At 41.4% G+C, this 55,684-nt stretch carries 37 protein-coding genes and 1 pseudogene; 18 read left to right on the forward strand and 20 right to left on the reverse strand.

The window, feature by feature from the left end; genetic code table 11:
- Positions 1-213: 213 nt before the first annotated feature.
- The 3 genes from ABF638_RS12100 to ABF638_RS12110 all read right to left on the reverse strand — a co-directional run bounded on the left by ABF638_RS12100 (position 214) and on the right by ABF638_RS12110 (position 4,015).
- Complete coding sequence (locus tag ABF638_RS12100; protein ID WP_435022956.1) at positions 214-1,656, reverse strand: HlyD family secretion protein; 1,443 nt, start codon at positions 1,654-1,656, stop codon at positions 214-216.
- A 158-nt stretch (positions 1,657-1,814) separates the two neighbouring features.
- Complete coding sequence (locus ABF638_RS12105) at positions 1,815-2,282, reverse strand: MarR family winged helix-turn-helix transcriptional regulator (protein ID WP_435022957.1); 468 nt, start codon at positions 2,280-2,282, stop codon at positions 1,815-1,817.
- Between the two features lie 74 nt (positions 2,283-2,356).
- Positions 2,357-4,015, reverse strand: a complete 1,659-nt coding sequence (locus tag ABF638_RS12110) for an ArnT family glycosyltransferase (protein ID WP_435022958.1) — start codon at positions 4,013-4,015, stop codon at positions 2,357-2,359.
- A 138-nt stretch (positions 4,016-4,153) separates the two neighbouring features.
- Between ABF638_RS12110 and ABF638_RS12115 the strand changes: the two genes are divergently transcribed.
- Together ABF638_RS12115 and ABF638_RS12120 are read left to right on the forward strand one after the other, a co-directional pair.
- Positions 4,154-4,798 carry a class I SAM-dependent methyltransferase gene (locus ABF638_RS12115; protein ID WP_435022959.1) on the forward strand — a complete coding sequence of 215 codons (645 nt, stop codon included), beginning with the start codon at positions 4,154-4,156 and terminating at the stop codon, positions 4,796-4,798.
- 300 nt (positions 4,799-5,098) lie between these two features.
- A complete protein-coding gene (locus tag ABF638_RS12120) occupies positions 5,099-5,554 on the forward strand; it encodes an EVE domain-containing protein (RefSeq protein ID WP_435022960.1) in 456 nt (151 codons plus the stop codon).
- An 83-nt stretch (positions 5,555-5,637) separates the two neighbouring features.
- On the opposite strand, the gene ABF638_RS12125 is transcribed toward ABF638_RS12120, so the two are convergent.
- From ABF638_RS12125 to ABF638_RS12135, 3 genes are all read right to left on the reverse strand, one after another.
- Positions 5,638-6,462, reverse strand: coding sequence for a M90 family metallopeptidase (locus ABF638_RS12125; RefSeq protein ID WP_435022961.1), 825 nt, complete (start codon positions 6,460-6,462; stop codon positions 5,638-5,640).
- Between the two features lie 93 nt (positions 6,463-6,555).
- Entirely contained in the window at positions 6,556-8,478 is a 1,923-nt protein-coding gene (locus ABF638_RS12130) for an Hsp70 family protein (RefSeq protein WP_435022962.1), read from the reverse strand.
- Positions 8,479-8,492: 14 nt separating this feature from the next.
- Entirely contained in the window at positions 8,493-9,392 is a 900-nt protein-coding gene (locus ABF638_RS12135) for a hypothetical protein (RefSeq protein ID WP_435022963.1), read from the reverse strand.
- Positions 9,393-9,554: 162 nt separating this feature from the next.
- Here ABF638_RS12135 and ABF638_RS12140 point away from each other — a divergent pair, with 162 nt between their 5' ends.
- The 5 genes from ABF638_RS12140 to ABF638_RS12160 all read left to right on the forward strand — a co-directional run bounded on the left by ABF638_RS12140 (position 9,555) and on the right by ABF638_RS12160 (position 13,402).
- Positions 9,555-10,346, forward strand: a complete 792-nt coding sequence (locus ABF638_RS12140; protein ID WP_435022964.1) for an SAM hydrolase/SAM-dependent halogenase family protein — start codon at positions 9,555-9,557, stop codon at positions 10,344-10,346.
- Between the two features lie 126 nt (positions 10,347-10,472).
- Entirely contained in the window at positions 10,473-11,972 is a 1,500-nt protein-coding gene (locus ABF638_RS12145) for a cryptochrome/photolyase family protein (protein WP_435022965.1), read from the forward strand.
- A 54-nt stretch (positions 11,973-12,026) separates the two neighbouring features.
- Positions 12,027-12,233, forward strand: a complete 207-nt coding sequence (locus ABF638_RS12150) for a hypothetical protein (protein WP_069074228.1) — start codon at positions 12,027-12,029, stop codon at positions 12,231-12,233.
- A 4-nt stretch (positions 12,234-12,237) separates the two neighbouring features.
- Positions 12,238-12,444, forward strand: coding sequence for a hypothetical protein (locus tag ABF638_RS12155; RefSeq protein ID WP_435022966.1), 207 nt, complete (start codon positions 12,238-12,240; stop codon positions 12,442-12,444).
- A gap of 211 nt (positions 12,445-12,655) precedes the next feature.
- Entirely contained in the window at positions 12,656-13,402 is a 747-nt protein-coding gene (locus ABF638_RS12160; protein ID WP_292715484.1) for a Uma2 family endonuclease, read from the forward strand.
- Positions 13,403-13,609: 207 nt separating this feature from the next.
- Here the strand turns inward: ABF638_RS12160 and ABF638_RS12165 are convergent, their stop codons facing one another.
- Positions 13,610-14,353 carry a response regulator transcription factor gene (locus ABF638_RS12165; RefSeq protein ID WP_435022967.1) on the reverse strand — a complete coding sequence of 248 codons (744 nt, stop codon included), beginning with the start codon at positions 14,351-14,353 and terminating at the stop codon, positions 13,610-13,612.
- A gap of 157 nt (positions 14,354-14,510) precedes the next feature.
- Here ABF638_RS12165 and ABF638_RS12170 point away from each other — a divergent pair, with 157 nt between their 5' ends.
- Positions 14,511-15,575 carry a YheT family hydrolase gene (locus ABF638_RS12170; RefSeq protein ID WP_435022968.1) on the forward strand — a complete coding sequence of 355 codons (1,065 nt, stop codon included), beginning with the start codon at positions 14,511-14,513 and terminating at the stop codon, positions 15,573-15,575.
- A 94-nt stretch (positions 15,576-15,669) separates the two neighbouring features.
- On the opposite strand, the gene ABF638_RS12175 is transcribed toward ABF638_RS12170, so the two are convergent.
- Positions 15,670-15,837 carry a hypothetical protein gene (locus tag ABF638_RS12175; RefSeq protein ID WP_181929464.1) on the reverse strand — a complete coding sequence of 56 codons (168 nt, stop codon included), beginning with the start codon at positions 15,835-15,837 and terminating at the stop codon, positions 15,670-15,672.
- A 469-nt stretch (positions 15,838-16,306) separates the two neighbouring features.
- Here ABF638_RS12175 and hetI point away from each other — a divergent pair, with 469 nt between their 5' ends.
- Complete coding sequence (hetI, locus tag ABF638_RS12180; RefSeq protein ID WP_435022969.1) at positions 16,307-17,026, forward strand: 4'-phosphopantetheinyl transferase HetI; 720 nt, start codon at positions 16,307-16,309, stop codon at positions 17,024-17,026.
- Positions 17,027-17,095: 69 nt separating this feature from the next.
- On the opposite strand, the gene ABF638_RS12185 is transcribed toward hetI, so the two are convergent.
- The 7 genes and pseudogenes from ABF638_RS12185 to ABF638_RS12215 form a co-directional block, all read right to left on the reverse strand.
- On the reverse strand, positions 17,096-17,899 hold the full coding sequence (locus tag ABF638_RS12185) for an SDR family NAD(P)-dependent oxidoreductase (protein WP_435022970.1): 804 nt from the start codon (positions 17,897-17,899) through the stop codon (positions 17,096-17,098).
- A gap of 523 nt (positions 17,900-18,422) precedes the next feature.
- Positions 18,423-19,937, reverse strand: coding sequence for a thioester reductase domain-containing protein (locus tag ABF638_RS12190; RefSeq protein ID WP_435022971.1), 1,515 nt, complete (start codon positions 19,935-19,937; stop codon positions 18,423-18,425).
- Positions 19,938-19,939: 2 nt separating this feature from the next.
- Complete coding sequence (locus tag ABF638_RS12195) at positions 19,940-21,616, reverse strand: PfaD family polyunsaturated fatty acid/polyketide biosynthesis protein (protein WP_435022972.1); 1,677 nt, start codon at positions 21,614-21,616, stop codon at positions 19,940-19,942.
- 142 nt (positions 21,617-21,758) lie between these two features.
- Positions 21,759-26,510 carry a PfaB family protein gene (locus tag ABF638_RS12200; RefSeq protein WP_435022973.1) on the reverse strand — a complete coding sequence of 1,584 codons (4,752 nt, stop codon included), beginning with the start codon at positions 26,508-26,510 and terminating at the stop codon, positions 21,759-21,761.
- Between the two features lie 228 nt (positions 26,511-26,738).
- Positions 26,739-28,466 (reverse strand): SDR family NAD(P)-dependent oxidoreductase, encoded by a 1,728-nt coding sequence (locus ABF638_RS12205; RefSeq protein ID WP_435022974.1) that lies wholly within the window; start codon positions 28,464-28,466, stop codon positions 26,739-26,741.
- 320 nt (positions 28,467-28,786) lie between these two features.
- Positions 28,787-34,201: a beta-ketoacyl synthase N-terminal-like domain-containing protein gene (locus ABF638_RS12210; protein ID WP_435022975.1), complete on the reverse strand. Its 5,415-nt coding sequence runs from the start codon at positions 34,199-34,201 to the stop codon at positions 28,787-28,789.
- Positions 34,202-34,425: 224 nt separating this feature from the next.
- A pseudogene (locus tag ABF638_RS12215) lies at positions 34,426-34,703 on the reverse strand (hypothetical protein).
- Positions 34,704-36,143: 1,440 nt separating this feature from the next.
- Here ABF638_RS12215 and ABF638_RS12220 point away from each other — a divergent pair.
- The 7 genes from ABF638_RS12220 (at position 36,144) to ABF638_RS12250 (ending at position 44,605) form a co-directional block, all read left to right on the forward strand.
- A complete protein-coding gene (locus ABF638_RS12220; RefSeq protein WP_435022976.1) occupies positions 36,144-37,352 on the forward strand; it encodes an ABC exporter membrane fusion protein in 1,209 nt (402 codons plus the stop codon).
- A gap of 95 nt (positions 37,353-37,447) precedes the next feature.
- On the forward strand, positions 37,448-38,626 hold the full coding sequence (gene devC, locus ABF638_RS12225) for an ABC transporter permease DevC (protein ID WP_435022988.1): 1,179 nt from the start codon (positions 37,448-37,450) through the stop codon (positions 38,624-38,626).
- 158 nt (positions 38,627-38,784) lie between these two features.
- Entirely contained in the window at positions 38,785-39,789 is a 1,005-nt protein-coding gene (locus ABF638_RS12230) for an NAD-dependent epimerase/dehydratase family protein (RefSeq protein ID WP_435022977.1), read from the forward strand.
- A 207-nt stretch (positions 39,790-39,996) separates the two neighbouring features.
- Positions 39,997-40,980, forward strand: coding sequence for a glycosyltransferase family 2 protein (locus ABF638_RS12235; RefSeq protein ID WP_435022978.1), 984 nt, complete (start codon positions 39,997-39,999; stop codon positions 40,978-40,980).
- A 78-nt stretch (positions 40,981-41,058) separates the two neighbouring features.
- Entirely contained in the window at positions 41,059-41,517 is a 459-nt protein-coding gene (locus ABF638_RS12240; RefSeq protein WP_435022979.1) for a DUF2141 domain-containing protein, read from the forward strand.
- A 141-nt stretch (positions 41,518-41,658) separates the two neighbouring features.
- On the forward strand, positions 41,659-42,918 hold the full coding sequence (locus tag ABF638_RS12245; protein WP_435022980.1) for a glycosyltransferase: 1,260 nt from the start codon (positions 41,659-41,661) through the stop codon (positions 42,916-42,918).
- Between the two features lie 409 nt (positions 42,919-43,327).
- Positions 43,328-44,605: a glycosyltransferase gene (locus ABF638_RS12250; RefSeq protein ID WP_435022981.1), complete on the forward strand. Its 1,278-nt coding sequence runs from the start codon at positions 43,328-43,330 to the stop codon at positions 44,603-44,605.
- A 155-nt stretch (positions 44,606-44,760) separates the two neighbouring features.
- Here ABF638_RS12250 and prmA read toward each other — a convergent pair whose 3' ends face one another.
- Both prmA and serA read right to left on the reverse strand, forming a co-directional pair.
- Positions 44,761-45,681: a 50S ribosomal protein L11 methyltransferase gene (gene prmA, locus ABF638_RS12255; RefSeq protein WP_435022982.1), complete on the reverse strand. Its 921-nt coding sequence runs from the start codon at positions 45,679-45,681 to the stop codon at positions 44,761-44,763.
- A gap of 160 nt (positions 45,682-45,841) precedes the next feature.
- A complete protein-coding gene (gene serA / locus ABF638_RS12260) occupies positions 45,842-47,422 on the reverse strand; it encodes a phosphoglycerate dehydrogenase (protein ID WP_069073671.1) in 1,581 nt (526 codons plus the stop codon).
- A gap of 805 nt (positions 47,423-48,227) precedes the next feature.
- Here serA and ABF638_RS12265 point away from each other — a divergent pair.
- Complete coding sequence (locus ABF638_RS12265; protein ID WP_435022983.1) at positions 48,228-48,968, forward strand: Uma2 family endonuclease; 741 nt, start codon at positions 48,228-48,230, stop codon at positions 48,966-48,968.
- A 109-nt stretch (positions 48,969-49,077) separates the two neighbouring features.
- Here the strand turns inward: ABF638_RS12265 and ABF638_RS12270 are convergent, their stop codons facing one another.
- Entirely contained in the window at positions 49,078-49,932 is an 855-nt protein-coding gene (locus ABF638_RS12270) for a bifunctional class I SAM-dependent methyltransferase/HIT family protein (RefSeq protein WP_435022984.1), read from the reverse strand.
- 78 nt (positions 49,933-50,010) lie between these two features.
- Positions 50,011-50,814 carry a Uma2 family endonuclease gene (locus tag ABF638_RS12275; RefSeq protein ID WP_435022985.1) on the reverse strand — a complete coding sequence of 268 codons (804 nt, stop codon included), beginning with the start codon at positions 50,812-50,814 and terminating at the stop codon, positions 50,011-50,013.
- Between the two features lie 495 nt (positions 50,815-51,309).
- Between ABF638_RS12275 and ABF638_RS12280 the strand changes: the two genes are divergently transcribed.
- Positions 51,310-52,980: a mechanosensitive ion channel family protein gene (locus tag ABF638_RS12280; protein ID WP_435022986.1), complete on the forward strand. Its 1,671-nt coding sequence runs from the start codon at positions 51,310-51,312 to the stop codon at positions 52,978-52,980.
- A gap of 233 nt (positions 52,981-53,213) precedes the next feature.
- On the opposite strand, the gene glgB is transcribed toward ABF638_RS12280, so the two are convergent.
- Positions 53,214-55,505: a 1,4-alpha-glucan branching enzyme gene (gene glgB, locus ABF638_RS12285; protein ID WP_435022987.1), complete on the reverse strand. Its 2,292-nt coding sequence runs from the start codon at positions 55,503-55,505 to the stop codon at positions 53,214-53,216.
- Positions 55,506-55,684 lie beyond the last annotated feature (179 nt).

Consider the following 55,684-nt stretch of genomic DNA (forward strand, 5'->3'; position numbering starts at 1 on the left):
CGGAGTCAAAGTCCCCCTTTTTAAGGGGGATTTAGGGGGATCTAAAACTTTTGATGCCGACAAGAGGAATTTTTAAATCACCTCTAAGCCGATTTACGTTTCATAACATAATTTGGTTTACTCCCACCAATTTACTTAGCACAAATTTTGATGATTAAATATTATTGAATTTTTCGTAATGATCCGTTTGTCTTGTGACAAATGACAAATGACTTACTTAACTTCCACAGCAACTTCCGCAGACATCCCCGGTGTAATCCGCGATTCGTAACCTTGAATACTCTTTTGGTCGAAAACTATTTTTACTGGGATGCGCTGCACAACTTTGGTAAAGTTACCTGTAGCGTTATCCGGTGGCAATAAGGCAAACTGAGCGCCGGAAGCTGGCGAAATACTGTCAACACGACCAATAAAGGTATGATGAGGGAAAGCATCTAGCTTGATTTCTACTTGCTCTTGTGGCCGCATCTTTTCTAATTGAGTTTCTTTGAAGTTCGCAATTACCCAATAGCTGTTATCCACGATCGCCATTAATGGTGTTCCCGATTGGACTCGGTTGCCAACTTCCACGTTTTTTCTACCTATACGTCCGGCACTGGGCGCGGTAATGTTGGCATAAGATAGTTGCAATTGTGCGTCTTTAAGCGATGCTTCTGATTGCGCGATCGCAGCTTTTGCCGCTTCGTATTGACTACGTTTTACTGTTGTATCTTGTCCGCCGGCGGTAGCTTGTTGCAATCCACCCTTGGATGCTGCCAATTTAGCTTGGGCGCTAACTACATTTTCTTGCGCTTGTGCTAATTGAGATTGGGCTTGGGCTACACCAACTTTGGCGGAGGCTAACTTGGCTTGGGCTTGTTCTACTCCCTGAATGGCGGCGTTTTTTTGTGCGGAAGCGACATCATAATCTGCTTTAGCGGTGTCTAACTGCTGACGAGCGATCGCACCTGTTTTATACAACTCGTTGTAACGATTGTAATCTGTTTGAGCTTTTTCCAAATTCGCATTGGCTTGCGCTACCTGGGCTTGGGCGGCGGGAATCCCTGCTTGGGCTAGTCTGACTTGGGCTTGGGCTGCTGGTATCCCAGCTTGGGCTTCTTGTACTGCTGCTTGGGCTGTGGAAATTGCTGCTACTGCACCGCTGACATCCCCCTGCGCTTGAGTTGTCTTCCCACTAGTGGTTTGTGAAGTTAAAGCAATATTTGCTTGGGCGGCTTGCGCTTGACTTTGAGCATTTTCTAGGGCGGCGGCTGCTTGTTGTACCTTACTTTGATAGTCCCGTGGATCTAACTCCACTAACAATTGTCCTGGTTGCACCAGTTGGTTATCATTCACAAGCACCTGACTTACAGTTCCGGGAATGCGGCTACTAATTTGGTGAATATTTCCCGCAACGGTGGCGTTGTCTGTTTCCTGATGGGTAGAGGCATATTGCCAGTAGTGATAACCAAAAGTACCTGCGGCGATCGCAGCGACACCTAATCCTGTCAAAATTAAAGCAGTCGGTTTTTTCCGCTTCGGTGGAATTTCTTTCTTGATCTCAGGTGCTTCTGTTGTTACAGTCACAGCTTCTAAAGTCTCTGAATCAGGAATGATTTCTTTTTCTATAACTGGGATCTTGTTTTGGTTGTGTCCGTTAAAAGTATTAGCGCTCATGATTCTTAACTCGCTTGTTCGATAATTTGATTGATAGTCGTTTATTTAGAATGCGTAATATTTCCTGAAAAAAATCTTTTTTCCTTAGTATGCGTAGTATTATCTCAAAACCAATCCTGACATCACTTCCTCCGGTCGGGTGATTATAGGATGAGCTTTTAGGAGAGGTTAGCGATCGCCCGATTCAAGATTTGGGAAAACAGTTCTCGGTCAGCAAAAGAAATACCTTCCATCGCTTCATCACGCACGGCTGCGGCGATTGGCGGTAAGACAGCTTCTAGTTCCTTACCTGCATCGGTTAGCCAAATCCGCCAGATCCGGCGATCGTGGGTATCGCGTTCTCGACGCACCAAGCCGCGTTCTTCCATGCGATCTAGTACACCTGTCAAAGTCCCTCCCACTTGTTTGAGTTTGTCCCCAATACTAGAAGTCGGTAAACCGTCTTCTTGCCACAAACAGCACAAAACCAGCCAGTGAAACGGCGTCAATCCAAATGGTTCTAGCCTCTCAGTAAATTTGCGACTGAGCAATTGCGAGACTAATTTGATTCTGTAACCTAAATTGTATGGTGCCAGATTTTGCTGCCACGAGTCTAAAGCTGGGGAATGATTGGATGTAGTAACCATTTAGTCAAATACTTAGTGTGCGTACTATTCTAACTAAATTAATCTTTTTTAGCAACAGTTGCATTGCATCTATCTTAGGGAAGAACTTGAATAAACTGGTACTCTTTGACAGTATCGATAATACGGTGAGGCCGAGATAATTTAGCGGACTGGTTAGTATAAATCCAAGCATAGCTCAAAGCGGGTACTTGGGAAATAGAGACAACTGGTCGAGCTTGAATAGGAAGATAGAAATCAAGCATTACTTGGATTTTATCGTCTATTTGCACAAAATAGATCGGATGAGATTGGAGAATTGAAGCGATCGCAGGTTGTTGTAAAAAAGTTCTAAAAACAGGATTATAGTCGCTTAACAGGCCTATGCTACCTATCGCCGCCAAAGCTAGCCAACAGGGAATTAGCCAACCTGCAATCCAGTAACGGGCTGTAAGAAACTTCTTGCCAAAGTGGTAACGACTAATCCACACCCCAGGTAAAATTAGCCAACCCAATCCCATAGCAAAGCCAATAGTTGCATACTTACGGATGTCATAACCACCCCAACTAATAATCACAATACTTGCCATAATCAGTAAAACACCTAACCCACCAAAGCCATAACTAAGATTCCGGGGAAGATTCTGCTTGGCGAAAAGATTTGATACATTTTTTTTACCTTTTGCAAGAGGTAATTCTGAGGTATTTCTTGTTTGATAAATATTACCTAGCCAGTTTAAACCTACAGATGCAAGCAAAGCTATGAATGGATAAAGGAGAAGACTATAATGAGGGAAACGAGTAGTAAAAAAGCTCAGTTCCAAAAATAACACAAGTGGAAAGCCAACTAATATTAAATTGTAGCGACTAATTGGACGACGGACAGTCAAAAACAAACCTAAAAGTCCGAAGAAAGCCCAAGGAAATGATTTTAAAGGAATATTCCATATATAGAATAGCGGCCCATTATCATAAGGGTCATTAGAACTTAGAAACAAAAGAAAGTTGAGCAACTCTTCAAAACTCTGATTTCCATAGTGCAGCCAACTTAACCACAGCCAAACACAAGTAGGTATTAAACCTACGAAAAATCCTAAATATAAAATTGGGTTAGTAAGATGACGATGACGGCGATGTTCCCAAATTAAATAAGGTAATAAACCTGTGATTGGCAAAAAAATCATAAAGCTTCTGACTAAGAAGCCTAAACCTAAACTTAAACCAGCTAAAAAGCTCCAAAAATAGCGATATTTAGGATGTAATTCCGTTTTAATAAAAGACCAAATAGCTAAAAGTACCAAAAGAACCATAGCTACATCAGGTGTACTTAAGCGAGAGTATTGCAGCCAGAGAAATTCTACACTTAAAATTGCAGCAGCTAGCCAAGCTAATTTTTTGCCTAGCATAATTTTGCCGATTTCATACACAAGCCATAAGCTCAAAATGCCAGCAATCATACTAGGAAGACGCGCAGTAGTATCACTAACACCAAAGAGCTGGTAGAAACTAGCAATTAACCAATAAGGGCCAGGGGTTTTGTGATGTGCCTTTTCCCAAGGAGCTATCCAATTACCAGAATCAAACATCAGACGGGCCCGCGAAGCATAAAGAGCTTCATCGTGTGCCATCAGACTATTGTGCCCAGAAGTAAATAATAATAAGGGGAGTATCCAAACCAACAAACTAAAATAGGGTAATGATCCGACTAGGCGGATTTGACGCCAAATATACTGTAACAAGGGTAGTTTATATAACATTTAATTGATAAAAATTGAATCCTGCTACTTAGATTCGTTTAAGTGTCCTGCTGTTATTAAAATATCTTACATAGGGATTGTTGAAAAATACCTGAAATTGCCGTTTTTTTCGGAAACAGTCTTCCAAAATAGGGATTTATGCAGTTAAGACCGAATCAACGCCTGAAATTAGACGATAAAGACGATAAGCTATTCTATGCCTATCCCCGCTTCGTAACCCATGTGGATGAAGGATTTATTCAACAGTTAACGGATTTATATCGCGATCGCCTAAAACCCAACACCCGTATTTTTGATATGATGAGCAGCTGGGTGTCTCATCTACCAGAAGAGATGGAGTTTGACCATGTGAAGGGACACGGACTCAATGCCGAGGAACTAGCACGTAATCCTCGCTTAAATCATTACTTTGTCCAAAATCTTAACGAAAATCCGCAGTTACCCTTACCAGATGAAAATTTTGATGCTGTTCTAAATTGCGTATCAGTGCAGTATGTGCAATATCCAGAAGCAGTATTTTCCGAAATTTACCGCATTCTGAAACCTGGTGGTGTCGCAATTATCAGCTTTTCTAACCGGATGTTTTTTGAAAAGGCAATTCAAGCTTGGCGAGAGGCTTCAGAAGCACAGCGAGTGGAATTAGTCAAAGCTTACTTCGCCTCAATTCCAGGATTTACAACCGCAGAAGTTATAGCTCAAAAATCAACATTACCGAATTTCTTGCAGTGGTTGGGCGCATCTGGAGGAGATCCGTTTTATGCTGTCATAGCTTATCGTAGTTAAGCTAAATATAGCGATTCTCACGTGGATGCAATACACTCTGACCTCTCTCCAAACCTCTCTCCTAAAAGGAGAGAGGCTTTGAATCTTGCTCCCCTTCCCTCTCTTCGAGACGCTACGCGAACGTAGGGAAGGGGCTGGAGGTTAGGTCTGTATTGGACTCAACCGAGAAGTGCTATATTCACTAGTGCAAGAAGGCTTGTAGTAAGCACTTTAGTGCTTAAAAATATAAGGACTAAAGTCCTTACTACGAACTTACCTGCTCAAAATTAAAATGCTTTTGTATATACATAATTTCTGTAGATGAATTATTGGTTAATGAAATCAGAACCAGAAGCCTATAGCATTGTTGACCTTCAACAGCAGAAAGAGACTATCTGGGACGGCGTTCGCAATTATCAAGCTCGCAACTTTTTGCGCCTTATGGATCAAGGAGACTTAGCTTTTTTCTATCACTCCAGCACTAATCCTCCCGGTATTGCTGGGTTAATGCGTGTGGTGAAAAAAGATATTGCTGACCCAACCCAGTTTGATCCAGAAAGTAAATACTACGACCCGAAATCAAGTTCCGAATTACCTCGGTGGCAAACAGTTGTAGTGGAGTTTGTTGAGACTTTTTCTAATCCTATCTTGTTATCAATACTCAAAGAGAAATTTAGCGCCGAAGAGTTAATGTTGGTGAGACAAGGAAATCGGTTATCAGTAATGCCTGTCCCTGAAGCAGTAGCTTTTAAGATTCTGGCGATGAAAACCTCCTAGTTAAAATAATTCGTAATTCGTAAAATATTTTGAAGGAAGGTTGATTAACTGAACATAATGTGATTTATTCTTGCCAACTTACTTCACGCCCATTGCACAGGATCTAATTGATAGTAACGTTGCAGTTGCTCATAAAGTGCCGGATGCTTGGATAACAATTGGTGCGGTTTCTCAAAGAATGTCTCAGTCGCTACGGCGAAAAATTCTGCGGGATTTGTTGCACCATAGCTATCCATTACCGTCTTTACACCTTGTAAAACATCATTACAAAGTTGCTGATATGCTTCTGTCATCACCTTCGCCCAAATAGTATAGTCTGAGTTACTTTGCAGTATCGGAACTCCTTCAGCTTTACCATTTTCTTGATCTAATTGATGGGCGAATTCATGAAGCACAACATTACGTCCATCTCTCCAGTTATTCGTGTCTTGTTTCACCTGTTCCCAAGACACTACTAATTGGTCATTCGTCCACGATTCACCCAGTCTTGCTACACGCCTTTCTTCAACAACATAATTTCCGACAGAATTTTTTTCCTGAACAAAATAAGCATTGGGATATACCAGAATTGAACGAAGTTTGGTAAAGTACTGTCCACGTTCATTTAATAGGAGTAAACAGGCGACAGCAGCAAGGATCAGTTTCATTTCCTCCGTTACCTGTAATCCTCTACAGCCAATAAATTGCTTTTCTGCTAAGAAAACTTGAATATGCCCCTGAAGTCGCCTGATTTCATCGGGAGAAAGGCAGAGAAAGATAGGAAGATTATTCTCAATAATGGCATTCCAAAGTGGAGGAAAAGGACGATTTTTTAGACGTTTTCTTCGCTTCTTGACTAGGATAGGGTTGACTAAAATCCCAGTTATGATCAGCCCAATAATGAGAAAGACAACTATTGTTTTAATCATTTGTTTTTGAGCAGTTTACATATTTAATTTATCGGTCAACTGAGGCGATGCGGTAAAAATTTATAAAAACTACATTTACTGGTAATATAACTGCTATTGGATCAGAATTATACAAGATTGAACTTTAGTGGCAAGGGTTTTTTGTAGCCCTTGTTCAACTTTGACAATCAGTTTGTCAAAAGCCTCTTGATTTGCTGTCAATTGTTCTTGAAAAACTTTCTCTAACTCCGGCTTGATTTGCTCACACATATCATCAATTTTTTTGTCATTCAAAAAACTCGAACGAATCCAACTAGGAACATCCACATTTGTCTTGATTACTTCTTGAACACTCTTACGATTTAGCTCCATTCCTGCCGCCATAACCGAAGCTCCATATACTAGTGCAATAGGCCAGGTTAAATGCCCAGTCAGTATGAGAGTAATGATACTAGCCACAGCGCCTCCACCAATTACTACATTGACGATAAACGCTACTGTCTCAGCCAGGATAGCATCTCCAATTCGTAGCTCTGGGTTAACAAAATTTGGATCAATGCTATCCTCGAATCTTAAGCTGCTTCTAGGTATCTGAAACTTTCGACATATTGGATCGGTTTGTGCGGCTAAATCGGGTTGGATTTTATTGCTAAACCAAGAAGCACATTGATGATTAATTATCTGCACAGCAATATCGCTTTTGAGCCACTGTTCTGCTTGACTGAATAAAGATGTTTCCAAATCGGCTAAAGTCCGTATTTTGTTTTTTTGCCAATCTTTTAAACCTGGTTTAATTGCGTTGACAATCAAGCCATCTGTCAAAGGCTTAGTTAGTGATTCGATTAACTCCGGGATATGCTTTTCAATCAAGCCTTTAAGCTTATTTGAGGTAAATAGTTTGTTGACTTCTTGTTTAAAAGCAGCAGCACGTAGATCCCATCGTCCTACTCGTGCTAAACCCAGTGCAATGCAGCGTTCCGGTTCTGGATCAGGGCGAAGCAGCGTTTCTGGTTCGGGAAACATTTCCTGACAAAGAATGTGCGTAAACTTCATGCGAGATGCACCGCCAGTCATCAGTAAAAGTTTCGGCACGATTCCAAGTTTTTCTAGCTTTTCTTTCGCCTCGGTTAAAGAGTTGCTAAACGATCGCACCCAACTATGATTTTCCAGTTCCGGTAGGGGCTGGTTTAAAATTTCCTCCATGATCATTTTATTCACTTGGGGAATAAAATAAATCTGTTCGTTGATCGACTCGAAGCCACGCGCAAAGGATTCAGGATCGCTGTATAGCTGTTCATTAGAAAAGTAATCTTCTTTAGCTTTGCGACAAGCAAGTTCACAACGAGCTTGGTGATGGGGATATTCCTTAAATACTTTTTCGAGTAATGCTTTTTGTTCGTGGTTGGCGAGAGTCCGGGCAAAAATAGCTTTGTCAATTAGGGATGCACCTAAAGTATTACTCCCGAAATCTATCGGGATCTCTTCTAAGCTTTTAACCAGAGTAAAATCTGTGGTTGAAGAACCAATATCGACAATTAACACCGATCCAACAAGTTTGTCATACTCCAGTTTCCCGGCTTCCTTGGCTTGCATGAAAGCAGCCCGCGATTCTGGTACAACATTTAGTTGGGGAATGCCAGCTTCTTGAAGTAGCTTTTGGTATTCGGTGCGATCGCTAACTGTCCATCCTGAAGGGCAACCAATGTAAAAATAACTACCTTCACCACCTTCAAGTTGTTTACTTTCTTTCAAAAGGCGGTAGTAGGTTGCCACAAAAGTGCTAATTGTTTCTCGATATTTGGGATCGTTGTTGGGTTTTTGCTTGAAAGAGATTGTCAGTTGGGTAACGCCAGCTTGAATTAATGCCTGTTCACCGACAAGATAACCAAGTTTGGGATGCCAGCCAAGCGCTGTAATTTGGTTCTTCTTGTTATTAATCTCCAGCATTTGCGGAGGTTCGATGCTTTCCACGATGGCTTTAGCTACAGCCGTCTCACCGTGTCCCAAATCAAAACCGATTGTTTCTAAAATTTCCATACCCTTATTGTCTATTATTCTCTAGCTGAGGAATATGCTGGCTCAATTACCCTACCGCGTCTAATTAAGCGATCGCCTTTCAACAAAGCCGGAGTTAGAGTCACGTGATCTTTGGTATCGGGGTCGATACTTGGCTCAAAGTCAAAATACTCGCGATCGCTATTTGCTCGGTAAATTTGAGCGTTAATTCCCTGAGACATTAAAATCTGTGGCAGAAGTTTCGCCAGTTCATAAGCCATTTGGGGTTTATCAAGTTTGGATGCGCCCATTAGTCTTTGGAGAAAATTCAATAGCTCTGGCAATTCTTCTATTGCTAAGTCGCCTTCATGTTTATTTGATTCTTCTACTCTAGCCACTGCTAGGTCAATAGTGTTGAGAGCATCGCCAAGATGATCTAGAAATACTTTGCTATCAACCCTAAGAATCGGTTGAGGTAATTCCAATAGTCCTTCAGATATAGAATTATTTTGCTGATTCTTTAATTCGAGTTGAAGTACAATTTCTAATCCTATAAGTAGAGAGGTTAATAAGATAGCCATCCACGCACCTGGGGTAGTTTTAGTTAAGGAAAACAACGAACCTAAGATGCCTATATAAATTAGTCCCTTTAGCAGTTTCAGAATTAATCTGCTGCTAAACAACTTTGTACTTGGGTTAGTAATTTGTCTTTGTTCGGTTGGAGCAACTTGAAGATAGTTAGCCGCTGCAAGAGTGGCGATAGACTGCCGCAGTGTATCCAGGAAAAAGGAAGCCAGACGAACTTGAGCCAAATTAAGCTTTTCAATGTAAATTCTTTCGAGATTATCGAGTCGGTTTTGAACCAGTTTAACTATTTGCTCAATGCCGATTGTATTATCAATATCTGTCTGGAGTTGGTTGCGTTCTTCGCTAAAAAGTGAAGTAATTGTTTTCATTGCGTTGACTAAGACTTTAACGTTATTAATTAGGAGTGAAATGAACAATCGTTTTTTCATTCCACCCTGTAATCACATAATTACGAAATAATTCATAATTCATAATTCCTAATTATGAATTAAGTTGATTGCAAATTACTACCCATCAGAAGGAGTAACAGAATGTTTATCTGCGTCATTGCAGACTACGGTACAGGAGATCCGGCATTTACAGAAGTCACACAACGTCTGCTGATGACTTTTCCCCATGCCCAAATTCATTTGCTTTCGGTTCCAGCATTCAGTACCTTAGCAACGGGATTCTGGATTGCCCAACTAGGACTTAACCCTGGCCCTAGCGATCGCCTAATTTATCACAACTGTGCGCCTCGTCAGGATGATCCTGAAGCTCGTCGAGACAATGAAGGTGAAGGGCTAACTTATGCCCTTCTATCCAATGGTGTAAAAGTAGTGGGTGTGAATGCAGGCTACACCCTCTCCTTTATCAAAGACCATACAAAGGAGTTGCGAGTGGTCAACGTTTCTCGTGGTGGATCGCAGTTTCGCTCACGGGATGTGTTTCCTCCAGCTGCGGCTGCCATTATGAATGAAGATTTTAGCCTTTTGGGAGATAGCCTGAAGAGTGAGCAAATCCCAGACGTTCCACCAGATCGAATTGCCTGGATTGATGGCTACGGCAACATCAAAACAACTATTGCGGCCCATACACTTAACTTGGAGCCTCAAAGCAAGATCGTGATCCGGATTGGAGATGTGGTCAGCGATGCAGTGTATTCTGATGGCAGTTTCAAGGTGTCTGAAGGAACTTTAGCTTTTGCTCCTGGTAGTTCCGGTTGGTCAAGAGGCGATTCAGGAGAACCATTACGCTTTTTAGAGCTATTTCTGCGAGGAGGGAGTGCTTGGGAACGCTTTGGCCGTCCCCGTGTGAATCAGCAAGTAACTCGAATTGCCTAAAATCGATCGCCCCCAGAAATTCTAAAAGAAAACTCATAAACTACCAAATCAAATCCACGCCCCCACGCCTTACAGATAAACACTATCTATGTTTATCTGTAGGTATGGGAATTAGTGGTACTAACAATGACAATTGGGGTTTGGATATTAGGCGACCAACTTTCGGTAAAACAAGCAGCTTTAGAAAGTTGTTTTCATCAGGAAAACGTGCCTGTAATTTTGATCGAGTCACTGCATCATATTCAAGTAAGACCTTACCATCGGCAAAAATTAGTCTTACTTTGGTCGGCAATGAGGCATTTTGCTCAAGAGTTGCGACAACTAAAATATTCAGTCACATACAAAATAGCTGAAGATTTTGAAACACCACTCCAAGAATGGATTAGGGAAAATCAAATTACTCAGTTGCGGGTGATGACACCGAATGATCTACCATTCACCCAAATGATTAAAAGTTTAGAACTCTTTTGCACAATCACTTTGATTCCTAACAATCATTTTTTGTGGAGTACAGAAGAATTCAATAATTGGGCGTCAGGTCGTAAGCGCTTGTTAATGGAAGACTTTTATCGGGAAGGAAGGCGACGTTTCCAAATTTTAATGGAGAAAGATAAACCAGTTGGCGGACAGTGGAATTTAGATAAAGAAAATCGTCAACCACCCAAAGGTAAATTAAATACACCACCTGCACAATGGTTTGAACCAGACGAAATTACTCTCGATGTTATTGCTCAAGTTAATTCTCTCACTTGCCCAACTTATGGGGAAATAAAACCTTTTCGCTGGGGGATAAATCGCCAACAGGCACTTCTAGTATTAGACTGGTTTATTCAAAATCGTCTACCACATTTTGGCCCCTACCAAGATGCAATGGTAACGGGAGAAGAAACAATGTGGCACGCGCTACTTTCTCCTTATTTGAATATCGGGTTACTCCAACCAATGGAGGTAATTCAAGCTGTACAACAAGCATACTTCCAACAGCAATTGCCTTTAAATAGTGTAGAAGGTTTCATTCGTCAACTGTTGGGTTGGCGAGAATATATGCACGGCATCTATCACTATGTAGATGCAGATTACTCAGATAAAAATTGGTTTAACCACACACAACCGCTCCCGGAATTTTTCTGGACAAGTAGAACCGAAATGAATTGTCTACACCAGATTCTTACGCAAGTGGAACGTACTGGCTACGCTCATCATATTCAACGGCTAATGGTGTTGAGTAATTTTGCTTTGATTGCCGGACTTTCACCACAATCTGTTGAAAGCTGGTTCCACGCAGTATTTATTGATGCTTATGACTGGGTAATGCAGACAAATGTCATTGGTATGGGTTTATTTGCTGATGGAGGTGTGTTGGCATCAAAACCCTATGCTGCTTCTGCTAACTATATAAATAAAATGAGTGACTATTGCAAAAGTTGTGTTTATAACCATAAGGAACGTGTAGGTAAAAATGCTTGTCCGTTCAACTTCTTCTATTGGGATTTTCTTGACAGACACCGCCAACAACTACAGTCTCAAGGAAGGATGAGTTTTATTTTAAAGAATTTGGATAAAATGTCTTCTGAAGAATTACAGTCTATCCGCCAACAAGCCCAAGATTGGCACGCCCAGTCGTAGTGTATCGCAAGGTATTCAGAGCTAGTCACTTATCAGTACGGTAGAGGTACTTAAATGACAAAAACAACCGAGAACACATTTGGTTCAGGGATGACTAATGAAGATTGGTTTAACTTAGGAAAATCTGATGCTTGGGCTGGAAAAGCTAAATTGGCACCAGAAGAAGATTCTCAAGCTGCTAGTATGTACGACCTGGGTTACTGCGAGGGAAAAATTAAACGGCCGCCAACTGAAATTAGTCAGTCTGCTACAGCCCTTTGATATCTTGTTAACCCAGATCCTTGAAAATGAAGAAGATTTGGCAGACTATCCTGAGAAAATTTTGCGTGGTATAGCTTATAAATTTGGTAATAATAGCTACGAGTATCAGATGGCTGGAGGTACTCGTAAAAGCGCTCGCAAGCGTATTGTGCGTCAAAGTGTGGTTTCTGCTTTCGGTCAACCTGCTTCTACTGGTTTGCAAATTAAATAGGATATCGCAGTCTTCAATCATTAGTAGAGACGTTGCAATGCAATGTCTCTACTAATGATCATATTTATACTGCGATATTAGGGTTTTTATAAAGGCGATCGCACACTTATTTCCGGGATGAAGCGATCGCCTTTATCGATCTTGGGGTTTAGATTGAGGCGATCGCTTAATATAAAAATATCCGCAACGCCCAGCCAATAGGTGAAAAGCTATGTCAGAAACTATCCTAGCTGCACCAGATATTCAACTCCCACCCACCCAAGCAGAATTACCCTATGATGACGGTATCCCAATGGAAAGCGCACGCCATAAAGCCCAGATGGACTTGCTGATAGATGCTCTGATACCTTGGTTGTCAGAACGAGAGGATGGGTTTATTGGCGGTAATATGTTTGTTTACTACAGTCTGGCGCAGGTGCGGAACAAAGACTTTAAAGGGCCAGACTTTTTTGCTGTGTTGGGAGTCCCTAAAGGAGAACGACGCAGTTGGGTAGTTTGGGAAGAGGGAAAAGCACCAGATGTAGTTATTGAGTTACTTTCTGACAGCACAGCCCAAGCAGACAAAAACTTCAAAAAGCTAATTTATCAAAATCAAATGCGTGTACCAGAATATTTTTGGTATGACCCTTTTAATCCTGATGATTTGGCTGGTTTCTCTAATGACAAAGGAGTTTATCAACCCATTGCCGCAAATGCTCAAAATCAGTTGGTGAGTCAATCTTTAGGGTTAGCATTGCAGCTTTGGCAGGGAAATTATAAAGGTATTAATGCTACTTGGTTACGCTGGGCAATGTCGTTAGGAGAATTACTGCCAACTCCTGAAGAAAAGGAACGCCAAAGGGCAGACAAGGCAGAATCACAGTTATTACAAACTGCACGCAACTTACTTGAGTCTGGGATGACAATCGAACAGGTAGCTAGGTTAACAGGTTTAAATAAATCTGAAATAGAAATGTAGAATTCAGGAGTCAGAATGGGCTAGCACAGCTGCGCTAACAGAATTCAGAAGATATAGAATACAGTTGAGGCAAAAATGCGATCGCCTCAGTAGTTAAAGGTTCCATAGCTTAAAAGCTGGTACAAAAGTATATAAAATTCGTAGGCTAGCACATCTGTGCTAGCCTACAAATCTGGACACTCACCACTCAGTACTGTTTGGGTGATTTCATTCCACCACTGTTACAGAAGCACCTTCTACTGATGGAGGTATACCGGGTAATTCAAGACAGTATCCCGCACCATACACTGTCTTGATATAGCGGGGGTGACGGGGATCTGGTTCAAGTTTGGTTCTTAAGTGGCGAATATGCACTCGAATCGTTTCTATGTCATCATCAGGATCGTAGCCCCAAACTTCTCTGAGGATTTCGCTAGGAGAAACGGTTTGACCGTGGCGTTGCAGCAAGCAGTGAAGTAACTCAAATTCCAAGTGAGTCAATTTCACTGTGTCATTGAACCATATCGCCTCAAATCTTTCGGGAACAAGGGTGAGTGAGCCATAATTCAGAATCTCACTATGCTTTGCGGCTTGGGGAATCCGGTCAGTCCGCCGCAAAAGTGCCCGTACCCGCGCCAGCAGTTCTTCAACTTCAAAAGGTTTGGTGAGGTAGTCATCTGCGCCAGCATTAAAGCCTTCCACCTTATCCTGAGTTTGGCTCAAAGCCGTCAACATTAACACGGGAATCTCAGAGGTGCGATCGTCTCGGCGCAGGCGTTGACAAACGGTGAACCCATCTACTCTGGGCAACATTAAATCGAGCATGATCAAGTCTGGTTGTAGCTGGAGAGCCAGCGCTTGACCTTTGATGCCATCTTCAGCTTGACTAACATCGTAGCCAGCCATTTCCAAGTTGACGGCAACTAGTTCTGAAATCGCTGGGTCATCGTCTATGACAAGAATCCTCGGCATTCTTAAAAAATTATTACTACTTATTAAGGATAATTAACAACCTTTGATAGATACAAAGATTTTTGAATCAATGATGAAAAAGTTTTTAAATCTTACATAAATATTAAGATTAAATGACTGTGAAATCAAGACTCAATTACACGAAATCTTATAGTCTATGATGTGTTATTCTCCCCCCTACAATCCGTCTTGGTTTTTACAAAACGGTGTGATGATGACTGTATACACCGCTTTGTGGGGAAAACGTCACTGGAAAAGTACTACTAAAGACCCAGAACCGTCTTATCACGAAAAAATCTTTATTGGCGGCCAAGGTGTGCCAATTTTTGGCTTGGTTGCCATCCCGGAAAATGCTCATAGCACAATTATCGGCACTTATGGCATTACCGGAGAATTAAAAACAGAATGGTTTTTAAGAGTGCTAGGGCGTAAAGCTTATGCTCAAGGATACGCTGTAGTGTTGTTTGATTGGCGTGCCCACGGCAAAACTGCCGAATTATCCCCGACTCTAACCTCTGATGGTTTGTATGAGGGGGAAGATTTTGTTCGTATCGCCGCCGCTGCTAAGGCAATGGGATGTCCTGGGAAATTTTGGTTTACAGGGTTTTCTTTAGGGGGGCAATTGGCACTATGGGCAGTGAAGGTGGCTGGTGAGGTGATTAGGGAGTATGGAGATTTAGGGCTAGAAGATAGCGATATTGGCGGTGGTATGGTGATTTGTCCGAGTTTGGATTCGGAGCGATCGCTATCTTATCTAGTTACAAAGCCCTTCGGCAGATATTTAGAAGCAGGGATTGCCCAAAATTTAAAAAAATTGGCATGGCGAATTCATGATGCCCATCCTGGAAGCCTTGACCCGGAAGCGATTGAACGGGCGAACAGTATTTGGGGTTTTGATAATGAACTGGTAATTAACCGACTAGGTTTTTCTTCTGTGGAAGCGTATTACCAAGCTAGTAGTGCTTTACAAATATTGCCGCAAATCTCGAAACCGACCTTGATTTTATATGCTGCTGATGACCCACTTTTTGACCCAGCCATCATACCAGAATTAGAAGAAGCTTGCGATCGCAATTCCGCAATAGATTTGTTACTCACTCAATACGGCGGTCATGTTGGCTATTTGAGCAGCAAAGAGTGCCAGCGTCAAGTAAACGATTCTGATCTTTGGTGGGCATGGAATCGGGTTTTACAATGGTTAGAGCAACAACGAACAGAGTAGTAGGCGAGACGATATTCTAGTTGCTAGGATACTCGACAGATGGAGTCGTGTTGCTTGGAAGCCCAAAATAGAGAGGATGGCATTGACCCAGAAGCTACCACAATATCATTGGTAAACCAGCAATAACAGAAGCAATACCTGTCCAGAGAGTAAAACGCGCAATATCTAACTCATCCAAAGCAACGCTCATTTGCCTAATTGCTAATAGCAGCGCTGCTAGTAGCAGTATAAAGAAGGCAAAATACTCCAAATTTATAATCATTCATCCTCACTATGTTCTAAAAAAAGTAGTTGTAATAGGTTTTTAACAAGCTTTGGCAAGGGTTTTTTGTTCCAGATTTAACATTTTCTGATAAAAACTATTTATTACTGAAGAGATATCTACTTCAGAACACTTGCAGACATTGTTCGTAGTTCCTTTGAGTAATGCTCTAATAGCTAATGTTGTAGCCAAAATAAAATTTGCGATTCTCTCTCAGGGGATTTAATGTGGAGTTGAGGAGCATACATCTAGAGTAATAAATTATAATATTTAGCTGGCAAAAGCAATAAAAGCTACCTGTATTTATGTTTACAGCTAGACTTAATATCTAACAACACCTATGGCAGATTCTAGGAAAAACACGCGCAGTTGTATATAGTAATGCTAAAGCGTTAAACCAGATCCACCCATAATAATCGTCGTAATTAAACAAACTATTAAAGTACAATTCCCTTGACTTTTTGACTCAATGAGCGCTTCTAATGATATTTGGCAACCTGCACCCACAGATTTCACTTTGCTACCGGATGAGATTCATGTCTGGCGCATAGACCTTGAGCAACCGGAACCACAACTACAAAATTTAGCAGCAACTCTTTCCAGTGACGAAACGGCTCGTGCTGAACGGTTCTATTTTCAGGAACATCGACAGCGTTTCATTGCTGGTCGTGGTATTCTGCGAACTATATTAGGTAGCTATTTGGGTATCCAGCCTTTACAAGTGCAGTTTAATTATCAGCAGCGTGGCAAACCAGTATTAGCAGATAAATTTGCCGATAGTGGACTGGCATTTAACTTGTCTCATTCCCAAGGGTTGGGTTTGTGTGCAGTGAATTGCACTCGCCCAATTGGTGTAGACCTAGAATATATTCGCCCGATGTCTGATCTGGAAGCTCTTGCCAAACGGTTCTTTTTGCCGAGAGAATATGATATGTTGCGATCGCAATCTCCCAACCAACAGCAAGAGATATTTTTCCGTTACTGGACTTGCAAGGAAGCTTATTTAAAAGCAACTGGAGACGGACTATCCCAGTTAGAGCAAATTGAAGTATCGTTGACTCCCACAGAACCAGCCAAGTTACAGATATTAGAAGACTGGAGTCTTTTTGAACTACTACCTGCTAACAATTATGTTGCTGCTGTTGCGGTAGAGAATTTTGGCTGGGATTTGAAGTGTTGGCAATACTGATGTTGACTAAGCTCATCTCCTGGATGAAACAAGAGAGATATTGTGGACCAATGACAAATGACAACCAGCTTACTTATCCTCCTGCATATTTCTCACAATTTTTGTCACCAGGTTTCTAGGTACAAATCTGACGCTTTTTGCAAGTATTGCATTGAGTAAACCAGGAATGACAATGGTTTGACCCTTCATTAAAGCACGAAAACCAACTTCTGCTACTGTTCGTGCATCCATCATCCTCTTACCCTTGAGCAACTTAGAGTCAGCCATTCCGGTTCTTTCATGAAAGGCAGATGCGGTTGAGCCTGGGCAAAGAACTGTCACAGTGACACCAGTACCTTCTAATTCATTAGCGATCGCTTCAGAAAAAGATAAGATATAAGCTTTAGTAGCAAAATAAACCGCCATCAAAGGCCCTGGTTGAAAAGCAGCAGCCGAGGAGACGTTTAATATTTTACCTTCACCTTGCTTGACCATGTGCTTTACAAATAGCTTGGTTAAATGGGTGAGGCACACCAAATTTACTTGTAGCATTTCCAATTCAGTCGCTAGGTCTGTTTCGTGAAATAATCCATAGATACCAAATCCGGCATTATTTACCAGCACATCAACATTAATATCGGCTTTTTGCAACTCCGTGAAAATTTCTTCAGGAGCCGTTGATATAGATAAATCCTTAACAATAGTTTTGACAAAAATCCCAAATTTTTCTTGGAATTTAGCTGCAATTTCTACTAGCGTTGGCCCATTTCTGTCTACTAATACCAAATTGTAATCATGAGCAGCAAAAATACATGCTAATTCGTAGCCAATTCCACCGGCTGCCCCAGTAATAAGAGCAGTTTTTTTGCTCTGTCTTTGATGTGTTGTGTTCATGTAAGAATATTGGTGAATTCAATTTGATGAAGCTGCGTTGCATTTACAGTGGTTCTTGTTCTACAATTAAGTACGCGTAATATCTGAACCTACAAGAAATATCTTGAGTTATTACCCTTTCAAATGCTTATGTGATGCATTGGATAGATGTAGCAGTCCAAACGCAAATTTAGGACTTATGCATCGAAGAAGTTAGGCCTTAAAGGAGTTCGGTTATTTCAGACTGCTAGCATTTGGCTTTTGATCACTCACAAAAGCCAGCGAGTAAAATCAACCTTTTATGCCCGACATTAACCATTCTATCCTCAATTGCTTCTGTCAAGGGTTGAATACTAAAAATTTACATGATTGAGCATAAAAAAACAGGGCAATTAGATTGCCGCTGTTAGTGTATTAGTTGTTGCTGGCATCTGAAATATTGCTTGTTCAGTAGTACTGAGTTTTAAAAAGCATCGACTAAATAAAATTATTTTGTAGGCTGTGTTACGGCTTTAATAACACATCCTACGCAATTTGTGAATTCCTAAGCGAGATTCAAGAAGCCGCTTTGAATCAAGTAGGCAGTATAAGTCATAAACAATTGAGAGTCAATTGGTGGACAAGCAATAGAACTGCCTGCCAATGCATGGAGAGTATCTTGGCAGCTAATATGGGGTCTTCTAGCTTGTAAGTACAAATCAGGAATAGTCAGTTGTTCATCAGACCAACGTTCCAGCAAAAATGGTCGCAGAGTGTACAAAGGATTGTCAGCAGAAGTCACATTATTGATTAACTCTGATTGCCATTTCTCGTAAGGAATCATTTCAACTGAATAACCAAAAGAGCGTATCCACTCAACTAGCATTTTCAAAGCGGCGGGTTGGGGATGTTGTAAATTGAAAGCCTTACCTATGGATTCTTTTTGGCGTGATAGATAAACAATGGCTTTACTTACATAGTCAACAGGTGACATATCCAACATATAATCTACATCAGGGAAATATCCCATTTGTAGACAGCCTTTGGTCATCAAGTTGATAAAGTCATGTGTGTTACAAATGCCTGTTTTGCTATCACCTGAAATCAGTGGTGGTCTGTGGATAGTTACAGGAAGTCCACGGTCACGAGCAATTTTAACTAACTTTTCAGCTACCCATTTTGTTTGTGAGTAACCAAGATAAATACCTTCCCAATGATTGAATTCATCCTGCTCTTTAACAACCTTGCCAGCATAAGCAGTCGATTCAAAAACAGCCACACTAGAAACGTAATGTACAGGCTTAACTTTAACTTGACAAGCCAATCTCAAAACTTCTTGAGTGCCTAAAACATTGGCTGCTTTCAGTGCAGAGTATGGGAAAACATAATTCAACAAAGCAGCACTATGATATATAGTATCAATATTGGCAGCTAAAATTTGAAACTGTTCCGAACCAATACCTAACAATGGTTGAGATAAATCGCCGACAATCGGAATAATTCTGGAGTTAAATTCTTCTTGCCAAATTGCATACTGTTCCAGATTTTTTTGCAGTTTGCTTTTGCCTTCTTCGGCATTAGCAGCACGCACTAAGCAATAGATATCCGCATTGGTTTCTTGTAGCAATTCCCGGATGATAAAAGCTCCTAAAAAGCCGGTTCCGCCAGTTAAAAAGATGTTCTTGGGTTCACCCACAAGCACATTAGATGCTGCACCAGGATGGATAGTGGGGTCAAGAACAGCCTCAGCACCTAAATCTAGAACAGAGGGTGCAGTGTTGGCATTAGAGGCTACTACCTTTGTATCTTGAACTGGCGAACCATCTTGCACTTCTTCAGCTAAACGCTGTGAAAGAGCTTCAATATTTGGGTAATGCCACAGAAGCAACGGAGATGGTTGAAATCCGAGCAACTTTTCTAAGTTACTGACTAGAATCATTGCTTGGGCTGAATCCAAACCATAGTTTTCTAAATGTTCTGTGACATCTATTTCATCAGTTGCTACTCCTAACAACTTAGCTAAATTAGATACCAAAAATACTTGAATATCGTCTGCTGTGAAAGACTGTTTTATAGTCATTTTTAAATCTCCAACAATGATGTAGAACGAACAGGGTGATATTGACTGTAATAATCGGAAGCTTGCAGTCCTTGAATTTTCAAATTTTGGACACGATACAAAAAGGCTGCACCAGTCATAATTTGATTAGCAACATCAACTACCTGACGATTATTTGGTTCAGAAAGGTAAGAACCGCGTACCCAGTCATTGAAACCGCCCATTGCCGGGCCACACCAAATTTGATAATCGACTTCTCTACCTTTTTCACCAGAACTAGACCAGCGAGAAGATAATCCGAGATACCAACGGAAAATCAACGCCATTTTTAGTTTAGGATTATTGACTGCTTTCCCAAGTTTCTCAGGATTTTTTTGGGATAAATAAGCCGCAGTTCCTTCCCATACTTCAGCAATAGTTTTGCGAAAAACTTGTTTTTCTAATTTCTCTCTTTCTACAAGGGGGATGCTTTCAATGGAATCATAAGCGCGATAGAGTTCAAATAATTTCTGCGCTCGCATGGGGAACATTGTACCCCGTTTGAGAACTTGTAATTTGACTCCCATTTCAAACATATCGGCTGCTGGGGCCATTATCATATCAGCCATTTCTGCTTGGGCTAATAGCTTTTTGGTATGTTCACAAGCCCCAGATTCAACACATGACTGATTGATTGAGCCAGTCATTATATAAGCAGCACCCATCATAAAGGCTGCTAATGCTGATTGTGGTGTTCCAATTCCTCCTGCTACGCCAATTCTAATGGGTGTTTGGTAATGATATTGTGCTTGAATTTCATCTCGCAAGGCAATAATAGAAGGTAACACACAAACCAAGGGACGGTTATCTGTATGACCTCCAGAATCAGCCTCGACGGTAATATCATCAGCCATCGGAACTTTAGCTGCAAGGGTTGCTTGTAACTCAGTAATTAATCCTTGTTCAAGAAGTTCTTTGATTATTCTGGCTGGTGCTGGTTGCAGAAATTTAGTCGCAACTTCTCGGCGAGAAATTTTGGCAATGATTTTATTTTTGATTTCAATTTGATTGGCGCTATTTAATGCCAATCCAGCAACACGGTAATAAACAATGTTGGGGGTCAAGTCGAGAAATGCAGAGGCTTCTACTGTTCTCACTTGATATTTGAGGTATAAATCTACTGCACGGCGTTCAATCGCAGGTTCGTTGGGGCTGTGGATTAGATTAAATGCATAAGGCCCTTGAGGTAAAGCTTCTTGAATGCGATTTATGGCTGCTTCCAAACGTTCTGGAGTTAAACCACCTGCACCAAAGGAACTCAAAATTTGCTCTTTTCCGAGTGCAATGACCATTTCTTCAGAAGCAATTCCGCCAGCCATTGCGCCGGTAACGTAGGCATATTTTACTCCATGAGAGGAGAGAAAATTCGGATCTCCAAATTGTTGAATGCGGATTGGGGCTGCAAATGTTAGCAGTTCTACTTGTGCTGTTGTGCCATTATCACCAGGGCATAAATACCCCTCATTTGTGACACCGATTTTTCCGGCAACTTTCACGATGTAGCAGGGTTTATTTAACACCATCAATTTATCTTTGATGGTTTGTTTCTCGAAAGATACAGTTTCTAAAGAACCTTTCCAAACCTGGTTTTTGTTATAAGACCAAGCAGAGAAATTAAGACCATTATCGTGTTTACTGAGTACCGTATCTACGGTTGTCACGGCAGTTATCCCTCGGATTACAATTATTAAATAAGGGGAGTGGGGAGTGGGGAATAGGGAATGGGGAAGAAATATTTTCCTTTTATCAGTTCACCTTTCCCCTTACCCAAGGTTATTGACGGTTGCAGTATGTAGACTTATGTCAAGATTCTTCGTTAAGCAAGTTTTGGGCGCAAGCTAGTTGCAATTGAATTATTTCGCTCATTTGTTGACTGTAATCTTGTCTAGCTTGTAAGAAGGCAGTGTGTGCTTTAGTTATCTTTGAATTATTAGCATTGAGCTTTTGATACTGGGTCTTATTTAAATCGAACATGCTGATGATGCTACTAATTTTTTGAGTTCTGACGGGTGTGGAAGAAAGAGAAATTGGCTGTCTAATTGCGCTTGACTCAGAAGATTGTAATTGTTCTCTCGGTTGAAAAACGTTATCAATGATATTTTTCGGTTTTACTTCTTCTGGCTGAGGCAAGATGTTAGAGGAGTAAGTTTCTTCTTGGGTTATTTGGTTAGAAGTGTTAAGAGAATCTGTGATTTCAGATTGTTGGAGATTAGGTATCTTTGGATGCTGTATTTTGAAGCGTTCGCTCCTAAGCTCCCCAGCAAAATCTTCAACAAGTTTGCGATTTTCGTCGCTCAAAATTGTAGCAGCAATTGCTTTTCCACCCAAGGTAACTGTTCTCAATGTTGCTTTATTTTGATTAGCGGTTCCTTGAGCTTTGTTGTACAGTGGTGATAAATCCACGTTCACTTGATGACTGAGTAATTTTGCTAATGCTTTGACCATTGCAGCATGGTCATCCATTCCTCTACGATTTAGAGAGACGGTGATATGTTCTTGGTTGCCGAGAATTTTATCAATCCATCGTGAACAGACATTACCTGCACCAGCTTCTAGAAATATTTTGACTCCATCACCGTAGACACGATTAACTAATTGCGGAAAATCAAGTTCTTGGCACAACCCTTTGGCGATGTTGTGGGCAATGGTATCGCTATCAAGTGTAATTGGTTGATAATCGGCGGCAGAATAAAAAACAATACCTGGAAGATTTTGCGATGGTAAGGTGTTTACCTTCTTGATTTCCTCGTACTGCGATCGCATCGCTTCACAATGTATCACATGGTCGAAGGGAGCAGGGAAGGCATTGCAACCTAAAGTCGCAATCACTCGCTTACAGGCGGCATCATCACCAGCAATTAATACTTCTTCTGGTGTGTTGATTTGAGTTAGGTAGACGCGATTCTCATGTTTCAGGCATTCTCTAACTTGCGATGGAGTCGCCATGAGAACATAAGTATTCCAAAGATTGTTGTTTGGTGAATCGGTTAATCCCCAATATTCACGCACAGCATTTTTTGGCCCAGATAATTTATCACCAAATAGAGGTGATGAGTTTAAGGTATTACTTCCACCCTCAAAATCACTCCAAACCCCTTGGGCAACCATCATACTAGTTTCACCCAAACTATACCCAAATACAGATTGCGGCTTGACTTTAAAATCATCTCGGAAAATTGCCGTCATATATCTAGCAAAGGCAATTTCACTTTCAAACATTGCTAGTGAATCATCTAACAATTGCTTTTCGAGAGTTTCTAGTTGCCTAGTTGTCAATTTAGGCAAGCTTCTGGGATAAACCAGCTTTTCAACATCGGCAGCCCGGTTGTAGAGATTGTTACTTTTTAAATCCTCGAACACTTTCGGAAATAAGCGAAAAACAGTCCGACCAATACCGATATAAGAATTGACTGCTGCGGGATAAACGTAAGCAACTGCTCCAGTTTTACCCAATGGTTTCGCGGTGAAATAACTTCCTAGTGGTGTTTGCCAATCTGTGCCGTTTTCAAAGGCATTATTTACACCTTTGCGGGCAGATTCAATTTCTTTGAGTAAATCTTTTGTGTTACGTCCTGTGATTGATAAGACGTATTTTGGATTAGAATGCTGTTGAAAGGTAGCGAATGTCTCGCTGGCGGTAGCTGCTAAAGAAGAACTCGCTTCTATGGTATTTTGGAGATTGTTGAGAAGATCAGAGATGGTGGTGCGATCGCTAACTGCGATCGGAAACAGATGAAAAGGCATTTGTTGCAAATATCTGTTGTCGCGCTCCTCTTGGCTGGGTTCCTCCGATAAGATTAAATGGGCGTAACTGCCATCTATAGCCATGCTATTAATTGCTGCTATTCTGCGTGTGCCGCCTTTATCGACAAACCAAGGTCTTGATTCCATTGCCACATAGAAAGGGCTACCTTCCCATACTTGCGGTGTTTTGACACCAGACCATTTGGGTGTGGCGGGAATATACCTGTAATAAAGACAGAGAGCGGTTTTGATTAAGCTAGCAATTCCCGATGCTGTATAGGTGTGGCCGATATTGGATTTAACGCTACCCAATGCACAATGCAAACCATTGCCCACTTTCGGATAAGCTTGCAATAAACCCGTGATTTCGGCTTCATCCTCCTGGGGAACGCCACTACCGAAGACTTCCACATAGTTGACTTCTGTGGGTTGAATCTCCGCCATCTGGAAAGCTTGTTTGCAGACATTGCTGATAGCTGAAGCATCAGGTTTTACCAAAGCGTCACTCAAAGTAGAATTACCTTGTGCGAAACTCATGGCATCAATTACTGCATAGATGCGTTCGTTGTCTTCCTTAGCAGCTTCGTAGCGCTTGAGGACGACAGCACCAGCACCTTCGCCAACCGTCCAGCCATTAGCTTGTTGGTCATAACCCAACGTATTCACACCCGTATTAATTGGCGCAAATTGGCTGCGGAATAAGACGTTTTCCACACCGCCGGCTAAATCCACTGCACCAACAACCACCGCGTCTACTTCTCCCGTAGCGAGTAGCATTTGGGCAACTTCCAACGCTTTGAGGGCAGAATTTTCGCCAGCGCTGACCGTGAATGCAGGGCCAGTGAAATTCCATAAAGCAGAAATCCGACTCGCCATGATGTTGGCGATGTGACTTACATATTCGCCGATTTCTACTGGTTGGTGAATGCTATCTTTAACAATGGTTTCTAGTTGCGCCAGTTGTTCAGCAGGTAGAGAAATTCCTTGGTTGAGTAAGCCATCCTTAACTTGCCAAGATAGATTCCATCTTTGCTGTAGCTGATGCACAGAGAATTCTGTCTCTGCGGCGACAATCACTGCGACATTGCCACCTTCCTGTAGTTTCGCATCTTTCACGGCGCGATCGCTAACTTTCAGGAGTAACAATTGTTGTGGGTTTAATTTCTCTATTTCATTCGGTGGGATTTTGCACGATAAAGTATCGATTTCAAAATCCTTGATATATGCTCCTACTGGTGCTTTCCCGTCTGTTAAACCGTACTCTTTCAGGACACTTTCTTGATTTTCTATACCATGCCATCTTTGAGGCGGTAGAGAAGTAAAATGCTGTGTTCCATCATAAATACTCCGTTCAAAAGCATCTAAACCATTGCAGTTACCAAAAAAGGCATCCATGCCGACAATGGCGACTTTGGTAGGTGGAACAGGTGGAGTTGATTTAACTGATTCTGTTGTATTTCCTTGTTCTAAAATCAGATGAGAATTAGTGCCGCCAAAACCAAAAGCACTAATAGCAGCCCGTTTAATTGGTGCGTTATTATTTGGCCATGCTGTAGCTGTTCTAACAATTTTATCGGCGGAGATTGTACCTTTTTCTGATATTAAAGGTTCAGAAACATTCATGGTTGGTGGAATTACACCATGAGACATACTCAAAATCACTTTAGTCAAGCCAACCATGCCAGCAGCAGTTAGCAAGTGACCAGTATTTGCCTTGGCAGAACCTACCAGAGGCGCAGCTTGATTTTGACCAAAGAATGTTTCGATGGAATTGAATTCGGTTGTATCTCCTAGTAATGTGCCGGTGGCATGACACTCTAAATAATCGATGCTTTTTGGACTAAAATTTGCTTCCTTGTAGGCTCGTTCAAAAGCTAAGGTTTGCCCTTTAGGATTAGGGCTGAGTAAATGTTTACCTTTGCCATCATTCGAGAGTCCATTACCGCAGATAGTGGCGAGAATATTATCACCATCTCTAACGGCATCAGAATACCTCTTCAGCATCACCATCCCAACACCATCGGCGGGAATTAGCCCTCTAGAGGATTTATCTAAGGGACGGCTGATACCGTTTTCTGCATACCCTTGAACACCGGAAAATAACATCCGCACGAATAGGGAATCTGCACAACTGATGGCTCCAGCTAACATGACATCAGCTTTGTGTGACCATAAGTAATGAGATGCTAATTTAATCGCATAAAATGAGGACGAACAAGCAGCATCTAGACATAAATTAATCTGGGATAGAGATAGAGCTTGAGCAACGATAGATGCTGGTAAACCAGATATCATCGCATTGGATAAAGATGCTTTAGTTGCACTTGGTAAAGCAGCTAAATCAAAGTCTTCATCCTGCAAAAGTTCTCTAACAGCAGGATTAATAGCTTGCTGGTAAATTGGAGAGAATAATTGATTAGATAATTTTGTCGGGAATGACAAATTACCTAAAATTACGCCGCATTTTGCCAGAACGGTTTGATTACCCCAATAACCACTTTGTTCAATTGCTTGTTTAGCGGCATACAATGACCATTTGAAGGTGTTATCTAAACCAGCAAAAAATTCTGATGGTAGATTGTATTCAGATGGATTAAAATCGAAGTTGCGGATGTAACCGCCTTTGAGTGAATAGGTTTTGTCTGGTGTACCTTTAACTGGATTGTGAAAGATTGTCGGATCTACTCCGATTTCTTCGACGGTTGCAGAGGATGTCGAATCTTTTTGATTAACGATGTTCTGCCAGTATTCTTCAGGATTTTTAGCATCGGGGAATAGGCATGATAATGCGATGATGGCTATTTTTTCCACGATTTATATGCTCCGAGTTTGGGTATTTAGCAAGAGATAATTAAAAAGCAGGATTTACGCTGTTCCCCAAACTTTGAAGTGGCAAGTTATAGCAATCCTATCTGAGTTGTGAAAATTACTTTTTTTAATCGAACCACAGAGGCGCAGAGAGCGCAGAGAGAAGAATAAAGAGAGATTTTTACAACTGATTTAGGACTGCTATAGGTATTGAGTAGTAAAGGAGTATTTCTAGCTTCTGAGCATTTTCATTGACCAAATAATGGCATGAGCGCGGAGCATTCTTGAATAGATTTTACCTTGGCGATCGTGTATGATGAAGTTTGCGATCGCACTGCTTGGTGTCTTAGCTAATACTTCACAAGAAACGTAAAAAGTTTCGTTATGTGGTATCATCGCAAATTGTTCAAACTTTTCTACTTTTCCAGGTAAACAACCTTCTTCATGAAAGTGTTGTGTCCAAACCCATAAGGCGTGCATACTCAAGTCAGTGGTGTAAGGATTAACCCACTGAACAGGGAATTGTCCTTGTTGTTGTGCGCTGAGTTCTGGCCACAGACATTCTGTAGTAATTTTTTCAGGACTGATGTTTAAAACTCTTTTGATTTCTTGAAACCCGGGGCCATGAAATAATGTAGCCCCACCATTTTGGTAAAAATCTTTTCCTGTAGCGGTGATGATATTATCTTCTTCGAGATTGAGAGATTCATAAGTGGGTACATCTGGGATTTCTCGCTGGAGATTGAGTTGAGCGCTAAAATGAAACTGGATTCTACCTTGTGGGTTTTTACTCGAAATTTTGGCTTTAAGTTCGATTCTTTCAAGATTAACTTTAGAAATTTCTTCTATTTCTAAAATATGTTCTTTCGCTAATGTTTCATTGAAAGTAATCCCCTTTAAAACTTTAAAATCTTGGTAATTAAACAATCTGTAGCCTGGATATAATTGTTCACAAGCATTGATAATCCAGGTCATTGCACAAGTTGCTGGTAAAACTGGAGAACCAGCAATCGTATGATCGTGCAAAAATGGATTAGCCTCCAATGTCATTTGGCGACGGATACGATAGGTTCGTAGTTCTGAATCTAACTCTGCCGCCAGGGGAACTAATGGGCTACCAATAACAACTTGTGCGGTTGCATGGTTGGTATTATCCATTTCTTTAACGAGCATTTGCGCCCCGACTGCAATGGGAATTATATCAATTTTTCGCTCTTGAAAAATTTTCTTTAATTCTGCTGTCACCATTCCACTGTCCCAAGCGCCCCAGTTGATAGCGACTACGTGACATGAGGGATAAGTTTGCTTAAATATATGGGCTGATTTGTTCAGAATTTCATTTGCGATCGCATAATCAGATTGTCCCGGATTTCCGTAAAAACCTGTTACGGAAGAAAACAAAACTAAATGCTGAAGTTGATTAGGGTTGACGCAAGTTAGTAGGTTTTCTAAACCTTGAACTTTGGCGGTGTAAACTTTTTCAAAATCCTCTTCTGTTTTCTTTTCAATTAACTTATCAGCTAAGTTTCCCGCGCCGTGGATGATTCCGGTAATTGGGCCGAGATGTTGCACAGCAGTGGCAAGTTTTTCTTGTAAAGCTGGCGTATCTGTGACATCGACGCTGATATATTCTGCTTTAGCTCCAGTTTTTTCAATTGCTGCTAGAGTCTTTTTAATTTCACGGCTGGAGGTAATTTTGTTATATATTTTTTGCACATTCATGGGTGTAGGCTTCTCTCCTTGAGAAAGAAGATTTTCCATGATGCATTTTTTCAATGCGGAGTCATCAGAATTTTGAGCAAAATCTGGCTCGGTTTCTAATAGTTCGGAGCGACCGAGGAGGATGAATTTGCAGGGTTGCTGTTGAGCTAATCTGATAGTACACTCAGCCGTAATCCCTTTTGCACCGCCACTCACGACAAAGACAGATGATGGACTAAGCTGGGCTGTTTGTGTCATAAATCCTCGTGAATACCTGCATAAATTGGGTTTTTTGATGTGTAACTTATTCTTGAAACCCCCGCTTTCATTCCTCTCCCCCACAGGGCTACGGTCTGAAGTAGCTGATTAACCAGGGTTTTACCCCACCCTAACCCTCCTGCCCTTGTAAAGGGGAGGGAACTAGATTTCTTTTTCCCCCCTTTCCAAGGGGGGATTAAGGGGGGTAATTCGACCGTAGCCACAGGGAGAGAGGCTTTGATTCTTACTCCCCTTCCCTTGTAGGGAAGGGGTTGGGGGTTAGGTTCGAGATAAAGTTGCACACAACATTAATCAACTTTTTAATCGGCGATAATGGTGACTCGTCCTTGTGAGCCGTAGCCAACTTCACTTATGTAAAGGTTGGGGTCGTGAAGTTCGGCGATGATGTTTTGTACTGACTGTTTAGCATCAAGTCTGGGGCTTAGGTCGATCGCACGAGTAAATACTTTTGGCCATTCCCATCTCAGAGTTTTGGTTAAGCCGAACAAACCAGCGCCGATCGCACCGAAGTTAACTTTGTACTCTAAACCGAAGGCTCCATCAAGGTGAGCTACTGTGCAGAAACAACTACGTCCATGCTTTGCGGCTTCGTTGAGGGAGGGTTTAAGGTGTTTCGCCATCAAAAATACGTGCTTGACGATCGCCTTTTCTGATTCGTTATAAGAAATACTTCCGGTGTGATTTCCTACAAACATTGGATGGAGGTGGATGAAAGCCCCAATCGCTCCGCAGTGAGATGCGATCGCTTGCAATTGTTGTTGAAGATGTTCTTCACTCAAGTTTGCTAAGGTGACGCGGGTTACTCCTGTGGGTAAGGGCGCTTGTTGAGCGATGAGCGATTGGGGGAAGCTGATAACTACTACTTTCCAGCCTTTCTCGATTAGGGATTCAGCTAATTTATAAGTGGTGAGGGAACCATCATCGGTGATTAAACCGATGTGTCCCTCTGGTAATGTGAAATCCAAATAATCGGGCTGTGGTAAGCTTCTGAGTTTGACCGGATGGCGCTGGATAGTATGCTCTAATTCCGGTGGTTGTTGGACAAACTCAGGCTCAGACTTTTTTTTTTCACCTCCAGCTAACTGCTGTAGGTAATCAACTATTTGACCGATGGTGCGGAGGTCTCCGAGTTCTTCGATATTCGGTTTGGGTAAGTTGGGGTACATTTCTTGCATCGCCCCTAAGATTTCCACCCGTTTAATCGAGTCAATCCCTAAGTCGGCTTCCATGTCCATCTCCAGTTCCAGCATCTCGACTGGATAACCGGTTTTATCGCTGGTGATGGCTAACAGGGTTTCACCTAAGTTTGCAAATTCATCACTTGTAGCGGGAGCAACTTCTGGTTCTGGGGTGAATGCGACAACTACGCTGGGTTCCGGTGCAGCGACTACCTCAACTACTGGTGCAGCCTCTACTGGAATCTCGGCTGCTGGTTGCACTTCGGGAATTGCAACTTCTACCGCAACACCTTTGGAAGCGTGGGATTGCAGATACTCTACAACTTGGCCGATGGTGCGTTTTTCTGACAGTTCTTCTAAATTGGGCTTGGGTAGGTTGGGGTACATCTCTTGTAGCGCCCCTAAGATTTCCACCCGTTTAATCGAGTCAATCCCTAAATCAGCCTCCATGTCCATGTCCATTTCCAGCATTTCGACTGGGTAGCCGGTCTTATCGCTGGTGATGGCTAAGAGATTTTTATCCAAGTCAACAATATCGATAGTTGCGTTAGATACAGGTGCAGCAGTTGTGGGTGCTGGTTCTGCAACAACTTCCTTGACTGGAGGTGAGCTAATTTTAGCTACAACCTCGGCTTGGGGTTCTACTACTACTGGGGCAGGTGGCGCGACTACAGGCTCTACTGTCTCGACAGTGGCGAAGTGAGGAGTGGGTAGTAGAGACGCGATTGATCGTGTCTCTGAGAATACAGGAGTTTCAACTACAGGCTCTACAGCAGCCGGGAGAGGTGCTTGGGTAACATTTAAGCCATTTTTAGCTACAGGCTCAGTTACAGGCAAAGGCTGGCTTTCTACTATCTTGGTCGGTGCATCAGTAACAGTTGTTTCTTTGGTGAACGGAGTGAAATTGCTGAGTTTCTCTGTTAGTTGAGTTGCTCCCTCACCAGAGATGATTTGAGAATATTCTTGCTGTATGAGTTGGAAAAAGCTCTTAGTATATTCCAACTGCTCTTGGAGATATTGCTCATGGATGCGTAGAGTTTCACCTTGTTGGGAATGAAACTGCATCATGCTACGCTCTAAGCTTTCCATGACAACTAGCTTCATTTTGGCAGTTTCTTCTGTTGATTTACTTTCGCTCAACAAGGAATTCTGCTGCTGCATCAGTTGGAAAAACGCTTTAGCGTATTCCATTTGATGGTTGAGATAAGTACCGTGAACTTGTAAATTCTCGGCTTGATTTTCCTGGAACTGTGTCAGGAGATATTCTAAACTTGCTAAAAGTTGTTCGTAATTTGTAAGTTTTTCTGGTGTTGGTTGCATCTTAGATTCCTGGGCTGGTTGTGACAGGGTAACAGGATTCATCTGTTGCTCTGGCTGGGTGATGATATTAGCAGTCACACCGTTCATTGCTGGGGTAAGTTTTTTATGTCCGTTAGTCTCTATCACTGCTACAGGTGGAGTTACACCGGGGCTGCTAAATAAAGGAGCCACAGTTTCAGAAGCTTCGGGAGTGGGTAATGTGACTTTATGCCCATCCTGCAAAGCTAGAGCGAAGGCATTTTTCGTTTTTTCGGATCTGTAGTTTATGCCGTTTAAACGGACATTTAATGTCTTCTTCGTCTCAATTGGGGGGATAGTTTGGGGAAGTTGGTAAGGATCGAGGTTATTTAAAGCCATACCAATCACTCGCAACTGCACAACTGCTTCTCGCAAAGAGCGATCGCTATTCTTTTGAACGCTAGGGTTCAAAGATACGGTGATGTGTGGACGATCGCCAAGGATATCTTTCACTAAATTGGTGAGAATTCTTCTCGGCCCAAATTCCACAAAGCAAGTACCACCCGCCGCATAGATATTTTCAATTTCCTGTTTAAACAGCACCGAGTTGGAAAGGTGGCTTTCGAGGATTTTTTGAATACCTTGGGCTTCCTTGGGATACTGCTTACTGGTGACGTTGCTGTAAACAGGGATTTTGGGACTTTGGAATTTGACAGACTTGGTTGCGATCGCAAATGATTTCTGAGCAAAGGCAATTAGCGGTGTATGGAACGCTGCTGAAACAGGTAACAATACAGCTGTATATCCTTTCTCGTGTAAAGCCTCTTTGATTCTCGCTATTTCTGCGGTAGGCCCAGCCAAGACAAATTGAGTCGGAGAATTTTGATTAGCGATCGCAACTTGAGGAAAATGTCTGATTACTGCTTCAACTTTGCTGATGTCTTCTTTGACAGCCAGCATACTACCCGCATCATGATCTGGGTCTTCTGGAGCCGCCATTGCTTGACCCCTAGCTTTCACTAAGAACAAGTAATCTTCGGTACTCAAAACTCCCGCAGCCCATAGTGCTGTGAGTTCCCCAAAGCTATGACCAGCAACAAAATCTGACTTAAATCCAGCTTGTTGCAATATGCTGTACATCCCTGCACTCAACACCCCGATGGCTGGTTGAGCGTATTCTGTGCGTTGCAAGGCAGCAATTTGGACATTCTTTTCTGCCTCTCCAAACACAGGATGAGGGAAAACGATTTCTGACAACGGCTGCAAATTATCTTTGAGCAACAGGCTATCCATATAGCCATGAAGACGACGCATCAAAGGAAAATTCATCACCAGTTCGCGTCCCATCTCCAAGTATTGCGAACCTTGCCCAGAAAATAGAGAGACAACTTTTCCGCCCAACTCCATACCAGAGGAACGGTAATAAATCCCTTGGGGATGCTCCCAAGATGCTGCTGAACCTTTGAGTTTTAGCCAGTCAATGCTAGTTTGCAGGAACTTGCAAGCTTCTTCGAGATTCTCAGCGACAAACCCAAATCGGGGAGCAGAGAGGGGAATCTGTTGTGATTTGCACTCATTGACTAATTGTGAGTAGTGTCTGGGTGCTTCAGGCGATCGCAACTTACCCAAAATGTCTTCCGATTTGCTCAACAGTTGCTCTACTGTAGGAGCAAACAACAGCACTTCACTAGCATCACTATGTAAGCGGTAAGCGGCGTTCTGGTCGGCTTCATATTCTTCCAAAACGACGTGATAGTTGGTTCCACCAAATCCAAAGGAACTCACACCCGCACGTCTTGGCGCTTCCCCTTCTGGACGAATCCAAGGTCTGGTTTGGGTATTCAAATAAAAGGATGAATTTTTAATGTTGAGTTTGGGGTTTGGCTCGGTGATGTTAATTGTCGGTGGTAATACTTTGTGATGTAAAGCCAAAGCAGTTTTAATCAAACTCGCCGCACCCGCAGCCGCTTTTGTGTGTCCAATTTGTGATTTTACACTACCCAAAGCGATGTGCTGCTTTTTGTCATCATGCACATCGAAGAAGTCTTTTAAAGAACCGAATTCTGTCGGATCTCCAGCCATTGTGCCGGTGCCATGTGCTTCCATCAAACCAACAGTAGCGGGAGAGAAGCCGGCATCTTCATAAGCACGTTCTAAGGCTTTGACTTGACCTTCTTTGCGGGGAGCATAAATGCTCTTATAACGCCCATCGCTGGAAGTACCAATACCTTTAATTACGGCATAGATTTTATCGTTGTCCCGTTCAGCATCTTCTAACCGTTTGAGGACAATCATCCCGATACCTTCACCTAGCATCATCCCATCGGATTTAGCATCGAAAGGTTTGACATTTTCACTAGGAGAAACTGCCGGTGTTTTGCTGAACGAGATGTAAGCCATGATGGTGTTGTCGGTATCAACACCACCAGTCAGCATCATGTCAGAACGATGCTCAACTAGCTCACTAATTGCCATTTTCAAAGCACCAAAGGAACTAGCGCAAGCGGCATCAACTACACAATTCATTCCGCCAAAGTTTAGGCGATTGGCAATTCTACCCGCGACGACATTCGCTAACATTCCAGGAAAAGCGTTCTCATCCCATTTTACGTAAGCGCTTTTGATTTTATCGACGATTTTTTTGGTATCTTCATCGGATAAACCACTGCTTTTAAGCGCTTTTTCCCAAATCGGATATTCCAACCTGGCAGACAGTGGCATTCCTAACTGCTTGGCCATAGCCACGCCTAAGATGACACCAACAGTCTCGCGGTTAAACTCACATTTTTCGCCATAACCTGCATCTTCCATCGCCTCTTTCGCAACCACTAAACTTAATAGTTGCGATACATCTGTAACTTCCAAAATGCTGGGCGGTATGCCGAATTCCATCGGGTTAAAATCTACCTCTGGAAGAAACCCACCTCTTTTACAGTAGGTTTTATCTTCAGTAGTTCTAGGATTCGGATCGTAATAATCTTCAACACTCCAATGAGTGGAAGGAACATCAGTAATACAGTCAATTTTGTTTACAATATTTTGCCAGTATTCCCGCAAATTTCTAGCTTGAGGCAATAGAGAAGCCATTCCAACAATGGCGATAGGATTGTGTTGTAATTGTCTGTTAATTTTGTTGATTGACACTGATTTTTCCGAATTCATTTTTTTTCCCTCGATAGACTTAATCACAGCCTGTTCACAATTATTTATCAGGCTCTCTAACTCCGTTAAGGCAGTATCAATTGAATAAGCAGACATAGGGCATAGTTAGTACTGTGAATTGTGTAGCTACAGTAATTTCTGTTGCCTACTAAATAATGAAAAACTCTCGTTTTGTAAGCAGTTAGCTATCCTATCTCCGCTAAATACTTGTTTCCAAATCGACACCACACGACACATACTGCCAGGAGAAAACCTGATGTTTCCAGGCGGCTTTGGCATACTGCGTAGGCGTAGCCCGTCGTAGACATCGCACAAAAATGTTATCCAACGCTAGACTCTTGAAATTGTGGCAATAGGTCAAAGACGTTGTTAAAACTGGTAAAATAGTCTTGGAGTGTAATAGCTGCTTGACCAGTGAATTTAATCCATTTGTAATGGTAAAGATTTTGAGTAATGGTATCCTACTGGAGTGATGGGAACTGAGGAGTAGCTAAGAGAACAGAAACGTTTTTTCACCCAAAAGCATTTGATTATCTAGGCTAATCACAGCAACATAGCTGTTGTGAATGACAACGTTCTGTATCTTGTTCAATGTCATAGCCAGTTTCAACGTCCGGGATAATATATTTTATGCTATTTGAACCAGGAAAGTTGACAAGCTTGTTACACAAAAGACACCACCTTTAATCCGAATTTATGTAACTTGAACAAGTAATGAAACGGTCACAAGGTAATGACAAAGCAGTTATCTTTAGTTATTTTTAATTTAAAAATATCAATTTAATAACTAGTTTGTATAACCACTTTAAAGCATTGAATTACTAAAAACACTAGCATACTTTACAGAAACTAAATCATTTCTTTAAAGTTATTTCATAAACAAACATCCACAATTACTGATGTTAATTTGAATAAATTTAAGCAAAAAAGTATAATTTATGACTCTATAAATGTATGAGAGATTTTGTTATCTACGGGTTAGCCATAAGTTTGTGCTGAATTAAGTTAACAATGAAAATTTGTTGTCTAGTAAGTCACAATTGAATGAATACATAGATAAATTGAATAGCCATAAGTATGTTTTCTCAGAGAAACATCATAATTTAGTCAAAGTTTTTGGTTATTTTTCAATATAAGTCAAGTTAAAAAGCAAAGTGGTTATTTATAAAGCAAATATTAATTTTTAGTATGTTACTTGATAAACATAATCATGATTGCATCAGTTAGAAAGCTAGGGCGAATAGAATTCGCGGCTACACAAACATAGACGCTTTGCGGCTTCCCGCAGGGTAGTCCGCCTCCGCGGACTAAGAAAAATTAATTGGGTATTTTAAACCCACGGAGGTGGGTTTTGTTTGTGTAGACGCGGTTTCTAACCGCCCTTTTAACTAGGTATTTTTAGATGTACGTTAACCTAACTCACCAAAGGTATAACTTCATGCATTTAATGAGTAGAATCAAAAGCAATAATAATGTCTTATAGTACACAACCTTGCTAATAATAATCTGTTAGTAATATCAAATCTGCTTAATAACTAACTATCTGTTGGTATTCAATTGCTAGACAAGAGATTAGTGACAAGTAACTTTTGCAGCATCTAATCTTACTGTGATGAAATAATTTAGTGAGAGAATCAGGATTTATGCAAAGTTTTTTGGTTGACAATACTCGATTTTTACGCCATACTTAATGACAAGTTTATCCCAATTCTGAGTTCATTTTTATTAGCGCTTCGTTGTTCTTGAGAGTTAAGTTTTCTGGTTAGAGCTATTGTATTTTACGCTACTGGATTAGATATCAAATTAGGATATAACTTAGGAAGCTTTGAAGTAACACCACCATTAATTTTCACGCCACAATAGTAAATTTGGGCGGTAAAAGCGTACAACAATTCATATAAAACCAATTTAGAACCATCCACATTATTAAGTAGAAACCTAGAGGAAAAATCCTCGTGGGAATTTGCGGATGAGTCTATATCTAATCGACTAAATATAACCAGGCTATCTCCTAAAAAAGCAGAATTGGAATGAAAATATGGCAGCAAATAAAGAAAGCCGATTATTCACAAAACCCGTAGGTAGATCACAAGTAATTTTGGCAGCTTCTCTGACTCTAGCGGCTGGATTAATCGCTTTTTATAGTTTGGTACCGTTTTGGTCTAAACCTAAAGTTGAGACACCGCCAGCGAATCCACCAAAAGCTGCTACGCCTGTGAAAGTTGCTGTGACAGCCTTGGGACGTTTAGAACCAGAAGGTGAAGTAACTTCTTTGACTGCTCCCGCTTCCAATAATGGGGTACGAGTAGACAGACTATTAGTGAAAGAAGGAGATGCAGTTAAAGCAGGGCAATTACTGGCGTATTTAGAAAATTATGGTCGTTCTAGAACAGCTTTGCAACAGGCTTTAGACCAACTGCAAGTTGCGAAAGCTAAACTAGCGCAGGTTAAATCTGGAGCTAAAACTGGAGATATCGATGCTCAAAAAGCTGCGATCGCACGTTTAGAGCCACAATATAAAGGGGATGTTGCAACTCAAGAGGCGACAATTGCCCGCATCCAGGCGGAAGTAGACAATGCTCAAGCTGAGAACGATCGCTATCAGCAATTATATAAACAAGGTGCGATCGCAGCTTCCATAGCAGATAGCAAAGCTTTGCAACTAAAGACTACACAACAGCAGCTAGCAGAAGCTCAAGCCACCCTCAAGCGAACTCAAGACACATTCCAAGAACAACTCAAGCAAGCACAAGCACAACTCACCAGTATTAGCGAAGTGCGTAGTGTAGATGTTCAGGTAGCACAAACCGAAGTCAACAGTGCAACAACATCTGTTCAACAAGCAAAAGCCGACTTGGATTTAAGTTATATAAAATCTCCCATAAATGGCAAAATTTTGAAAATTCACGCCAAAACTGGAGAAGTAATCAACACCAACACCGGATTTGCTGAAATAGGTAAAACATCTCAAATGTATGTGATTGCAGAGGTGTATCAAACCGATGTTCAAAAAGTGCGTGTAGGACAAAAAGCCACTATTAACAGCACTGCATTTAATGGAACATTAAAAGGAACTGTCAAAGAAATTGGTTGGCAAGTTGATAAACAAAGTATCTTCAGTCTCAACCCTGGTTCAGATACAGACCGCAGAATAATTGAAGTGAAAATCTCCATCGATAATCCCGCAGATAGTGAGCGGGTGGCTCGTTTAACCAACTTACAGGTAGATGTTGCCATTCAGATTTAGTAATTGGTCATTAGGCATTGAACATTAGTCATTTGCAAATGACAAATGACAAATGACAAATGACAAATAAAAAATGACAAATGACAAATAAATCCATGATTTTCAAAATTCCTTTAGCATGGCTACAGCTAGCCCAGCAAAAAGTTCGTTTACTAGTAGCTGTAGCCGGAATTGGTTTTATTGTGCTGCTAATGTTTGTGCAACTTGGTTTTCAAGATGCCCTTTATTCCAGTGCAACTGCTGTACATCAAAATCTCAAGGGAGATTTATTTTTAGTTAGTTCACAATATAAATCTTTGACCTCAAATCAAAGTTTTTCGCGGACTCGTTTGTATCAATCTCTGGGGTTTAATGGCGTAGAGTCCGTTAGCCCCATGTATTTGCAATTTGCCAAACTAAAAAATCCGGCAACTGGTGAGAAATATTCAATATACGTTATTGGTTTCGATCCAGGCAGACCTGTGATAAATCTCCCAGAAGTTGAGCAAAATTTAGATAAACTCAAAACTCCCGATGTCATGCTTTTTGACCGGGGTTCTCGCCCAGAATTTGGCCCAATAGCTGAAAAATTTAATGCGGGGGAAACTGCACAGACAATTGAAATATTTCCCTTCAATTCATTAATTGGTTATCGGGTTAGAATCGGTGGCTTATTCACATTAGGGCCTTCCTTTGGTGTAGATGGAAATTTACTTGTCAGTGACTCAACTTTTTTGAGGATAAATCCCAATACTCGTCCGGCAGATATGATTGATGTCGGTTTGATTTCCCTCAAACCTGGTACTAATGCAGAAACAGTACTAAAAAATTTGCAAGCAAGTTTGCCTAACGATGTCCAAGTTTTTACCCGCCAAGGCTTCATTGATTTTGAGAAAGAATACTGGGCTGTTAGAACACCCATTGGTTTTATTCTTAACTTGATGTTGACAATGGCTGCGGTTGTTGGGGTGGTTATTGTTTATCAAATTCTTTACAGCAATATTGCTACACAGTTCGTTGCTTACGCCACCTTAAAAGCCATCGGTTATGCCAATAGCTATTTATTAAATGTGGTATTTCAGCAAGCTTTGATTTTAGCAATTTTAGGTTATATCCCAGGATTTATTACTTCTGTTTTGTTATATAGCTTTGCAGCAGAAGCAACTAAACTACCAATAATGATGACCACTAATAATGCAGTGATTGTCTTAACTTCAACAGTTTTAATGTGCATAACATCAGGAGCGCTTGCGATCAACAAACTCCGCTCCGCAGATCCGGGAGATATTTTCTAATCAAAACAACTTGCTTTGAACAACTTGTTAAAGATAAGCAAGTTCGTAGTAAGGACTTTAGTCCTTATTTCCTAAGCACTAAAGTGCTTACTACAAACTATCAAAACTAGCACTTTTCTTTTAATCAAAAAATCCAAAATTGGTATAACCTTTACTATATGAACCTCAACAACAAAACCCTCCTAATTACTGGAATTAATGAATTTGTCGGTTTGCGTACAGCCGAGTTAGCCATAGCCCAGGGAATGAAGGTTCGGGGACTACAAAGTTCTACAGAACAGAACAAACAATTACAGAATTTAGGTGTAGAGGTAATTATTGGTAGTATTACCGATTCTACTATTGCTCAAAAGGCTTGTCAGGGAGTAGATATAGTTTTACATACAGAGCAAATTGCTGAAGAAGCGGGTGCAATTAAGCATTTTCGTGATATCAATGTTGGCGGTACTGTCAACATGGCTAAAGCCGCTAAACAAGCTGGGGTCAAAACATTTGTGCATCTATCCAGTGTGATGGTTTACGGTTTCAACTATCCTGATGGTGTTACAGAATCCGGGCCACTTTCTGGCGAAAATAATCCCTACTGTCAAACGAAAATAGAAGCTGAAACAGCAGTATTAGAACTGAATCATCCTCCCGATTTGGGTATCATTGTTATTCGAGCCGGTGATGTTTACGGCCCAGGAAGTATCCCCTGGATAGTCAGACCAATTCTGATGATGCGCCAAAAGTTATTTGCCTGTGCCAATGATGCTAAAGGAGTTATCAATCACGTATATATAGATAATCTGATTAATGGCATCTTTCTGGCGATAGAAAAAGAAACCTACGGTGAAATATTTAATATCACCGACGGACAAGAAACTTCGTGGAAAGAATATTTTATGCGTTTAGCAGCAATGGAAGATTTACAAGCACCCCTTTCATTATCGAAAGATGAAATCAAGTTGTTTCTAAAGCTACGCGTTCAAGGACAAAAACTTTTTCGGAAAAAAGTTGATATTTTACCAGAGTCTATAGATTTTATGACTCGTCCCTACGCTTGTTCTATTGTCAAAGCACAAAACCTGTTAAATTATAAACCAGCAATTGACCTCGAAGAAGGAATGCAGCGAACACATGAATGGCTGCAAAAAACAGATATTCAAAGCTTGATGAAATAATCCTCAGATTTTTGAGAATTCAGGAGCCAGGAGTCAGAATTCAGAATGATTACAAAATAAAGAAGCTAGAGTACGCTTGATTTTATTGAAATTATTAAGCTTGCTATCAAAGTATTCTGAATTCTGAATTCTTCCGTTGCATCTGCCTAACAATTATCTGCAATTAAGCATAAAATAATCCACAGATTTTCCGAATACTTGTTTTCTATGAGTAGTAATCAGCCACGATTAAGCATCGGATTACCTGTATACAATGGTGAAAAGTTTATCAAAGCAGCCATAGATTCACTCTTGGCTCAGACCTTTGAAGATTTTGAACTAATTATTTCAGATAATGCATCTACAGATAAAACTGAGGAAATTTGTAGAGCTTACGCCGAACAAGACAAACGTATCTGTTACTACCGTAATGACAAGAATATAGGTTGCGCTCGTAACTTTAATCGCGTCTTTAAATTGTCTTCGGGTGAGTATTTTAAATGGGCAGCCTATGATGATCTACATTCTCCAGATTTTATCAAGAAGTGTGTTGAGGTGCTTGACCAAGATCCTAGCATAATCTTGTGTCACTCCCAGGCATATTTCATTGATGAACAGGGGAATTATCTCCAAAATTACAATATCAAACTCAAGGCAGATGCACTAAAACCACACGAGCGTTTTCACGAATTGCTGATCAAACATTTATGTTATCAATGTTATGGAGTAATTCGCGCCAGTGCCCTGAGAATGATACCACCTATGGGTGGTTATGGTAATGCAGATGGAATTCTCTTGTTAAGGCTTGGTCTTCTTGGTCGGTTTTATGAAATCCCTGAATACCTGTTTTTTCCCAGAAGCCATCCACAACAATCAATGAGTATGTTCTTTCCCAATTACTTGCTGTTTGCTGATAAGAATGACAAATCATTGTTGAGTACAATGCCTGATTATTATGCATATTCAGTGTGGTTTGATTCAGCAAAGAAAGGACAAATTTTATTACCACATTGGAGAATAATCTGGGAGTATATACTTTCCATTTGGCTTAGTCCGCTGAGTTTGGATGAGCGGCTGTGTTGTCATAGAAGTCTACATCAGCAGTTAAAAGGGACAGAATATCTTTTGCTGAAAGATTTGCTAATAGCACTGCAAAGACTATGGAAAGGTTCGCAACCTCTATCAATGCAAGAACAGCAAGTCACACTTTAAACAAATCAGTTCAGAAATAAAAGCTGCGATCGCCAGCTTTTTCTCAATTCAAAATCACCTATTATTCACTACAAACTTATGCTGAAACTATCTCATGTTTTGCTTGCTACTTTAGTGAGCCTCAGCTTTGCTAAAACAGTGAATGCAGAGCCAACAACAACACTAAGTGTGGTTGTAAATGGAATACGTCACCAAAAAGGTGAGGTTTGCTTCAGAGTTTACGCAAGTGAAAAAGGATTTCCGATGAGTAGTACTAGTGAAGCTCAAAGTGGCTGCGCTAAGATTACTGGCAATTCTGTAACAAAAGAATTTTCCGGCTTGAAGCCTGGAACTTATGCTGTCGCCGTAGTTGATGATCAAAATGGCGATCGCAAACTCAATAAAGACTTTTTCGGTATTCCCACAGAAGGTTTTGGTATTTCCAAAAATCCAACTGTGTCCATACAAACAGGTACACCAAAGTTTCGTGATGCCAGTTTTGTTGTAAACAAAAATACAACTGTCAATATCATCATGAAATATTCGCTGGATTCGTAAAGGCGACTGGGGACTGGGAACTGGGGAAGAAGCAGGGGAGCAAGGGAGAGAATAAAAAATTATCTCTTTCTCCTCTGCCCAATACCCAATGCCCCATGCCCCATTCCCAATCTCTTAATTCTGTCGGAGACTAAAAAATTAATGGAAGATTTGGCAATATTTCTATCTAAGTCTTTGACGGGTTGGTTATTTATTCAGGTGTGTTTCACCCTTGTCTTTATATGGTATCTGCGCTCATCTAAAAAAAACTTATTACCAGATGACCAGTTACCCAAAACCGCAGTAATTCTTTGCCTACGCGGAGCTGATCCGTTTTTGCCTAGATGTTTGCGATCGCTCCTAAATCAAAACTATCCACAGTATGATTTAAAATTAATCGTTGATAGTCACGAAGATCCCGCTTGGAAAATTGCCAGTGAAACCATCACAGAGCAAGAAGCGACCAACGTTCAAATCAGCTCTTTGAGAATAGTACGCAACAATTGTAGTCTCAAATGTAGCTCTTTAATCCAAGCTGTCCGTGAGTTGGATGATTCTTACAAGGTGGTTGCTTTAGTAGATGCTGATACTATAGTCCATGTGAATTGGCTCAGAGAATTAGTCAGTCCTTTAAGGGATGCGAAAGTAGGGGCGACAACAGGTAATCGTTGGTATGTACCTACAGGTAGGTATTGGGGATCTTTAGTGCGCTACGCCGGCAATGTATCCACAGTAGTGCAAATGTTTATCTTCCAAATCCCTTGGGGTGGGACTTTGGCTGTGAAAACAGAAGTGCTTCGCCAAACAGAACTACTTGATAAGTGGGGACAAGCTTTAGGCGAAGATTTTATGATGCACGACATCCTCAAAAAACAGGGGTTGCAAATAAAGTTTGTGCCTTCGCTGTTAACGGTAAATCGTGAAGAGACTGATTTATTCAACTTAATAGATTATCTCAAGCGCCTCATCCTTTATTCTCGACTCTATCACCCACGTTGGTTAGCTTTAGTTAGTGAGGCTGTTTCTAGCATTTTGTTTCCGACTACAGTTATCATCTTAGTTCTAGAGTCGTTGTTACAGGCAAAATGGGAAGCTGCGGCTCTCTTGTTAGGCTGCTATGGAGTCTATACTGTCGGATTACTCTTGATCATGCTCGTGTTGGAATTAGAGGTACAGCGAGTGATTCGCTCTAATGACCAGGCGATCGCAAAATTATCAGTTGCTACAATCATCAAAATGTTGATAGCAATTCCATTGACGCAGTGGGTTTATGGATTAGCGATGCTATCATCCCTGTGGACATCAACAGTCACCTGGCGCGGTGTCAGCTATCGGGTTCAAGGGCCCTGGAATGTCCGGCTAATTGAATATCGCCCTTATCAATGGTTAGATCAGCCTATTGATAACAAGGTTTCTCTTTGAACTAAATCGCTAAATATGAACTAGGGTATGAAAGTTATTACACTAAACATTCCCTAGTCTTCAAATTATATTATCTTATATTTAGTAGAACTATATTAGCTATAACCCTTGTCAGAATACACGCTTTCTCTTATTGATTAGCAAAATGTATTTGCATTAATGGCAAGGGTTTAGACAAATATATTAAGGGGAATTTTGACTTAGTAATTTGGATGTTTTGATAGTTTGAATCCAGGTTTATAAACATCCAATTCAAAATCGACAATTTCGGCTATTTGACAATGCGTAAATCCTTAGTCTAACTGTATTAGTGGGAATTCCTGAACCAAATCATCAGGATGTTCATGAAACATAAGCTGCGTAAATCCTAAATTCAAAACCAGCATTTTCGTGAAATATTCCCTTTTTTATGACTAAGCAAAAACTTCGCATTGCATTATTTACAGGGTTGTACGCTCCTTTCTTGACTGGAGTTTCAGTCGCAGTTCACCAACGGGTTCGTTGGTTGCTAGAGCAAGGACATGAGGTTTTTTTAATCCATCCACAAATCAACGATCGCTACCCCAAAAATGTTGGCGATCGCCCCATGCCAGGTTTAGAGGAAATTCAGTCTTTTCCCAATTTCTCTGCTTACGCATTCCCCACACAACCACTGGTATTCTATAAGTCTCTTCCTCAACCATTGAGCTATCGTCATTGGAGTGATACCAAGTTGCTGGAGAAATTCCAGCCTGATATTATCGTGGTTGAAGAAGCCGCCCAAATGAGAGGTTTATACTCATTTTTCTTACAAGGTTATGGTCGCCCGATTGGCACTGAATACGCAAGACGGACAGGCACTCCAACAATATCACTCTTTCATACTGATATTGTTGCATATATCAAATATTACTTTGGGGATAAATTCTTTAACTTGGTTCGTCCCATCGTTCCTGTTTTAGTCAAGCAATTTAGTGAGTCTTATGACTTCAATTACTTTTCTTCTAAAGAACAACTCACTAAATACGAAGAACTGAAATGCCAACGCGCCGAATACGTTGCTTATCAAGGCATCGATTGCGAAAAATTTCACCCACGAAACATTTGTTACAACCCAATTCCTAATGATAACCGCCCGACTCTTTTGTTTGTCGGACGTATCACACCCGAAAAGAATGTCAACCAACTGCTTGATATATTTCCAGTCATAGCTGCCAAAATTCCTGATGTCCATCTGGTGATTGTTGGTAGTGGCCCTCTCGATGAGGAGATCCGGGAGCGTGCCAAAAAGTTTGGATCGGGTGTTACTGTATGGGGCGAGTCCCACGGTACAGAACTTTTAGGTTGGTTTGCTAGAGCGGATGTTTTTGTCAACCCATCCGTCACCGAGAACTTCTGCACTACAAATAACGAAGCACTAGCCTCTGGAACCCCTCTGGTTGCGGTTGTTGCACCGTCAACCTCGGAACAAGTATCTCCTGGTCGTAACGGCTTTCTTGCCCAACCCAACAACCCCACAGACTTCGCCCAAAAGGTGATTGCGATTCTAGAAAATCCCGACTTGAAAGCAGATATGACTCGGCACGCTCGCCCTTCTATACTCGAATTTGATTGGTCGGCATGTATGCAAAAATTTGAAGAAAAACTCTACCAAATCGTTGAAGGATCACAGAAGGTGGAGGTAGGTACAGGCAGTATAAGACGATAACGATAACAAATAGCGATCGCCAGTACCATAGATACTAGCGATCGCTATTTGTTAAAGGTAGCCAATAGGCAACAGTGTACTAGTGGTCTGTCAATAAATAATTGATGGATAAATTACCTGTAGAGACGGCGATTTATCGCGTCTCTCTAACTGGGTTAAGAACGACGTACATTTAAGCAACACCATTCTTTTCGTTTCCACAGGGTAGCGACAACCCAACCATTTTGTTCTAAGGCGTCAGCAACAGCTTTAGATTGTTCTAGTAAAATACCACTGAAGATCGCCCAAGTTTCAGGTTTTGCGATCGCACTCATTTCTGGAATTAATTCAATAATTACATGAGCCAAAATATTGCAAACAATACCATCCACTGGTTTCTCAATTAGTTTTGCCAAAACGTCTATACTTCCTAGTGCTGGTAGTAAACGTTCTGGACTAATGTCGTTCAGCGCACCATTACTGATGGTTGATTGCACCGCCAACGGGTCATTATCTACTGCATAGACTTTCTCTGCTCCCAGTAGCAGCGCCCCAATGGAAAGGATACCAGAACCACAGCCAATATCTGCAATTATCAGATGTTCATGTTTGCCGCCAGTACCCACAAAGGACTGAGGAACCCCACTAAGCCGCATTTCCAGGGATTCCAAACATAGCTGAGTAGTGGCATGGTTGCCAGTACCAAATGCTACACCAGGATCGAGACGAATCACTAAGCGTTCGGTTGTTTCTGGTAATGGTAGCCACGCGGGGTTAATTAGGAAGCGATCGCCTATTTCCTGTGGATGCCAATATTGTTTCCAGCTAGTCGCCCAATCTTCCTCATCAATTAATTGCCATTGTAGGGAAGGAGACGAAACTCCTACACAGAGGGCATCTTGACGCAGCCACAGCGATAGCGCCGCCAAATCTAGTAGCTGTGTTTGAATTGTTGGTAAATAAGCCCTGACTAAAGACGAATCTCCTTTACTTTCACTAGCTGTACCACGACAGCCAAAATCTTCCAGTCGCCAAAAGATCGATTCTTCTAGGTCTGGCTCACATAAAATATTTAATTCCCACCAGGTGTTTGCCATCTTTAGAGTGCTGAGTGCTGAGTGCTGAGTGCTGAGTTATGAGAGTTAGGAGTTAGGAGTTAGGAGTTTTTAACTTTTAATTCCTCACGATTCACTCCTGCACAGACGCGATTAATCGCGTCTCTACTTCACTCAGCACTCGTTACTCAGCACTCAGCACTCATAGTGTTACTGTATACGCGTCCCGAATACCAGGGACTTTAATAATCTCATCCAAAATGCCCTCTGGTAAAGGGTCATCTATACTCAGAGCCATTACGGCATCACCACGGACGATTTTACGACCTACTTGCATACTGGCAATATTCACATTAAAACTGCCGAGTAAGGAACCAAGTTTGCCGATAATCCCCGGCATATCGCGGTGTAGGGTAAACAACATATATTTGCTGGGTGGGACGTTAATCGGGAAACCATCAACGTCGGTGAGGTGGATTTCCCGCTCACCCAACAAAGCGCCTGTGACAGAATGAGTACCTAAAGTACCCGTGGCTTCTAGATGCAGCGTGCCGGCATAGTCTCGAATGGAAGCATCGCGGGTTTCAATTACCCGAATTCCGCGTTCTTTGGCTTCTATGCTGGCATTTACGTAATTTACCCGTTCCCGCAAAGCTTGGTAAAGTAGTCCTTTGAGGGCGGCTACGATTAGAGGTTGACTTTTGTTGGTCGCGAGTTCCCCTTGTAGTCGAATATTGAGTACTTCCACCCGTCCGCCGGCTAGCTGTCCTACTAGATTACCTAGAGTTTCTGCTAGTTGCATATAGGGCTTGAGTTCTTCCAACACATCGGGGCCGAGTCCGGGAATGTTTACGGCTGAACGTGCTGGTAGTCCTAAAAGTACATCCCGAATTTGTTCGGCAACATCAATGGCTACATTCACTTGAGCTTCCGTGGTGGAGGCTCCCAAGTGGGGGGTGAGGATAACTTCCTTTCCTAGCGATCGCAATTCAGATTCACCCAGTGGTTCTGACTCGAACACATCCAAGGCTGCACCACCGATTTTACCCGCTTTTATAGCTGCTGCTAAAGCTACTTCATCAATGATCCCACCACGAGCACAGTTGATAATCCGGGCTGTGGGTTTCATTTTTGCCAGAGTTGTGGCATTGATTAAGTGGGTAGTTTCTGGGGTTTTCGGGATGTGGAGGGTGATATAGTCTGCTTGCTGGAAGAGTAAATCTAGTTCCACCAACTGACAGCCAATTTGTTCGGCTCGTTCTGTAGAAATAAAAGGGTCATAAGCAAGGAGTTTCATCCCCATTGTCTTAGCTACAGCCGCAACATGGGAGCCAATTTTACCCAAACCGACAACGCCGAGAGTTTTTTTGTAGACTTCCGCACCAACAAAACTATTGCGATCCCACGCACCGCGTTTCACCGAAGCGTTAGCATCGGGGATGTGGCGAGACAAAGCCAAAATCATCGCTAGCGCGTGTTCGGCCGCAGCAATTGTATTTCCCTCTGGAGAATTGACTACCACAATCCCCCGGCGTGTGGCAGCGGGAACATCCACATTATCCACACCCACACCAGCACGACCGATGATTTTTAGCTGAGTGCCGGCATCAATGATTTCTTGAGTGACGCGCGTACCAGAGCGAATCATCAGCGCGTCATACTCACCAATAATTGCGATCAGTTCCGCTGGTTTTAGACCTAGTTTGACATCAACGGTAGCAACTTGCGAAAGAATGTCAATTCCAGCTTGGTCAATCGAATCAGAGACAAGAACCTTAGACATGATTACTTCATTTAAAGCTACAGGTTTTGCTGCACAAGACTTTTTAGTTTAGTCTTTATCTGTCGCAATTCAGCAAAAATTATTCGTTTGAATATCAACTTAACTTTAACTTACACTACGTGCTGATAGTATCAAAGCGTGAGTTGCTCCTGGTGGGTATATGCCTCCTAAGTTTTTGAACATGAGTTGGCTGTTTGCACCACCCTGTCGCTAAATATAAAGCATGAATAGCACTAAGCACCTATATATTTATTAATAGTTAAGAGTTACCAAAATTTTATCAGCTTAAGCAGCTTCCTTGACGGGATAGAAACGCTTGTATTCTTGACTGGGCTGGAACTTTAGCTGAGGCAATGCTATGCACAACCAGAAAATCAGCTAGTAACTATTATATCTATCGAATCTTGTCTGTTTCTCAATACCATAAGTGGTATCCCTTAGTCAAAGCAAAATATTGCATCATGAAGACAATCAGATTGTGACAGTTAAAATTTAGCCATCAAATAAATCTTCTGGCTCATGATTCCGGCAGATTTAAGATTGTCTAGTAGTTAAAAGCTGGCAATTAGTATCAGTAGAGTACTTAATATACAGTATTAAACTAGTAATTTGTCAAGCTAATTTCGAGAGTTCGTAGTAAGCACTTTAGTGCTTAAAAAACCAGGACTTTAGTCCTGACTACGAACTCGTTCATGCCTCGTCATTAATCAGACAGACTATTCGTGACATCACAAGGGGAGAAATCGCTATAATTCTGGTGAGCCAAATAGAGCCAAATATCCTTTGAGTTTTGGGGAAACCAGCCATGTTAGAGTACAACTTGCCAAGGTACTTGCCCTCAGCCGAGGAACTACCAGACTCTGATGAAACGCCTGTGGATAATGAACTACAAGAATTGATACCAGGCTTACTGAAGGCGATCTTGCTAATACTTTGGTCAGAACGCATGGATTGGCTCTTTGCCATAGATATGGGTATTTATTATCACCCTGATAAACCGCCCATTGTGCCAGATGGGTTTTTGAGCTTAGGGGTAGAGCGGTTTTATGATGAAGAACTGCGTCCCAGTTATGTACTGTGGGATGAAAATGTTGTACCGATTTTCGTGCTAGAAGTAGTTTCCCAAAATTATCGCAAAGAATACACTACTAAGTTGGATGAATATGAGGCTTTAGGTGTACTTTATTACGTGATTTATTCCTCTCGTCGCCGTCGCAAACCACATCTGGAAGTACATAAGTTAGTTAATGGTAAGTATGAATTGCAAGAGGGAAATCCCGTTTGGCTACCAGAAATTGGCTTAGGAATTGGTTGCGAAAGGGGAAATTATTGTGGTGTAACGCGGGAATGGATGTATTGGTATGATGAGCAAGGAAAACGGTATCTTACGCCCGCAGAACAAGTAAAAAAAGAGACACAACGCGCTCAACAAGAAGCACAACGCGCCCAACAAGAAGCGCAACGCGCTCAACAAGCAGAACTACGAGTGCAACAATTGACAGAACAATTAAGAGCGCTGGGAATAGATCCAGATAATCTGGGTTAACTGAAATATTTTGCAATATTTTTAACAAGACTCAAAAAAACTGAGTTTTTCTGATTTATGCATTTGTCATAAATCAAGATTTACTATTAAAAGCTGTCAGTAAAAAAAACTATTGCTTTTTAGGAATAACGTTCCTGATTCCACTTTTAGCGCCAACAGTATCACCTTTGTAACGAGGGATGATATGAATACTGGCGTGCATAATATTTTGTCCGGCGGCTCGATTGATGTTCATTCCTACATTAAAACCATCAGGTTCAAATTCTGTTTTGAGAATTTCTTGTACTTTGTTCACCATAAGCCAGCAAGCAGATTGCTCTTTAAATGGTAATTCAAAATAACTGCTAACATGACGTTTGGGAATAACTAAAGTATGACCTTTGCTTATTGGATAGCCATCAAAAATAGCATAAGCAGTTGCTGACTCAGTTAATAGCCTGAGAGTTATATGGGGATTACAGAATATACAATAATTAGATGAATTTCGCTGATAATTATAGTGGACATACTCATATAATTCCCGATTTTCATCTAAGCAAACTGAAGTAAAGGGAAGTTTTACAATACATTGATATGTCGGCTTTTTGTGGACATAATGTTCTCTGAATCCTTCTCTTTTGATATCCCTTCTCACAGCATAATAAGCTTTACCTCCTGGTTTTAATAAGCGTGATACTTCCATAAGAACATTAGTTTGTTCTTCAGTAAATAAAACATTTAAAACATAAAAGCAAATTATTGTATCAAATTTATTATCAGGATATTCTGGAAAATAATAAGGATCATAGCCTGTAATATCACAACCTTTTTGGCGCAATATTTTAACATCATTACCAAAGCCACAACCAAAGTCTAATATTTTGCCTTGGAGAAGGTTTTGATTTAATAAAAACTGTGCAGGAAATGATAGATAACTTCTTTCGATCGCAGTAAGATGGCTGAACTGATTTTTTTGCTGTTTCATAGAATTTTGGTGCTGATGTCCCAAAATTATTATTCCCAGCATTTCTTTAGGTTATGCGATGTCTACGACGGGCTACGCCTAAGCATCAGGGTCAATACCTAGCTCACGTAACTTAGCTGCTAATATATCAGCACGTTGGCGTTCTTGTTCAGCCCGTTGGCTTTCCTGTTCAGCCCGTTGGCTTTCCTGTTCAGCGCGTTGGTGTTCTTGTTCAGCGCGTTGGCGTTCCTGTTGGGCTTGTTCGCTGCTCCACAACAGCAAATTTCCTTCTCTATCCCACCAGCGTAGCCAATTCATAGTTTGACATAATCTTTCACCTTGCCAAATTCCGAGAAATAACTCTAACTCAGGAATCCAGTAACGTCCATTGGCGTCTGCTTGCTGCAAGGTATATTGTCCATTTTGCAAGCAGCGTAGCTCTATGCTTGGTTCGTAAGGATCGTAGGTTACGTAGGTTGGAACTTGGAGAATCTTTTCGTAATAATAGAGTTTACCGTAGGGTGGAGTTGAGCGGACTGAGAGTTCTCCCCCTTCTGTGTCTGAGAGAAATTCCATCACCACAGCCACCGCAGCGCCTTCTAAATTCGGGGTGTAGCTGCGACGAACAACATTTGTTCCCACAGACTGCACTTGAGGGACATAAAACCAGTCTGGGGCTTTGACAACGATTTTTTTGTTGACTGTGGCTACAAGTCCAAAATTAGAGCCAATCAGCATTTGGGGTTGGATGCGTCCTGTGCTTCCCAAAGCATCGGTAAGCGCAGCAGCGATCGCAGGTTGTTGAATATTTTCCACTGGATCATCAGGTAAAATGAAGTCGGCTGGAAGTGCTTCCCAAGTAACAATTGGTTCTTTTTGGATAGGGTTAACTTGTAGAACCATAAAACTACTCCTAATATCCATGCACAGTATATTAACGCGATGTGCGACTTAATATTCTGACCTCACTTCCATTCCTCTCTCCTAAAAGGAGAGAGGCTTTGATTTTTGCTCCCCAAGGCTAGTAGGGAAGGGGTTGGGAGTTAGGTTTGAGATAAAGTCGCAGATGGCGTTATATTACTTATTTTTAACAAATCTTCAGCCAGCATCGCTTTTAAAAGAGTGTGACGCTACAGTAAATAGCTCATTATGGCAATGGTACTATTCTTCACCTAAAAATTATTGGTGTAAATAATTGATATTTGAAAATGCGATAAATCTTGTATCTAAATAAAGGCTTTGAGCTTATTATAACTGCATTGTTTTATACCTTTTGGTAGAAACATAGTATTTTACAGCGAAACTATTGACAGATATATGATTTTTTCAAATATGCAATAATTAAAAACACTACAATTTTATTTTATAAAAAAAGGTTCCTTATAAAAATATGATGTTATGAATAGCTTTCATCACTTTCGGAAAGCCATTGCCATCCTGGTAATTGTCTTCATGATGATTGGATGGCTGTTAAATACTGAAATGTCGGTGCAAGCTCAATCAAGACCAACTGCTCATATTACAGTAGATGGTCGTCAGTTATTTGAACTTTCGGAAGCAGGACAATTTAGCGCGGAAAATCGTGCTGGTGATGCCAACTTAATTTTAAGAGAAGCAGTCCGTTCTTCAGGTGGTGTGAAGGTAGAGATTGTAGAAACTAATCAATTACCTGTAATTCTGGTAAATAATCGTCACCTATTAACAGTGACTCAACAAGATACTTTCACTGGGAGAACAAAACAGGAACAAGCAGAAATTTGGGCGCAACGAATTAGAGAAGCAGTTGAACAAGGTCAAGAAGAACGCAAATTAGATTATTTTTGGCGGGCAATATTAATAGTAGCTTTATCTGTATTAGGCGCGATCGCACTTCATTTCCTTTTGGGTTGGGTTTGGCGCTATTGGTTACGGCGACTGGTTCCTAGAGAAGCTAATCACCCAGAAACGGGAGCGCAACCCAAAGGAATCGAGCTATTTTTACAATTGACGCTGGTTGTAGTGCGATCGCTACTGTGGATAGGAATAGCTATCTACATTACCGACTTATTCCCCTTAACGCGAGAATGGAGCAGAAGCATTGCCAATATTCTCTGGATGAGCTTAACTTCCCCAGTGATTACTATTGGTGAAAGTTCTTATTCAGTCATCAATATAATTATCTTCATCAGCTTACTTTTTGGAGTATTAGCAATTGCTGGAACTTTAACTAATCTGCTGCGATCGCGCGTATTACGCATGACAAATGTTAGCCGTGGTGTACAAGAATCAATTGCCATTGCTACCTATTACAGTCTAATTTTTATCGGAACAGTTTTATTACTACAAATTTGGGGTTTAGACATCAGTTCTTTAGCAATAGTAGCCAGTGTCTTTGGTGTAGCGATCGGCTTTGGCTTACAGGGAGTTGCTAAAGAATTAGTCAGCGGTTTTGTAATTACTTTTGAACGCGCGATTGAAATTGGCGACTTTGTGCAAATTGGCGAGTTTATGGGAACAGTAGAGCGTTTAAATGCTCGCAGCACCTATCTCCGTACCTTAGATGATATAGTAGTAATTGTGCCAAATTCCCGTTTTTTAGATACAGAAGTAGTCAATTGGAACCATCAGACTTCAGCATCTCGTCTAGTATTACCAATACGAGTTGCTTATGGTGTGAGTATCAATACTATACGCTCTGCATTATTAGAAGTAGCGCTGACAAATCCTGATATTTTAAAAAAACCACATCCTACTGTTTGGTTTCAAGGATATGGTGAAGATTTTTTAAATTTTCAGTTATTAGTTTGGATTTCTAAACCCCGCAAGCAGTTTCAAATTAAGAGCGACTTATATTTTCAGATTGATGAGATTCTCAGACAAAAAAACATCAAGATTCCCTTTCCCCAACGCTCTCTACATTTGCGTACTGGTAGCTTACCCTTAGAACTTTCACCACAGTTAGAAAATTCATTATCACAACTTTCTGAAGGTTTAATTAATTTATTAAAAAGCCAGTTACAGAAAGACACTGCAAATGGTGCAAATAATTCATCTACAAAAACTCAAAGTGAAAAATCCGATTCAGAGTAAATTTATGGTTATTGGGGAAGAATAGCCATTGGCTGGTTTTCTCTCCCCTTTTATTTTTTGGAAGTCCCAGATAAATTGCCTTGAGAAGGCAGAAGGCAGAGGGCAGAGGGCAGAAGGTTTTATGAAGAAGGGGAAGGGGAAAAGGTAAAAACCTCGCCCGCAAGTGGCGCGACCTGTTCATCCCTTTTCCCTTTTCCCTTTAACCTTTTCCCTTTAACCTTTTCCCCTCTTGTTTATCCCATCATCTCAGCAGTCTTCTTCTTATCCAACTTGAGAATCAACACACCCAAAGGTGGTAAACACAAATCTAGAGAATAAGGACGACTGTGCAAAGACCAATCATCTGTCCACTTACCGCCTAAGTTGCCCATATTGCTGCCGCCATACTGACGCGCATCACTATTGAACAACTCCGTATAAAATCCTTTTTGCGGCACACCGATGCGATAGTGAGAATGGGGTTGCGGTGTAAAATTGCAAACCACGATCGCAAAATCATCAGTATCCTTGTCACGACGGATAAAGGAAACTACACTATGGCGATTGTCGCTACAGTCAATCCACTCAAACCCCGGTTCAGCAAAATCCTGGGTGTACAAAACTGGCTCAGAACGGTAGAGATGGTTCAATTCCCGGAAAAACGTTTTTAACTGTTGGTGTGGTTCATGCTGCAATAGATGCCACTCCAAATCTGCCCAAGCATTCCACTCACTCCACTGCCCAAATTCCATGCTCATAAACATGGTTTTCTTGCCTGGGTGAGCAAACATATAGCTAAATAAACAACGTATATTAGCTAACTTCTGCCATGTATCCCCTGGCATTTTGCCGATGATATTGCTCTTACCATGCACAACTTCATCGTGGGACAGAGCCAGCATGAAGTTCTCGCTGTGGTTGTACCACATACTAAAGGTGATATTGTTTTGGTGGAACTGGCGGAACCAAGGGTCCATGCTGAAATAATCCAGCATATCGTGCATCCAGCCCATATTCCACTTCAAGTTAAAGCCCAGTCCGCCTGTGTAGGTGGGCCAAGATACCATTGGCCAAGAAGTAGATTCTTCCGCAATTGAGAGAATACCGGGGAAATAGCTAAAGATAATGTGATTTACCTGACGCAGAAAATCTGCTGCTTCTAGGTTTTCTCTACCGCCGTATTGGTTAGGCAACCATTCTCCTGGTTTGCGGCAATAGTCGTTATAGAGCATCGAGGCAACAGCATCAACGCGAATCCCATCAATGTGGTACTTGTCAAACCAGAAGAGGGCATTTGCTGCCAGGAAATTACTAACTTCATGACGACCGTAGTTGAACACCAAAGTCCCCCATTCTTTATGTTCGCCTTTACGGGGGTCGGCGTGTTCATATAAATGGCTACCATCAAAGAAAGCTAAACCATGTCCATCTTTGGGGAAGTGACCAGGAACCCAATCCACAATTACCCCAATATCATTTTGGTGACATTTGTCAACAAAATACATGAAATCTTCGGGGCTGCCAAAACGGGAGGTGGGGGCATAGTACCCAGTTACTTGATAACCCCAAGAACCATCAAAGGGATGCTCCGCAATGGGCAGCAATTCAAGATGGGTGTATCCCAATTCTTTGACATAAGGAATGAGTCGGTCTGCCAGTTCCCGATAGGTAAGGAAACGTGCGCCCGGTTTCAGTTCAGAAACGACAACTACCTGTTCCGTTTCACCATTGGGGAGTTTAGCTGGTTCCGCACTCGAAGCGTGTAACCAAGAGCCTAAATGTACTTCGTAGACTGAGACGGGCTGGGTGAGGGGTTCAGTGTGACGCCGCTTTTCCATCCAGCTTTCATCATTCCAACTGTAAGCATCTAAATCAGTGACAATGGATGCCGTTTTCGGGCGGGGTTCCTGGTAGAAACCGTAAGGATCAGATTTTTCATAAATATGTCCTTCAAAATTTTTGATTTCATATTTGTAATGCTCTCCCACACCAATTTCAGGAATAAATAATTCCCAAACTCCGGTGGGGCCTTTACGCATCTGGTTTTTACGTCCATCCCAGAGATTAAAATCTCCCAACAATGAAACATTACGAGCGTTGGGTGCCCAAACGGCAAAATAAACGCCTTTCACACCGTCTATTTCCGTGGGGTGCGCTCCCAATTTTTCATATATCCGGTGATGGTTGCCTTCACCAAACAAATGCAAGTCAAAGTCTGTCAAGCGGGGAGAACGGAAAGCGTAAGGGTCATAAATGACACGCTCATGTTCTCCTTCTTTAATCCGTAACTGGTAGTTTGCCAGTTCGGCAGTTTCAATGGTGCATTCAAAAAAGTGAGGATCATGCACCGTTTGCATTGGGTATTCCTTGCGTTGTTCAGGAAGAACGACCCATGCTGCACTTGCATTTGGTAAGTAGGCCCGCACAGCCCAGACAGTTTTGCCGTCTTGTTCTATGGGATGAGAACCTAGTATTTCAAAGGGATCGTTATGCTGATTCCAAACGATGCTGTTAACCTGTTCAGGGGCGATCGTGGTCATGGACATGAAGCTACCTAAGTGAAATAACGTGATTGACTAAATCTACTTTTTTAATATCTATATATATTCTTTACATTTATTTGCAATTTTGTCGTCACCGTTATCCTACATCAGAATGGGGACTGGGGACTGGGGACTGGGGAATGGGGAATGGGGAATGGGGAATGGGGAATGGGGAATGGGGA

The sequence above is a fragment of the Nostoc sp. CALU 1950 genome, assembly GCF_051172895.1.
GTDB classification, from domain to species: Bacteria; Cyanobacteriota; Cyanobacteriia; order Cyanobacteriales; family Nostocaceae; genus Nostoc; species Nostoc edaphicum_A.

Bases quoted from the DNA above. Each gene is read 5' to 3' on its own strand.
- ABF638_RS12185 (WP_435022970.1), bottom strand. From the start codon at position 17,899: ATGAACACAACACATCAAAGACAGAGCAAAAAAACTGCTCTTATTACT.
- ABF638_RS12235 (WP_435022978.1), top strand. From the start codon at position 39,997: ATGAGTAGTAATCAGCCACGATTAAGCATCGGATTACCTGTATACAAT.
- ABF638_RS12265 (WP_435022983.1), top strand. From the start codon at position 48,228: ATGTTAGAGTACAACTTGCCAAGGTACTTGCCCTCAGCCGAGGAACTA.
- ABF638_RS12110 (WP_435022958.1), bottom strand. From the start codon at position 4,015: ATGTTATATAAACTACCCTTGTTACAGTATATTTGGCGTCAAATCCGC.
- ABF638_RS12140 (WP_435022964.1), top strand. From the start codon at position 9,555: ATGTTTATCTGCGTCATTGCAGACTACGGTACAGGAGATCCGGCATTT.
- ABF638_RS12245 (WP_435022980.1), top strand. From the start codon at position 41,659: ATGGAAGATTTGGCAATATTTCTATCTAAGTCTTTGACGGGTTGGTTA.
- ABF638_RS12210 (WP_435022975.1), bottom strand. From the start codon at position 34,201: ATGTCTGCTTATTCAATTGATACTGCCTTAACGGAGTTAGAGAGCCTG.
- ABF638_RS12190 (WP_435022971.1), bottom strand. From the start codon at position 19,937: ATGACTATAAAACAGTCTTTCACAGCAGACGATATTCAAGTATTTTTG.
- ABF638_RS12205 (WP_435022974.1), bottom strand. From the start codon at position 28,466: ATGACACAAACAGCCCAGCTTAGTCCATCATCTGTCTTTGTCGTGAGT.
- hetI (WP_435022969.1), top strand. From the start codon at position 16,307: ATGAGCGCTTCTAATGATATTTGGCAACCTGCACCCACAGATTTCACT.
- ABF638_RS12105 (WP_435022957.1), bottom strand. From the start codon at position 2,282: ATGGTTACTACATCCAATCATTCCCCAGCTTTAGACTCGTGGCAGCAA.
- ABF638_RS12280 (WP_435022986.1), top strand. From the start codon at position 51,310: ATGAATAGCTTTCATCACTTTCGGAAAGCCATTGCCATCCTGGTAATT.
- ABF638_RS12165 (WP_435022967.1), bottom strand. From the start codon at position 14,353: ATGCCGAGGATTCTTGTCATAGACGATGACCCAGCGATTTCAGAACTA.
- ABF638_RS12250 (WP_435022981.1), top strand. From the start codon at position 43,328: ATGACTAAGCAAAAACTTCGCATTGCATTATTTACAGGGTTGTACGCT.
- glgB (WP_435022987.1), bottom strand. From the start codon at position 55,505: ATGTCCATGACCACGATCGCCCCTGAACAGGTTAACAGCATCGTTTGG.
- ABF638_RS12145 (WP_435022965.1), top strand. From the start codon at position 10,473: ATGACAATTGGGGTTTGGATATTAGGCGACCAACTTTCGGTAAAACAA.
- devC (WP_435022988.1), top strand. From the start codon at position 37,448: ATGATTTTCAAAATTCCTTTAGCATGGCTACAGCTAGCCCAGCAAAAA.
- prmA (WP_435022982.1), bottom strand. From the start codon at position 45,681: ATGGCAAACACCTGGTGGGAATTAAATATTTTATGTGAGCCAGACCTA.
- ABF638_RS12100 (WP_435022956.1), bottom strand. From the start codon at position 1,656: ATGAGCGCTAATACTTTTAACGGACACAACCAAAACAAGATCCCAGTT.
- ABF638_RS12275 (WP_435022985.1), bottom strand. From the start codon at position 50,814: ATGGTTCTACAAGTTAACCCTATCCAAAAAGAACCAATTGTTACTTGG.
- ABF638_RS12135 (WP_435022963.1), bottom strand. From the start codon at position 9,392: ATGAAAACAATTACTTCACTTTTTAGCGAAGAACGCAACCAACTCCAG.
- ABF638_RS12130 (WP_435022962.1), bottom strand. From the start codon at position 8,478: ATGGAAATTTTAGAAACAATCGGTTTTGATTTGGGACACGGTGAGACG.
- ABF638_RS12220 (WP_435022976.1), top strand. From the start codon at position 36,144: ATGGCAGCAAATAAAGAAAGCCGATTATTCACAAAACCCGTAGGTAGA.
- ABF638_RS12115 (WP_435022959.1), top strand. From the start codon at position 4,154: ATGCAGTTAAGACCGAATCAACGCCTGAAATTAGACGATAAAGACGAT.
- serA (WP_069073671.1), bottom strand. From the start codon at position 47,422: ATGTCTAAGGTTCTTGTCTCTGATTCGATTGACCAAGCTGGAATTGAC.
- ABF638_RS12125 (WP_435022961.1), bottom strand. From the start codon at position 6,462: ATGATTAAAACAATAGTTGTCTTTCTCATTATTGGGCTGATCATAACT.
- ABF638_RS12150 (WP_069074228.1), top strand. From the start codon at position 12,027: ATGACAAAAACAACCGAGAACACATTTGGTTCAGGGATGACTAATGAA.
- ABF638_RS12170 (WP_435022968.1), top strand. From the start codon at position 14,511: ATGATGTGTTATTCTCCCCCCTACAATCCGTCTTGGTTTTTACAAAAC.
- ABF638_RS12175 (WP_181929464.1), bottom strand. From the start codon at position 15,837: ATGATTATAAATTTGGAGTATTTTGCCTTCTTTATACTGCTACTAGCA.
- ABF638_RS12230 (WP_435022977.1), top strand. From the start codon at position 38,785: ATGAACCTCAACAACAAAACCCTCCTAATTACTGGAATTAATGAATTT.
- ABF638_RS12120 (WP_435022960.1), top strand. From the start codon at position 5,099: ATGAATTATTGGTTAATGAAATCAGAACCAGAAGCCTATAGCATTGTT.
- ABF638_RS12160 (WP_292715484.1), top strand. From the start codon at position 12,656: ATGTCAGAAACTATCCTAGCTGCACCAGATATTCAACTCCCACCCACC.
- ABF638_RS12240 (WP_435022979.1), top strand. From the start codon at position 41,059: ATGCTGAAACTATCTCATGTTTTGCTTGCTACTTTAGTGAGCCTCAGC.
- ABF638_RS12270 (WP_435022984.1), bottom strand. From the start codon at position 49,932: ATGAAACAGCAAAAAAATCAGTTCAGCCATCTTACTGCGATCGAAAGA.